General features: G+C 70.7%; 42 protein-coding genes. 20 read left to right on the top strand and 22 right to left on the bottom strand.

What is annotated here, in order from left to right; all coding sequences use genetic code 11:
* Positions 1–283: 283 nt before the first annotated feature.
* The 6 genes from D7W81_RS08780 to D7W81_RS08755 all read right to left on the bottom strand — a co-directional run bounded on the left by D7W81_RS08780 (position 284) and on the right by D7W81_RS08755 (position 7,314).
* Complete coding sequence (locus tag D7W81_RS08780; protein ID WP_120554880.1) at positions 284–1,294, bottom strand: aldo/keto reductase; 1,011 nt, start codon at positions 1,292–1,294, stop codon at positions 284–286.
* A gap of 87 nt (positions 1,295–1,381) precedes the next feature.
* Positions 1,382–2,680, bottom strand: coding sequence for an AMP-binding protein (locus tag D7W81_RS08775; RefSeq protein ID WP_120554879.1), 1,299 nt, complete (start codon positions 2,678–2,680; stop codon positions 1,382–1,384).
* Positions 2,677–3,240, bottom strand: a complete 564-nt coding sequence (locus D7W81_RS08770; protein ID WP_120554878.1) for a hypothetical protein — start codon at positions 3,238–3,240, stop codon at positions 2,677–2,679. The genes D7W81_RS08775 and D7W81_RS08770 overlap by 4 nt, the downstream gene beginning before the upstream one ends.
* Positions 3,240–4,949 carry a M48 family metalloprotease gene (locus D7W81_RS08765; RefSeq protein WP_120554877.1) on the bottom strand — a complete coding sequence of 570 codons (1,710 nt, stop codon included), beginning with the start codon at positions 4,947–4,949 and terminating at the stop codon, positions 3,240–3,242. The genes D7W81_RS08770 and D7W81_RS08765 overlap by 1 nt, the downstream gene beginning before the upstream one ends.
* Complete coding sequence (locus tag D7W81_RS08760; RefSeq protein WP_208721221.1) at positions 4,946–5,773, bottom strand: hypothetical protein; 828 nt, start codon at positions 5,771–5,773, stop codon at positions 4,946–4,948. Before D7W81_RS08760 ends, D7W81_RS08765 begins: the two co-directional genes overlap by 4 nt.
* Positions 5,770–7,314 carry a MoxR family ATPase gene (locus tag D7W81_RS08755; protein ID WP_120554882.1) on the bottom strand — a complete coding sequence of 515 codons (1,545 nt, stop codon included), beginning with the start codon at positions 7,312–7,314 and terminating at the stop codon, positions 5,770–5,772. The genes D7W81_RS08760 and D7W81_RS08755 overlap by 4 nt, the downstream gene beginning before the upstream one ends.
* A 117-nt stretch (positions 7,315–7,431) precedes the next feature.
* On the opposite strand from D7W81_RS08755, the gene D7W81_RS08750 reads away from it, so the two are divergent.
* The 5 genes from D7W81_RS08750 to D7W81_RS08730 all read left to right on the top strand — a co-directional run bounded on the left by D7W81_RS08750 (position 7,432) and on the right by D7W81_RS08730 (position 11,443).
* Positions 7,432–8,724, top strand: coding sequence for an AAA family ATPase (locus tag D7W81_RS08750; RefSeq protein ID WP_120554875.1), 1,293 nt, complete (start codon positions 7,432–7,434; stop codon positions 8,722–8,724).
* A 16-nt stretch (positions 8,725–8,740) separates the two neighbouring features.
* On the top strand, positions 8,741–9,382 hold the full coding sequence (locus D7W81_RS08745) for a hypothetical protein (RefSeq protein WP_208721219.1): 642 nt from the start codon (positions 8,741–8,743) through the stop codon (positions 9,380–9,382).
* Positions 9,383–9,515: 133 nt separating this feature from the next.
* On the top strand, positions 9,516–10,676 hold the full coding sequence (locus D7W81_RS08740; RefSeq protein WP_147445389.1) for a hypothetical protein: 1,161 nt from the start codon (positions 9,516–9,518) through the stop codon (positions 10,674–10,676).
* 45 nt (positions 10,677–10,721) lie between these two features.
* Positions 10,722–11,021 (top strand): hypothetical protein, encoded by a 300-nt coding sequence (locus tag D7W81_RS08735; protein ID WP_147445388.1) that lies wholly within the window; start codon positions 10,722–10,724, stop codon positions 11,019–11,021.
* The gene (locus tag D7W81_RS08730) at positions 11,018–11,443 is read left to right on the top strand and encodes a type II toxin-antitoxin system death-on-curing family toxin (RefSeq protein ID WP_120554872.1); all 426 of its coding nucleotides are present in this window, start codon (positions 11,018–11,020) and stop codon (positions 11,441–11,443) included. Before D7W81_RS08735 ends, D7W81_RS08730 begins: the two co-directional genes overlap by 4 nt.
* Here the strand turns inward: D7W81_RS08730 and D7W81_RS08725 are convergent.
* Both D7W81_RS08725 and D7W81_RS08720 read right to left on the bottom strand, forming a co-directional pair.
* The gene (locus D7W81_RS08725; RefSeq protein WP_120554871.1) at positions 11,440–12,069 is read right to left on the bottom strand and encodes a response regulator transcription factor; all 630 of its coding nucleotides are present in this window, start codon (positions 12,067–12,069) and stop codon (positions 11,440–11,442) included. The two genes, D7W81_RS08730 and D7W81_RS08725, sit on opposite strands and share 4 nt — an antisense overlap.
* Positions 12,070–12,206: 137 nt before the next feature.
* A complete protein-coding gene (locus D7W81_RS08720; protein ID WP_120554870.1) occupies positions 12,207–13,283 on the bottom strand; it encodes a dipeptide epimerase in 1,077 nt (358 codons plus the stop codon).
* Positions 13,284–13,470: 187 nt separating this feature from the next.
* On the opposite strand from D7W81_RS08720, the gene D7W81_RS08715 reads away from it, so the two are divergent.
* Entirely contained in the window at positions 13,471–15,489 is a 2,019-nt protein-coding gene (locus tag D7W81_RS08715) for a PAS domain-containing protein (protein WP_120554869.1), read from the top strand.
* Here the strand turns inward: D7W81_RS08715 and D7W81_RS08710 are convergent, their stop codons facing one another.
* The 3 genes from D7W81_RS08710 to D7W81_RS08700 form a co-directional block, all read right to left on the bottom strand.
* A complete protein-coding gene (locus tag D7W81_RS08710; RefSeq protein WP_120554868.1) occupies positions 15,490–16,185 on the bottom strand; it encodes a suppressor of fused domain protein in 696 nt (231 codons plus the stop codon).
* A 93-nt stretch (positions 16,186–16,278) separates the two neighbouring features.
* Positions 16,279–17,475, bottom strand: coding sequence for a GNAT family N-acetyltransferase (locus tag D7W81_RS08705; protein ID WP_120554867.1), 1,197 nt, complete (start codon positions 17,473–17,475; stop codon positions 16,279–16,281).
* Positions 17,476–17,558: 83 nt separating this feature from the next.
* Positions 17,559–17,969 carry a winged helix-turn-helix transcriptional regulator gene (locus D7W81_RS08700; protein WP_120554866.1) on the bottom strand — a complete coding sequence of 137 codons (411 nt, stop codon included), beginning with the start codon at positions 17,967–17,969 and terminating at the stop codon, positions 17,559–17,561.
* Between the two features lie 107 nt (positions 17,970–18,076).
* Here D7W81_RS08700 and D7W81_RS08695 point away from each other — a divergent pair, with 107 nt between their 5' ends.
* Positions 18,077–18,934: an SDR family oxidoreductase gene (locus D7W81_RS08695; protein WP_120554865.1), complete on the top strand. Its 858-nt coding sequence runs from the start codon at positions 18,077–18,079 to the stop codon at positions 18,932–18,934.
* 28 nt (positions 18,935–18,962) lie between these two features.
* Here the strand turns inward: D7W81_RS08695 and D7W81_RS08690 are convergent, their stop codons facing one another.
* The 3 genes from D7W81_RS08690 to D7W81_RS08680 form a co-directional block, all read right to left on the bottom strand.
* Positions 18,963–19,442, bottom strand: a complete 480-nt coding sequence (locus D7W81_RS08690; RefSeq protein ID WP_120554864.1) for an NUDIX hydrolase — start codon at positions 19,440–19,442, stop codon at positions 18,963–18,965.
* Positions 19,439–20,443 carry a DUF2380 domain-containing protein gene (locus D7W81_RS08685; protein ID WP_306440877.1) on the bottom strand — a complete coding sequence of 335 codons (1,005 nt, stop codon included), beginning with the start codon at positions 20,441–20,443 and terminating at the stop codon, positions 19,439–19,441. The genes D7W81_RS08690 and D7W81_RS08685 overlap by 4 nt, the downstream gene beginning before the upstream one ends.
* A gap of 517 nt (positions 20,444–20,960) precedes the next feature.
* Positions 20,961–22,283 (bottom strand): hypothetical protein, encoded by a 1,323-nt coding sequence (locus tag D7W81_RS08680; protein WP_120554862.1) that lies wholly within the window; start codon positions 22,281–22,283, stop codon positions 20,961–20,963.
* A 170-nt stretch (positions 22,284–22,453) separates the two neighbouring features.
* Here D7W81_RS08680 and D7W81_RS08675 point away from each other — a divergent pair, with 170 nt between their 5' ends.
* A complete protein-coding gene (locus tag D7W81_RS08675; protein WP_244227069.1) occupies positions 22,454–22,807 on the top strand; it encodes a serine/threonine protein kinase in 354 nt (117 codons plus the stop codon).
* Positions 22,808–22,991: 184 nt separating this feature from the next.
* Positions 22,992–23,633 carry an NAD(P)H-binding protein gene (locus tag D7W81_RS08670; protein WP_120554861.1) on the top strand — a complete coding sequence of 214 codons (642 nt, stop codon included), beginning with the start codon at positions 22,992–22,994 and terminating at the stop codon, positions 23,631–23,633.
* Positions 23,634–23,701: 68 nt separating this feature from the next.
* Here the strand turns inward: D7W81_RS08670 and D7W81_RS08665 are convergent, their stop codons facing one another.
* Entirely contained in the window at positions 23,702–24,499 is a 798-nt protein-coding gene (locus D7W81_RS08665; RefSeq protein WP_120554860.1) for an acyl-CoA desaturase, read from the bottom strand.
* A 245-nt stretch (positions 24,500–24,744) separates the two neighbouring features.
* Here D7W81_RS08665 and bioA point away from each other — a divergent pair, with 245 nt between their 5' ends.
* Positions 24,745–26,076: an adenosylmethionine--8-amino-7-oxononanoate transaminase gene (gene bioA, locus D7W81_RS08660; RefSeq protein WP_120554859.1), complete on the top strand. Its 1,332-nt coding sequence runs from the start codon at positions 24,745–24,747 to the stop codon at positions 26,074–26,076.
* 164 nt (positions 26,077–26,240) lie between these two features.
* Positions 26,241–27,689, top strand: a complete 1,449-nt coding sequence (locus D7W81_RS08655; protein WP_120554858.1) for an FAD-binding oxidoreductase — start codon at positions 26,241–26,243, stop codon at positions 27,687–27,689.
* Between the two features lie 12 nt (positions 27,690–27,701).
* Here the strand turns inward: D7W81_RS08655 and D7W81_RS08650 are convergent, their stop codons facing one another.
* The 3 genes from D7W81_RS08650 to D7W81_RS08640 form a co-directional block, all read right to left on the bottom strand.
* Entirely contained in the window at positions 27,702–31,058 is a 3,357-nt protein-coding gene (locus tag D7W81_RS08650; protein WP_244227067.1) for an ATP-binding response regulator, read from the bottom strand.
* A 247-nt stretch (positions 31,059–31,305) separates the two neighbouring features.
* A complete protein-coding gene (locus D7W81_RS08645) occupies positions 31,306–31,920 on the bottom strand; it encodes a DedA family protein (RefSeq protein WP_120554856.1) in 615 nt (204 codons plus the stop codon).
* Between the two features lie 14 nt (positions 31,921–31,934).
* On the bottom strand, positions 31,935–33,077 hold the full coding sequence (locus tag D7W81_RS08640; protein ID WP_244227065.1) for an AI-2E family transporter: 1,143 nt from the start codon (positions 33,075–33,077) through the stop codon (positions 31,935–31,937).
* Positions 33,078–33,432: 355 nt separating this feature from the next.
* Here D7W81_RS08640 and D7W81_RS08635 point away from each other — a divergent pair, with 355 nt between their 5' ends.
* Together D7W81_RS08635 and D7W81_RS08630 are read left to right on the top strand one after the other, a co-directional pair.
* A complete protein-coding gene (locus D7W81_RS08635) occupies positions 33,433–33,954 on the top strand; it encodes a hypothetical protein (RefSeq protein ID WP_120554855.1) in 522 nt (173 codons plus the stop codon).
* A 49-nt stretch (positions 33,955–34,003) separates the two neighbouring features.
* Positions 34,004–36,070, top strand: coding sequence for a S9 family peptidase (locus D7W81_RS08630; RefSeq protein WP_120554854.1), 2,067 nt, complete (start codon positions 34,004–34,006; stop codon positions 36,068–36,070).
* A 111-nt stretch (positions 36,071–36,181) separates the two neighbouring features.
* Here the strand turns inward: D7W81_RS08630 and D7W81_RS08625 are convergent, their stop codons facing one another.
* The 3 genes from D7W81_RS08625 to D7W81_RS08615 form a co-directional block, all read right to left on the bottom strand.
* Positions 36,182–36,775 (bottom strand): GNAT family N-acetyltransferase, encoded by a 594-nt coding sequence (locus D7W81_RS08625; RefSeq protein WP_120554853.1) that lies wholly within the window; start codon positions 36,773–36,775, stop codon positions 36,182–36,184.
* A 112-nt stretch (positions 36,776–36,887) separates the two neighbouring features.
* A complete protein-coding gene (locus D7W81_RS08620) occupies positions 36,888–38,186 on the bottom strand; it encodes an OmpA family protein (protein ID WP_120554852.1) in 1,299 nt (432 codons plus the stop codon).
* A gap of 36 nt (positions 38,187–38,222) precedes the next feature.
* Positions 38,223–38,582: a DUF4398 domain-containing protein gene (locus D7W81_RS08615; protein WP_120554851.1), complete on the bottom strand. Its 360-nt coding sequence runs from the start codon at positions 38,580–38,582 to the stop codon at positions 38,223–38,225.
* Between the two features lie 240 nt (positions 38,583–38,822).
* Between D7W81_RS08615 and D7W81_RS08610 the strand changes: the two genes are divergently transcribed.
* From D7W81_RS08610 to D7W81_RS08590, 5 genes are all read left to right on the top strand, one after another.
* Positions 38,823–39,707 carry a 5'-3' exonuclease gene (locus D7W81_RS08610; RefSeq protein ID WP_120554850.1) on the top strand — a complete coding sequence of 295 codons (885 nt, stop codon included), beginning with the start codon at positions 38,823–38,825 and terminating at the stop codon, positions 39,705–39,707.
* Positions 39,708–39,714: 7 nt separating this feature from the next.
* Positions 39,715–40,155 carry a group II truncated hemoglobin gene (locus tag D7W81_RS08605; RefSeq protein WP_120554849.1) on the top strand — a complete coding sequence of 147 codons (441 nt, stop codon included), beginning with the start codon at positions 39,715–39,717 and terminating at the stop codon, positions 40,153–40,155.
* Positions 40,152–40,604 (top strand): type II toxin-antitoxin system RatA family toxin, encoded by a 453-nt coding sequence (locus D7W81_RS08600; protein ID WP_120554848.1) that lies wholly within the window; start codon positions 40,152–40,154, stop codon positions 40,602–40,604. The genes D7W81_RS08605 and D7W81_RS08600 overlap by 4 nt, the downstream gene beginning before the upstream one ends.
* A gap of 9 nt (positions 40,605–40,613) precedes the next feature.
* Positions 40,614–41,429, top strand: a complete 816-nt coding sequence (locus D7W81_RS08595; RefSeq protein ID WP_120554847.1) for a hypothetical protein — start codon at positions 40,614–40,616, stop codon at positions 41,427–41,429.
* A gap of 81 nt (positions 41,430–41,510) precedes the next feature.
* A complete protein-coding gene (locus D7W81_RS08590) occupies positions 41,511–41,990 on the top strand; it encodes a DUF4126 family protein (RefSeq protein WP_120554846.1) in 480 nt (159 codons plus the stop codon).
* Between the two features lie 13 nt (positions 41,991–42,003).
* Here D7W81_RS08590 and D7W81_RS08585 read toward each other — a convergent pair whose 3' ends face one another.
* Positions 42,004–42,858, bottom strand: coding sequence for a hypothetical protein (locus D7W81_RS08585; RefSeq protein ID WP_120554845.1), 855 nt, complete (start codon positions 42,856–42,858; stop codon positions 42,004–42,006).
* Positions 42,859–42,996: 138 nt separating this feature from the next.
* Here D7W81_RS08585 and D7W81_RS08580 point away from each other — a divergent pair, with 138 nt between their 5' ends.
* Together D7W81_RS08580 and D7W81_RS44635 are read left to right on the top strand one after the other, a co-directional pair.
* Entirely contained in the window at positions 42,997–43,716 is a 720-nt protein-coding gene (locus D7W81_RS08580) for a sterol desaturase family protein (RefSeq protein ID WP_120554844.1), read from the top strand.
* A gap of 48 nt (positions 43,717–43,764) precedes the next feature.
* Positions 43,765–45,442 (top strand): amidase (locus tag D7W81_RS44635; protein WP_147445387.1); only part of this gene is annotated, 1,678 nt, incomplete at its 3' end.

The raw sequence follows: 45,442 nt of genomic DNA, 5'->3' as shown, positions 1-45,442 counted from the left end.
CCCCGGCCCCCAGCCTCCCCGCCAGCCCGCGAACACGACGGCGGCGAAGAAGGCCAGGAACGGGGCGCTGGACATGTAGGGCCACAGCAGATGCTGGGCGGCGAGCGCCACCCCGACCCCCGCCACCGCGAGCCCGTAGCTCAGCAGCATGGAGCGCTCCTCCTTCTCGGGGGCCCCCGGCGTGTGCGGAAGCGGAGAGGAGGGCGGCGGCGGCGGATGCGGCGGGACGGACGGAGCAGGCACGGTCATGGATGCGCAGGGCGGACAGGCCGGGGGCCGGCCGTCAGCGTGCTTCCTTCCGTGGATGGGTTTGGAGAAGCCCCTGCATGGCGGTGGGGTATCGCTCGCCCGCGGCCACGCCCGGCGGCGCGATGGCTTCGATGTCCGCCAGGTCCTCTGGCGTGAGCGTCACGCCCAGCGCGCCCAGGTTGTCGTCCAGGTACTTGCGGCGCTTGGTGCCGGGGATGGGGACCAGGTCCTCGCCCCGTGACAGCACCCAGGCGAGCGCGAGCTGCGCGGGCGTGCACCCCTTGCGCGTCGCGAGCCGGTCGATGTGCTCCACCAGCTTGAGGTTGCGCTGGAAGTTCTCCCCCTGGAAGCGGGGCGAGTGGCGGCGGTAGTCGTCCTCCGGCAGGTCCTCGAAGCGCTTGAACTGGCCGGTGAGGAAGCCGCGGCCCAGGGGGCTGTAGGGGACGAAGCCCACGCCCAGCTCGCGGCAGGTCTGGAGGACGCCGTCCTCCGGGTCGCGGCTCCACAGCGAGTACTCCGACTGGAGCGCGGTGATGGGGTGCACGGCGCACGCGCGGCGCAGCGTCTCCGGGTTCACCTCCGACAGCCCCAGGAAGCGCACCTTGCCGGCCTTCACCAGCTCCGCCATCGCGCCCACGGTGTCCTCGATGGGCGTCTTCGGATCCACGCGGTGCAGGTAGTACAGGTCGATGACGTCCATTCCCAGGCGCTTGAGGCTCGCGTCGCACGCCTGCTTCACGTAGTCCGGCCGGCCGTTGACGCCGCGCGCCTGCGGGTTGGCCGGGTCACGCACGAGGCCGAACTTCGTGGCCAGGACGATCTTCTGACGGTGGGGGCCCAGTACGCGGCCCACCAGCTCCTCGTTGCGGCCGGGGCCGTAGGCGTCCGCCGTGTCGAAGAAGGTGATGCCCTTGTCCAGGGCATGGAGCAGCGTGGCTTCCGACTCCGCGTCGTCGCGGCCCGCGTAGAAGTCCGACATGCCCATGCAGCCCAGGCCCAGGGCGGAAACGGTGAGGCCCTGCCTGCCCAGCTTCCGAGTCTCCATGTGTCCTCCGTACGGGGTACGCTTCCTTGGGAGAGTCTTCACGCGAGGCGCGGGAATCCAGGGCAGACGGCCAGGCGAAGGCCCGGCTCACCCAGGAGGCGCCAGCTCGCAACGAAAGGGGAGCGGCTTGGCGACCGATGCCAATCCTTCCGCCTCAAGCACTTGCACCACGGGTGTTGCCCAGCCCAGGTTGCGCAGCGCCGCGGTGAGCCGTTCGCACAAGGGCGCCACGCTGTCTGGAGGTGCGCCGGAGAGCTCCAGTGTGAAGCGCTCGCGCGTCACCTGCGTCAGCCGGAACGTGCGCAGCGGATGGTGCTTGAACACCCACGCCAGGGACCACGCGTCCACCGTGCGTCCAGAAGGCGTGAGGAACGCGCAGGCCCCGCGTCCCCCGAAGCCCGTCAGCGTCCAGCCGTGGAAGCCGCAGGTGCACGCGTCGCGCCGCACGGTGCCGGTGTCTCCGGGCCGGTAGCGCAGCAGCGGCAGCACGCTGGGGCGCAGCCGCGTCACCACCACCTCGTCCCCGTCCGGCTCCAGCCAGACGTCCGGCGTGAGCACGTGGAAGCGGCCCCGGTTCGCGTCCTCCAGGCACTCCCACGCGAGCGGCCCCGTCTCCGTGGCGGCGTAGTAGTTGAGGACCGGCACGCCGCGCTCCTGTCTCCAGGCGTCACGCAGCGCGTGCGGCAGGTGCTGCGCGGAGGTGAGCACCAGCCGGGGAGAGGGCACCTCCGGGTGCGCGAGCAGCCAGCGCAGTCCTTCCGGATCCGAGAAGACGACGGAGGCCTTCACCCGCTGCAAGCGCGCCACCGCGTCGTCGCGCAGCACGGAGACACGGTGCAGGGCGCCGTCGTGGAACAGGGGCAGGCGCACGGAGTACTCCAGCCCGCCCGGCAGCGCGTCCAGCAACACCACGCGCGGCCTTGGTGGCGGCAGGGTGCCGGAGCGCTCGGTGAAGAAGCGCAGCACGGCCCACATGAGCAGGCAGTCGCGCCGGTCGCGCAGCACGTTCACCGGGTCCCCGGTGGTGCCGGAGCTCTTCACCACCACGCACTCGTCGGACGCGGCGGGCAGGGTGGGCACGTCCTCCCAGTGGCGCGCGAGCGTCGTGCGGTCCAGCGCGGGGAAGTGCCGCAGGTCCCCCAGCCGGCGCAGGTCGCCCGGGTGCAGGCCGGACTCGCGCAGCACGCGGACGTAGTAGGGCGAACCCAGGAGCGCGTCACGGAAGGCCGGCAGGCGCGCTTCCAGTTCCGCGCGGGCAGCGGCTTCGTCCACCGTGGCCGCGCCGCGTGCGAGCCCCGCCGCCACGTCCAGCGCCCACGGCAGGTGCGGGCGCTGCGTATGGCTGTCTCGGCGGATGCGCGCCCTGGGCGCGACCCCGAGCGTCACTCGCGCCAGCCCCGGGCCTCGGCGTCCTTGCGCGCTGCCTCCTGGAGCAGCTCCTTGCGCCGGTCCGCCTCCTTCTTGCGCGCATCCTCCACCTTGCGCAGGTCCGTCACGGCCTGCCGGTAGTCCAGGTCCTTGAGGTGGCGCTTGGACTCGGCCTCCGTCTCGCCCTCGATGTCCGCGCCCAGGGCCGCCAGCCACTTGCGCAGGAACTCCTCCTGACGGAAGGCGTTGGAGCGCACCATCTCCGCGGTGAGCGGATGCACCTCCTCGAAGAACTGCTGGAGGCGCGCCTGCGGGGTGCGGTCCGGGGTGAGGTAGAGCACCGTCTTCTTGCGCAGGTCGGAGGACACCAGCACGTGCGCGAGCATGCCCACCTGCTCGCGGAACAGCGGGTTCTTCACGCGCTGCTCCAGCTTCGCCCACTCGGCCTGCGAGGGGGGACGCTGGCTGGCCTGACGGAAGGTGTCGCAGACGATGGCCACCGCCAGGTCGTGCGGATACGGCGACACGATGGGCGTGGCCGCCAGCTGCTCACGGAGGTGGGGAATCGAGACCGCCATCATTTCTCCAACAGGGCATCGGCCAGTGCCGCGGCGGCACGGCCAAAGTCAGACATCCATTGCACGGTCGCGAGCCGGAAGCGCGCGTGGCCCAGCACCGGCGCCAACACCTGCCGGGCGGACACTTCATCCGGCAGCGCGAGGAAGGCCACCACCCGGCGCGAGCGCTCCATGGCGCGGGCAAACCGCGGCAGCGCGCCCTCCTGCCGCATGTTGTACAGGAAGTCGCTGTCGGAGATGACGACGCGCAGCGCGTCCGGCCGCTGCTGGGACAGCGCGTCCATCACCTCCACCGGGAACCACGTCCCCCCTCCGATGTAGTGCAGGAAGAAGTCGCGCGCCGTCTCCTCGTCGTACATCCACGGGGACACGATGGGGTTGTCCGCGGAGTAGATGATGCCGCGCACGGTGGCGCCCTTGCGCAGCGCGGAGGCGGACAGCACCTGCGCGGCCAGCGTCATCGCGTTGAGCTGCTGCTCCGGGTTGGGCATGGAGCCGCTGGTGTCCAGGTAGATCTCCAGCGCGGGCACGCCCAGGTCCGACGGAGGCGGCAGGTCCGCCTCCAGCTCGCGGCGCAGCGGGTTCACGGCGGCCAGCGGACCCTGCGAAATCACCGTGAGCGTCCAGTCGATGGTGGTCGGGTCGTCGCCGTACTCCCACGCCTCCGGAATCGTGCGCAGGTAGGGCTCCGGCTTCGCGGGTGAAGCGGGCAGCTTGAGGATGTACTGGTCCACGAGCCGCCGGTAGTACCGCCCCACCAGCGCGCGCCGCAGCCTGCCGCCGTCGTTGCCGGGCAGGTGCGCCGTCGCGCGGCGGATGGTGTCCAGCGGCTCCGACTCCTTGGTGTCGTGCGAGTCGTCCAGCCAGCCGTTCGCGCGGGCCTCGTTCAGCGCGTCCTCCCACCGGCCGCCGGACTGCACCGCCGCGTCCAGGTCGCCTTCGTCCGGGATGCCGATGTCGCCGCCCATGGGGATGCAGAAGCTGACTTCGGAGGGCAGGTCGATGAAGCGGATGAACGCGGCGCAGAAGTAGAGGAATTGCAGCCGCCCGTCGGGCAGCGCGTAGAACGTCTGCACGAACATGCGCGCCTGCGCGCGGAAGCCCGGGTAGGCCTCCTCCAGCTTCGGCAGCATGGACGGGGGCACCAGGTGCCCGGGTGCCTTGCGCCACAGCTCCTCGTAGATGGCCAGGTAGAAGCAGAACAGCGGTGACGTCCCGCCGCCCGCGTCCTCGTCCTTCCTGGGCTTCTTCTGGTTCTTCTTGCGCCCGTCGGAGGTGCGCAGGAAGCCCTGGTACACCCCGCACAGCGCGTCCGCGTGGGTGCGCCCCACGAACTCGTTCACCTGGAGGTCGAAGAACAGGTTGGTGAGGGACTGGCCCAGGCCTGGGATGAGCCGCTGCTCCACCACGCGCAGCTCCGCGTCCCAGCCCAGCGTGTGCGGGAAGCGCACGTGGTGGCCAATCTCATGGGCCAGCACGGCGGTGAGGCTGTCGCGCGCGCCCATGCGGACCAGCAGGTCGAAGTGGACGAACACCTGCCGGCGCACCATGTCGATGTACGCGAGCGGTTCATCCGGCGCGGTCTCTCCGGGCCGGAAGGGCTGGTGCGGTTCCGGTGGGCTCAGGTGCACGTGCACGTCCCACAGCGCCAGCGCGTCACGCCAGCACCGCTCCACCTCCTCCGGCGTGAAGGCCGCGCCCGCGCTCATGCCGGCAGGATGACCGCCAGCCACTGGGACGTGTGCATCGTGGCCACCGCGCGCCATTCGTTGTGCTGGGTGCTGTACCAGTCCCCCGCGCGAGGGTCGCGCTGCGCCAGGGAGGTGAGCGCCTTGGAGGGCTTGCCCGTGGAGGGCTCCAGCCGCTCGTTGCAGCCCATGGGCCCCAGCAGCATGGGCTTCTTCACCAGCCACACGCCCTGCGTGGCCGCGTCGCGTCCGCCGGCGGCGGTGGCGCGGTGCCGGTCGTGCACGCAGACGACGGCGGGCGCCAGGAAGTGCATCTCCCCGGGCATGAAGCGCGAGTCCTCCTGGGACAGGTCCACCCACTGCGCGGTGGACGTGTCGTCCAGCGTCTGGGAGGGCGGCTCCATGGCCTCGTTGGCGATGGTGTGCAGGTGGCCCTCCAGGTCCTTCAGCGAGGACAGGTTCGCGCCCAGGCGGCAGAACAGCCGCTGCACCCAGGGCGGCGCGGACTCCAGGTTCTCACTGAGGTTCCACATGCGCGCGAGCGCCGGGGCCTGCTCGTCCTGCTTCAGCTCCGGCAACAGGCGCGGCAGCAGGTCCGACCACGCGAGCGTGAAGAAGTTCTGCCGCCCGGCGGACCCCGGATACATGTAGCCCAGGCCGATGCCCTCCGCGCCCAGGCGCAGGTAGTTGCGCAGGAGCTCCTCTCCGGCCGCGGCGTCACCGCTTTCGAGCCCCCGGCCCAAGTGGACCACCGGGCCGTTGAGGAACGCGCTCCACAGCGCGCGGTCCCAGCGCACGAACCGGCCGCGGGCTTCCTTCTCCAGGTCGTCGACGAATTCACTCATGTCTGCTGCCCCTGACCGCCCGGGTTCTCCTTCAGCCACGTCGCGTAGTTGCGGTAGCGGCTGTAGAGGGACTTCAAGTGGATGAGGTCCTCGTACACCGGACCGGACAATTCCTGGCGGGTCATCAAGTCATTCATCAGCGCGGTGACGGAGGTCAGGCGCTTCTCCGTGGTGCGCAGGTCCACGCCGGACAGGCCCAGGTCCAGCTCCGCGCGCAGGGCGGCGACCTTCTGGCGCACGGGCGCGTGCGTGCCGTAGCGGGCCATGGCCATGTCGAACATGTTGCGGATCCACGCCACGCGGTCCTGGAGCAGCATCTTGTTGCCCTTCGCTTCGAAGAAGGGGCTGCGCGCGTTGGGGGTGAGCTTCTCGTGCAGCACCCAGGGGATGATCTGCCGGAAGTCCTCCAGCTCCACCACGCGGTGGCCCCGGAAGAACGCGAGCGCCTTCGCGAAGTGGAGGATGGTCTGGTACGCGCGCACGCTGGTGCCGTTCTCCGTCTGCGTGCAGAGGTGCACCTTCTTGTCCAAGGGGCACTGTTCGTTGCACACGGCGGACACGGTCTGCCCGGCCAGCTTCAGCGTGTCCTTGTGCTTGAACTCGAAGCGCGGGGACGCCATGCGGCAGAAGTCCAGCTGGCCCAGGAAGAAGGCCACGCGCTCCAGGGCGCCCTTGGGCACCTCCACGGTGAGGATGGCGTTGTAGGCCTTCTCCAGTTCGCCAGGCGTGAAGACGATGTCCTTGGGGAGCAGCTCCTCCGGGGACTTGTCGGACTCGATGCGCTGGAGCAGCGTGTCCACGAAGCCGGAGTTGAAGGGCACGGCGCGCACGACGACGTCCAGGCGGTCCTTGAGCGCTTCGATGACCTGGAAGGTGCCGCCGCCCTGGTCGTCGTTGGCGGTGAGGAACCAGGACGAGCGGCCGGTGTAGACGTACTGGTCCATCATCTCCGCGTAGCCCTCGCCCAGGAGCGACAGCAGGGCGGACTGGGTCTTGGTGGGGATGCGGTTGTACTCGTCGATGATCTTCACGCGCTGGCCAATCCACTTGCGCCAGCTGACCTTCACGGCGGACAGGTCCTCCGCCTTGAGCATGTCCGAGGGCAGGGGCGCGCCGAGCAGGTCCGCGATGGACAGCTGCGGGTGGCCGCGCTGGATGCCCCGGTGCACGTCCTCGCGGCCCATGCCGGAGAGCAGGGCCATGAGGATGGCGGACGTCGTCTTGCCACGGCCCGGGCCGCCCACGAGCAGGGCGCGGCGGCAGGTGAAGAGGGTGAGCAGCGGGATGAGGACGAAGGAGCTGTAGCTCATGTCCTCCGGGAGGTGGACCTCGTCACCGGCGGTGTTCTTGAGCGCGGCGGTGCCGCCGAACTCGATGTCGTAGTAGGGGCAGATGACGGCGTTGTTGGTGATCCACCAATACGCCTGCCGCATCTTGTCGTGGAGGCTGCCGCCGTCGCGTTCGGAGAGGTGGACACTGAGGCCCTTGTCCGCCGACGCACGCCCGGTGAGCAGGCGCGAGACCCAATCCTGGTTGGCCATGGAGGGCACGAGTGTAGCAGCCGGAGCGCGGGGGCGTGTGTGAGCTGGCGGGTGTTCCCCCTCCATCCAGGCTTCCGAAAGTGGGCGGTGTGGACGGGATGCGCTAAGTGTCGGCGCATGCTCCGAGCGCTTCACCTTCAGGGGGTCGGCCCCGCGCCTCGCCTGGACGTCGAGTTCGCGCCCCGGTTGAACGTCCTCACGGGCGACAACGGGCTGGGCAAGAGCTTCCTGCTCGACGTGGCGTGGTGGAGCCTGACGGGGACGTGGCCCGGGTTTCCTGCCTGGCCGCACCGGGGTGCCCGGCGTCGCCGGATGGAGTGGACCCTGACGGGCAAGTCGCGGCGGGCCTCGAACAAGCGCAGCGACTTCGATGCGGGGCGGCAGCTGTGGCCCTGGCCCGAAGGGCGCCCCAGCATGCCGGGGCTGACCGTCTACGCCCGTGTCGATGGAAGCTTCTCCGTCTGGGACCCGGCGCGGAACTACTGGCACAAGACGTCGCGCGCGGATCCGGATGTGCCTCGCAGGCCGGATGCCTTCCACTTCTCGCCCCAGGACCTGTGGGAGGGGCTGAAGTACGAGGGGAAGACGGTCTGTAACGGGCTCGTCCGGGACTGGTTGACCTGGCAGTTGCAGGACGATGGCTCCGCGCACTCACCGTTCCAGATGCTGAAGCGCGCGTTGGAGCAGCTCTCTCCCAGGGATGAACCGATCCGCCCGGGTAGGCCGATGCGGTTGGCCGTGGAAGACGTCCAGAACTACCCGACCCTCGACATGCCGTACGGCACCATCCCGGTGGTGCACGCCTCCGCGGGAATGCGGCGCATCCTGGGCCTGGCCTATCTCGTCGTCTGGGCATGGCATGAACACCTCCAGGCCTCCGAGTTCCTCGGGCAGGCTCCGGATCCCCGGTTCATCCTGCTGGTGGACGAGGTGGAGACCCACCTTCATCCGCTCTGGCAGCGTCGCATCGTGGGGTCGCTCATCCAGGTCATCGACGGGCTCGCGCCCGAGACCTCCGTCCAGACCTTCCTGACGACCCACTCCCCGTTGGTGCTGGCCTCGCTGGAGCCGTTCTTCGACGACGAGCAGGATGCCCTCTTCCTGTTCCAGCTGGAAAAGGGACAGGTGCACTTGCGGCATCTTCCCTGGGCGAAGCAGGGAGATGCGAACGACTGGCTCACGTCTCCTGTCATGGGGTTGGCGCAAGCGCGTGCCCTGGAGGCTGAGCGCGCGGTGGAGGCCGCCGAGGCCTACATGCGAGGGGAGCGCGAGGGCGTGGGGACCTTGAAGGAACTCGACGCCGAGCTGCGCCGCCTGCTCCCGGAGCAGGATCCGTTCTGGCCCCGGTGGGTCGTCGCTCGGGATGGAGGAGGCGGCCGTGCTCCGGTGCGTTCCAGGAAGAGAGCCTGAGGACTTCGACTCGAAGGTGAGGGTGCCCGGGCGCGCGTGGCTGCGCCGCAATTCGAAGGTCCCCGGTCGTCCGCCTGCGTACTGGCGGCGTTGCAATGCGCAGCTCGCGAAGGCCTTCTTCGAGCGCTGTGCCTATACCGCGATGTATCTGGGCGCGCCAGGGACCGTCGATCACTTCATCTCCCTCGATGAGGATCGGCGGCTTGCCTACGAATGGACCAACTTCCGGTACTCCGCTGGATGGCTCAACAGCCGGAAGCAGGCGCTGGTCTCGGTGCGCTTGCTGGATCCATTCGAGATCGAGGACGGTTGGTTCGCGCTCCTCCTGCCATCGCTCCAACTCCAGGTCACGGAGCGCTGTCCGCCTCGGCTGCGAGCGCGGGCCGCTGAAACGTTGCGCCTCCTGGGACTGGACCACGATGAGCGCGTGGTCCGGTACCGGAGGCAGTGGCTCGAGGAGTACGAGCGGCGGCGCGTGACGCTGGACTACCTGGAGGACAAGGCTCCGCTCGTGGCCCGGGCGGTGCGGGATTGGGAGTCGCGCGAAGGCCGGCGGTGGTCCGCGGGCAGCAGCCAGGTGGGCCTTGCCCGTGTGGGGACAGCAAGTGCTCCGAGCGCGCGGAAGTCTCCGTCCAGGACCCGGAAGAAGAAGGCGTAGTGCGGCCATGCTCCTGCGTCGACGCCGGTTCCTGCTGTCGCTAGGCCTCTTGCTGACTGGAGCAGCCTGTCACCGTACGGCCGGGGTGACGGAAGCCTCCCGGAAAGGCAACGACGCACAGGTCGAGCAGGCCGTGACCCATCTCTGGGCGGGCGAGTTGGCGTTGGCCCGCACGGAGCTTGCTGGGGTGCTGGAGGAGGCTCCCCGGCATTCGGGAGCGCTGAAGGTCCAGACGTGCGTGCTGCTGGAACTGGGGGCCGTGGACGAAGCCGCTGGGACGGTGACCCGGCTTCGCGAGGTGGCCCCTGCGCAGCCAGAGGTCGCGGTGCTCGCGGCGCTTGTCGAACAGCGCCGCGAGACGCCGGCACCGAACTGGCGGGAGGCCCTGGTTCAGGCGTGGAGACGCGTGGGACATCCGGATCTCAGGGACGCCGAGCGGTTTCCGCAGCCCCTTCCCGACCGGGAGTCCTTCATCGACACCGTGTGGGAACGGACGCAGTCCGTGGAGGCCCGCTTCACCGCCGCGTTGGCGGACAACGCCTCGGATGCGCAGCAACAGTGGCTCACGGGCCACCTTTCCGCGCTTGAGGCCCCCGACCTGTTGCTCGCTGCCCATGAATACTTCCGGCCTGGTTCCGACGACACCGCGTTGAACGACATGCGCCTCAAGGCGCGCAAGTCGCTGCGGCGCAAGCTCGAACCGCTCAACACCGGAGCAAGCGCCTCCGAGGGACCGCTGCTCCTTCTGCTGGGGGAGGCGAAGGATGCGCCTCTTACGCGTGAGGACATCCAGGCGCTGGAGCGGATCGCGGCCCTCCCGAACTATCGGAGCCTGACGCTGGCGCAGATGGGAGCCGCCGCGAAACGACGCCTGGGCGCCGCGGGCATCACTCCACGGTCCGCCCGCCTCTTTCAGGCCGCCGTGGCGGCGATGCCCCTGGACGCAACGCTGACCCTGAAGAAGCGGGTGGCGGCGACGAAGGACCGGCTCTCCGCCGGGGAGCGGAGCCGACTGGGCCAGGCGGTGTTCACCCTGGGCGAGCGCATCGCCGCGGGTTCTGCGTTGGTGGACCGCCTGGTGGGGCTCAGCCAGATGCGGCAGGGCGCGGAGTTGATGGACGACCCGGAGAAGCTCGCTCAGGTGACTCGGGACCTCGAACAGGCACGGGCTGTGTTCCAGGCGACTTCCTCGCTCCAGGTGGACGCATGGCCTCTGCCGTCGCTGCAGGATGACTGGCTGAAGGCGGCCCTGGCCGACGAATGGACGCACCTGAGCGCCCTTGTCGTGCCATGAGAGGATGCCATTGAGTTCGAGCAACTGACGCTCGTGGAGGTGCCCATGGTGCTGCCTCACGTGGAAGTGGTTCATGGCACCGTCGTGTCGGATACGCCGGAGCTCTGCATCGCGCTCCGGGAGGGCGGAAGCCTCACGGTGACCGCCACGGCGGAGCAGGTGCGGACGGCTTCGCGCCTGCGGGAGGGTGACCAGGCCATCACCGCCATGGTCGTCATGGGGCCCACCCCCCGGCTCATCTGGATCCGCCAGGAGGGCGCCGACGTGCCGGTTCCCAGCGCCGAGGCGCGTGACGCACACGCCCTGAAGAAGTGGAGTGAGCTGCTGCGGAGGTTGGCGCAATGAGCGACGCGCAGCCGTATGACCGGTTCTGCGGCCTGACCCGGCTCCAGGAGTTGCAGGCCAAGGGCATCGCCGCGCATGGCGGACGGATGGGCGTCCGCGACGCCCTGGGTCCCGGAGCGACCCTGGGAGCGGCCTGGACCGCGGAGGAGTACGGCGCCCCGCCGGAAGCGGTCCCGGGGCTGCTGTTCGCGGTCTACCTGCTCTTCTACATCGCGACGAAGCAGGTCTTCGTGGATGGGAACAAGCGCATCTCCTGGCTCGCCATGTGCGAGGCCCTGGCCTGCATGGGGCTTGAGGTGGACGCGACGATCGATGAAGCAGAGGCGCTGGTGATGGCCATCTCCAACAACCAGTACAAGGACGTGGAGCCGGTGTACCTCTGGGTGGTCGAGCACCTGCGTGAGCTGCGCGTCGACGATTAGAGCGTCACCAGCCCCATCCGCGCGGCGCGCACCACGGCTTCCGTGCGGCGCTGCACGCCCAGCTTGGCCAGCACCGCGTTCACGTGGAACTTGGCGGTGTGTTCGCTGATGGCGAGCCGGTCCGCGATGGCCTTGTTCGACAGGCCCTCCGCCAAGAGCCCCAGCACCTCGCGCTCGCGCGGCGTCAGCGTGTCCGGGCCCGGCGCTCCCGACGGCGACGTGCTCCGGGGCGCGGCGCGCACCTGGGCCAGGCCTGGTTCGAACACAGTGAGGCCTCGCGCGACCGCGTGCAGCGCGGCCCCCAGCATCCCGGGCGCCACGTCTCGGAAGAGCAGGCCCTTCGCGCCCGCGCCCAGCGCCAATTCTCCCGCCGCCTCGTCCGCCACCAGTGCCAGCACCGGAGCGCCCAGGTCCGGCGCCGCGCGTTCTTCCAGATGCAGGCCCGTGTCCCAGAGCACCACATCCGGCGGCTCGCCCCGCGCCGCCTCCAGCTCCACCTGCGTGCCCGCGGCCACCACCGTCCAGGCTTCCGCCTGGTCGCTCAGCGCCCGTGCGAGCGCACCCCGGGCCAGCGGGTCCTCCGACACGAGCGCGAGCCTGGGCGATGACGAGGGCGCATCCAACATGGGCCCCTCATCCCTAACCGCCCCCGCTCCGTTCGCCACCCCTCGCCGCCCCAGAATGCCTTTCCCTCCCTCTGGGACGCGGCCCTGTGAAGAATCGTGAAGTCCTCCCGGGAGGGGCACGCGGAAGGGCTGAAGCGTCAGCGCAGCGTGACGCCGTGCCCCGGCGCGTCCGGGTCCAGTGTCAGCCGCGCTCCCGCGTAGGAGCAGCCGCCCTGGAACGGGTGGCTCGCGATGAAGAGCGGCGTGTCCAGGTCCGCGTACGTGAAGCCGCCCAGGCCCGCCGCCAGGTGCGCGGACGCGCTCATCGCGAGCACGCTCTCCACCATGCCGCCCACCATCAGCTCCAGCCCCGCCGCACGGGCCAGGCTCCACATCGTCACCGCCTCCACCATCCCGCACTTCATCGTCTTGATGTTGATGCCGTGGCACGCGTTCTCACGGATGAGCCGCAGCACGTCCTTCACCGAGCGCGCTGACTCGTCCGCGCACACCGGCACCTTCGAGCGGCGCGTCACCTCCGCGAGCCCCGCGAAGTCAGACGGCGGCACCGGCTGTTCGAACAGCGCCAGCGGCACCTCCGCGCGCTCCAGTTCCTTGAGGAACGCCAGCGCCTCCGCCACGTCGTAGCCCCCGTTCGCGTCCGCGAAGAGCCGCGCCTTCGGAGCCTCCTGGTGGATGGCCACGAGCCGCGCCGCGTCCGCGTCCGGATCCAACGCGCCGACCTTCACCTTCAACGTGTCGATGCCGCGCCCCAGGATGGCCCGCGTGGACGCCACCGCGTGCGCCACGTCCCCGGCGGTGACCGTCATGTCGATGTCCAGCGCCGTCCCCGCACCCCCGAAGAAGGCATGCAGCGGGATGCGGTGGTGCCGCGTGAGCGCGTCCAGCAGCGCCATCTCCACGCCACACCTCGCGGACGGCGCCAGCGCGAGCGCGTCTCCCAGGGCCTCCGATGCCGGCCGCCACGCCTGGACGTCACGCCCCACGAGCAGCCCGCGCACCGGCTCCAGCGCGGCGAGCGTGCTGCCTTGCGTTTCACCACTCACGGCGGTGAAGGGCGCTGCCTCTCCCAGTCCTACCGTGCCGTCCGCGAGCGTGACGCGCACGAGCACGTTCTCCGCCGCGTGCTGCGCGCCGGTCGCGATGGCGAACGGCTCCGTCAGGGGCAGGTGCAGCGCTTCGAAGGAGACGTGGGTGATGAGGGTCGGGCGCATGGGCGGGCGAGTGTGGCCGACGTCCCGGTCCGGTGGGGAGCCCTTCCGGCTTTCACTCTCACTTATCTGTAATGCAGGAAAGTTAAGAAAGGTACGAAGATGGGGGCTGGCTTGAGCCGCCGTGCGATTCGTGGCGACATGCGGGCCCCCGGGGGTGGGCAGTGCCGGGGCCGCGAGGAGGCGGAAGTTGTCCGCGACCGATACGACCGTGGCCCTTCCGCTTCCGGATTCGCTCCTGGCCGCGCTGGAGGAGGCCGAGCGCGAACACCCCGAGGCGTGCATGGTGCTACGCGCCGTGCGCTCGCCGGGGGGCGCCATCCTGGACTTCGAGTGGCTGTGGGCGAACCCCGCCGCCGCGCGCGCGCTGGGCCGGGGGCCGGAGCTGCTGCGCGGCCGGCGTCTGGGCGAGGTGTCCTCGAAGGACGGCATCGCCGGCCGCATGGACGTGCTGCGCCAGGTGGTGGAGTCCGGCCGGGCGCACGCGGACCACTTCACCGAAGGGGACGTGTTGATGCAGGGCACCGCGGTGCCCCTGCGCGATGGGGTGCTGCTGCGCCTGCGTGACATCACCAGCGCCCAGCGGGTGGAGGAGGGGCTGCGTGAAACGCTGGACTGGGTGCGCGACGTGCTGGAGAGCATGCCGGACGCCTTCTTCACCGTGGACACGGACTGGCGCCTCACCTACGTGAACCGCAACGCCGCCGCGCTCACCGGCCGCACCCCGGAGACCCTCTTCCGCCGCGTGCTGTGGGACGCGTGCCCGGAGTTGTGCGGCACCCCCTTCGAGCGCGCGCTGCGCGAGGTGGCCGCGGAGGAGAGCTACCGCCTCTTCGAGGTGCGCACCGGGAGGGATCGCTGGCACGAGGTGCACGCCTGGTCCAGCGGCCGCAACCTCTCCACCTACGCGCGCGACGTCACCGACAAGAAGCGCGTGCAGGCGGAGCGCGACGCGCTGCTCGCCCGCGAGCACTCCGGCCGCCTGGAGGCGGAGGCGCTCGCCCAGCGCCGCACGCACGAGCTGATGGCCGCGCGCGAGCGGCTGGTGCAGTCAGAGAAGCTGGCCATGGCGGGCCAGCTGGCCGCGGGCGTGGGCCACGAAATCAACAACCCCCTGTCCTATGTCGCCGGCAACCTCCAGTTCGCCGTGGAGCAGCTCACGCCGCTCGCCCGCCGCCCCGACGCTCCCTCCGGAGTCCAGGAGGGGCTGAACGAGGCGCTGGAGGCGCTGCGTGAGGCGCGCGAGGGGGCGGAGCGGATCCGCGTCATCGTGCGCGACCTGCAGACCTTCGCCCGCGCGGATGAGCTGCGCCTGGGGCCCGTGGACGTGCACGCGGCGCTGGAGTTCGGCGTCTCCATGGCGATGACCCACCTGCGCAGCCGCGCCCAGGTGGAGCGCAGCTACGGCCAGGTGCCGCCCGCGCTGGCGCACGAGGCCCGCCTGGGCCAGGTGTTCCTCCACCTGCTCATCAACGCCGCGCACGCCATCCCCCTGGGCGCCTTCGACCGCCACCGCGTGACGCTCACCACCCGCCGCGAGGGCGCCTGGGTACTGGCGGAGGTGTCCGACACCGGCCTGGGCATGACGCCGGAGGTGCTCCAGCGCGCCTTCGAGCCGTTCTTCACCACGCGTCCCGTGGGGGAGGGCAGCGGCCTGGGGTTGTCCATCTGCCTGGGGCTCGTGCGCAGCATGCACGGCGAGCTGACGGCCACCAGCATCCCCGGCCTGGGCAGCACCTTCCAGGTGCGCCTGCCCATCGCGGAGCGGGTCGCGCACCCGGGTGTCCCCGCGGTGCGCGCGGAAGAGGGCTCCGCGCGCAAGCGCGTGCTGGTGGTGGATGACGAGCCGCAGCTCACCTCGGTGCTCCGGCGCATCCTCGGCCGTCAGCACGACGTGGTGGTGGCGCACAGTGGCCGGGAGGCGCTGGCGCTCCTGGAGCAGGACGACGCCTTCGACCGCGTCTTCTGCGACCTGATGATGGCGGACCTCACCGGCATGGACGTGCACGCGGAGCTGTCGCGGCGCCGGCCGGAGCTGCTGTCGCGCTTCGTGTTCATGACGGGCGGCAGCTTCACGGAGCGCGCCCGTGCCTTCCTCCAGGCCGTGCCGCTGCCGCGCATCGAGAAGCCCTTCGAGCCGGGCCTGCTGCACTCGCTGGTGGAGTCCTCGCCGCCGCGCACCGGAGCGCGCGGCGGCCAGGCCGTGTGACTACAGCTTCACCTCGTCGCGCTCCGGCCGCGTGATGTACGCGGTGCTCGGGTTCGCGGGGTCGGCCAGCCGCTTCAGCAGGCTGTCCATGCCGTTGGAGCGCGCGAAGGCCATCTCGTTCTTCGTCACGCCCACCAGCGTGAGCAGCTCCACCTGGCCGCTGGGCAGGGTGAAGTGGCTGGGGCGGTTGGCGTCCTTCACGAACACGAAGCCCGCGAGCTTCGTCTCACCGCCCGTGAGCGTGCCGTCCACCGGGTAGCGGTGGCCCATGGCGAACAGCCGCGCGCACACGAGGTTGTAGGCCATCATGTCCAGGAGGCGCAGCACCGGCCAGCGCTCCTCCTCGGGCGTGTGGATGACCATCTCGTAGCCCAGGCCGCTGCGGGCGTCGTCCGCCAGGTCCTCGCCGGGGCCCACCGTGAAGGGGTTGGACAGGCCGCTGGTGACGTAGGTCCAGTACGGGTGCTCCGGACTGGGAGGCGCCACGCGCACACCCATGGGCAGCCAGTTCGGATCCATCTCCGTTCCCTGGGCCAGCTCGCTCTCCAGCCACCCCTCCAGCACGCCCGTGCCCTCCAGGAGGTCTACCTCCTCGCGGATGGCACCGAACAGCTTCGGGTATTCCACCTCGTCGCGGTCCGCCCAGCAGTCTTCGTACCACTGGATGAAGTCTTCCTCTGTCTCCGGGACTTTCATGGGGGCGGACTCTAGAGGTTCACCCCGATTTCACAACTTGAACCGAGCAGGGACGCCCACTGGCCGGTGGGCTGGCGGACAGACGTCAGGTTTTCAGGTTCCGGTGGACCCGGGGGCCCCGGTGCCAGCGAGGGGCCAGGGCTTGAGGCCGCAGATGCGCTCCGCCTCTTCCACGGCCGGGGCCAGCCGTTGGTGCTCCATGCGCAGGAAGCTCCGGACGGCCTTGTCCAGGCGCTTGTCGAAAATCAGGTGGGCGCTGTGCACGGCGGTGGGCTCGAAGCCGCGCGACACCTTGTGCTCGCCGCCCGCGCCGGGCTCGAAGACCTTGCGCCCCGAGCGGATGCAGTCGTCCACGGAGTGATACAGGCAGACATTGAAGTGCAGGAAGGGGTGCTCTTCCGTGCAGCCCCAGTAGCGGCCGTAGAGCCGCTCCGGCGTGGCCAGGTTGAACGCCCCCGCGATGACCCGCCCGTCCTTCACCGCCTCCACCATCTCCACCGCGTGGGGCAGGTCGCGGAAGACGCGCTCGAAGAAGCCCGGGGTGAGCTGCACCTGGCCCCAGGCGTGGCGCTCGCAGGTGGACGTGTAGAAGGTGTACGCGCGCTGGGCGTGCTCCTCGGTCAGGTCCGCCCCGCGCACGGTGCGCAGCTGGATGCCCTGCGTGGCCGCGGCGCCGCGCTCGCGCTTGAGCTGGTTGCGGCGCTTGGAGTCGAAGCGGGCCAGGTAGTCGTCGTAGCGCTGGTAGCCCGGGTTCTTCCAATGGAACTGGAGCGTGATGCGGCGCGCGAGCCCGGCCTCCTCCAGGAAGTCCGCCTCTTCGTCCGTGGGGTAGAGCACGTGCACGCCGGAGCAGTCCTGCTCCTGGGCGGCCTCGACGGCGGCCTGGAGGAGCGCGCGGCGCAGGGCCTGGGCGTCCTCGCCCGGGGCGGTGAGGAAGCGCGGCACGGTGGCGGGGGACAGGGGGCCGCCCACGAGCAGCTTCGGGTAGTACTCCACGCCCAGCTGGGCGGCGGCGTTGGCCCAGCCGAAGTCGTAGATGTACTCGCCCATGCTGTGGAACTTGAGGTAGGCGGGCGCGGCCGCGACCAGCTTCTTGCCGCGCCACAGCGTCAGGTGATGCGGGGCCCAGCCGGTGTCCTCGGTGGCGCTGCCGCTCTCCTCCATGGCGGACAGCCACGCGTGGCGCACGAAGGGGGGCGCGCCGTCGGCGACCAGGGCATCCCATTGGGCGGCCGGGACATCGCGGATGGCATCGAGAATGCGGACCTGGAGCGGAGTGTCTGCGGGCACGGGGGCAGTCTTAACGCGGGCCTGTCTCCTGCGCTCCCGTTCGTCCCGCTGGAGGGCACCCGGGCAGGGAGGCGCGGGGCCTCTCAGGAGGCCTTCTTGCGAGCCGGGGCCTTGGTCCGGGCGGTCATCACCCGGGCCAGGTTGTCTTCAATCCAGCCGGTCAGCGCCTCCACGTGGACCGCCACCTCTTCACCCAGGGGCGTGAGGCTGTAGTCCACATGCGGGGGAATCACGGGGTGGGCCTCCCGGTGCACGAAGCCGTCCTGCTCCAGCGCCTGGAGCGTCTGGGCGAGCATCTTCTCACTCACTCCGCCCACCTTGCGGCGCAGCTCGCTGAAGCGGTGGGTTCCCTCTTCCTTGAGCGCGACGAGCACCAGCACGCCCCACTGGCTGGTGACGTGCTCCAGGACGCCGCGCGAGGGGCACGCCGCCGCGTACAGGTCCCCGCGCTGCTTCACCTTCTCCAGCAATGGACTGCCCTTGCTTGCCTTCATGACGGGACACTTACCACAAGGTGCGTACTTACGGAAAGTGAGTACCCCCGTTACGGTAAGCCCAGTTCGATTTCGCGCCTGGGGCGCGGGAAGGAAAGGGCGAAGCCATGTTCGTTGTCACGGGAGCCACGGGGAAGCTGGGCCGGTTCGTCGTCGAGGGCTTGCTGAAGAAGGTGCCCGCGAACCAGGTCGCGGTCGCGGTACGCAATCCGGACAAGGCGAAGGACTGGGCCGCGCGCGGGGTGCAGGTGCGCAAGGTGGACTACGACCAGCCGGCGACCGTGAACGGGGCGTTCGGGAAGGGGGACACGGTGCTGCTCATCTCCGCGAACGAGGTGGGCAAGCGCTTCCCGCAGCACTCGGTGGTGATTGAGGCGGCGAAGAAGGCGGGCGTGAAGCTGCTGGCGTACACGAGCATCCTGCGCGCGGACACGAGCGGCCTGTCACTGGCGGCGGAGCACAAGGCGACGGAGGAGGCCATCCGCGCGTCGGGCCTCCCGTACGTGTTCCTGCGCAACGGCTGGTACGTGGAGAACTACACGGAGCACCTCGCGCCGGCGCTCCAGTACGGCGTGGTGCAGGGCAGCGCGAAGGAGGGCCGGGTGGCCACGGCGACGCGTGAGGAGTACGCGGACGCGGCGGTGGCGGTGCTGACGGGCACGGGCCACGAGAACCAGGTGTACGAGCTGGCGGGGGATTCCAGCTTCACGCTGCCGGAGTACGTGGCGGAGCTATCGCGCCAGTCCGGCAAGCCGGTGAAGTACGTGGACCTGCCGGTGGCGGAGTTCTCCGCGGCGCTCCAGGGGGTGGGCGTGCCCAGGCCCTTCGCGGAGACGCTGGCGGACGCGGACGCGGGGCTGGCGCGCGGGGAGCTGAATGACACGGGCCGCACGCTGAGCCGCCTCATCGGCCGGCCCACGGCGCCGTTTGGACAGGCCGTTGGCGCGGCGCTGAAGCAGGGCTGATTTCCGGCGCGGGCCCTGGTTCCGCCCTTCAATTCACAGATGCCTCCTCGTCAGGCAAGAGCCTGCGGAGCAGTTCGTCATCGGGACCGAGCGGTTGCCAGCCGGGCGGTGGCGGATGGGCGAGGAGCGCGTCGCCGGCCCGGTCAACGCGCTCCTTGTGGGTTTCTGGGGTGTGGGCAAACCAATGGCCGAGCGCGATGGCAACCTCCAGTCGAGCGTCGTCATCCAGCACGGACGGCCAGCCATTAGGGAGACACGCATACAGTTCGCGCACGAACTGTCCGCGCACCAGTCGTGTGAGCTGCTTGCCGCGCTCTGCCTCCGCCACCAACCCGCTGAATACCTGCACCCCGGCGATGTCGTCCCGTCCAAGCTCCCTGGCCAGTGCCACCAGCGATGCGGTAGGGCGTGCTTCGGCAAAGGCGGTCAGCGAGTCGTAGCCGCGCTCACGGACGCGCTCGTATAGGCGGGCCTTCCAGTTTCCCTTCCAGGATCGTCCGTCGGTCATCGTCCTCTCCCTGGAATGAAGTTCATCGGGATGTCGTACTCCTTCAAATACCCCGCGACGATCCGCAGGATCGTGTTCCGCGTCAACATCCGACCGGCCCGCGCCTCGGCCTTGAGCAGCGCATCCATGAGCATCCGGTTCCACTCGCCGGGCCACATGCGCCCCAGCTTCCAGTTCCCCCCGCCGTGAATCGCTTCATGGTGGGCCTGCTCCAGCCGGACGCAGAACTGGTCGATGTCCATGTCTCCCTTGAAGCCGCGCTGCTCGAACCACTCGCGGTGCTCTTGCGGCAGCACATGGTGCTTCGGGGCCTCCGACATGCCCGCCCCCGCTCTGCCCGTCACCTGCATGCCGCGCACTTCCGGACTGTCCCCCAGCGCTTCGCGCACGCCCCTGGGCAGGTCCTGGTGCGCCTGGGCCATCATGACCTGTCCGCCCTGAATGAGGACGGCCGCGCTGACGGCGGGAACGGAGATGACGCCTGCCTGTACGAGCCTTCGCATCATCTCCACCCACTCTGCGGAGACCACCATCCGCGAGCCCACCATGACGCCACCCGAGCTCATCACGAGGCCCACGCCGAGCGTCGCGGGGGCCGAGGGCGGCACGCGTGGCAGGGCCATCTTCATCGTGGAAATCATCGTGACCATCTCCACCGCCTGCATCGCCGCGATGACCTGCCCGCCGAACTTCATGGTCGCGCGGGTTTCTCGCTGGAGCATGTCGAACTCGCGGGTCAGCTTCCCCATCAGCTCGGGCATCGCGGTCGTCGCCGCCTCCACCCGCTCCGGGTCCAGTGAGGCGAGGTCCGTGAGCGTGGGCTCCATCAGCCCCTGCACGCGATGCAGGTCGGTGAAGAGCTTCTCGACGCTGCACATCGGACAATTGCGAAGCACGGCGTCCGCGAGGTGGAGGAAGTCCATCCAGGTGGCCAGCAGGAGGGTCCCGAACCAGGCTGCCTGGAGCTTCGGCCCGGTCATGCGCAGGAGGCCCGGTTCCATGTCTGGGTCGCCAACTTCAGAGGCCGCTTCCGTCAACGCGGTGGCGCTCCCAAGCGCGCCACGAAGCCACGTCACCTGCCTGGAGCCTTGGTCGAGGTAGCGAGTAAAGACGCCGGTGAGGCTCCAGCCCCAGGGGTCTGGCGGACGGGCCGCCAGTTGGGTGAACGCGGCTTCGACGCGAGTCAGGGAGCCCTTCACCTCGTCCGTAGCGTCGAGGACTGCCTGCCGCGTCCGTGCAGCGCTCCGGGCCTCGCCCCCAACAGCGCCCTCCCTGCGGACGTCTCCCACGGCTGTCACGTCGTCACGCGGCTGCTGGCGGCGCAGGAGCCGTTGCTCGGGCCCAGCAAGAGCGCGCGGGAGGAAGTTCTGGGCGCGCGGGGATTCATCGCTCGGGGTTTCCACCCAGGCGGGCGAGGCGGCCTCACGCGGCGCGTAGCTCAAGCTCCGGCCACGCCCAGGCGCTTGCGATACGGAGGCGCATCCCGTGGCCAGCAGCACCAGGGCCAGCAAGAGGACATCAACGCGCATTGTCCACCCCCAGGCCCACAGAGGCGAATGCCCCTGGCCGCAGCGTCCCTTCTGGCGTGGGGAACAGGAGTGTTCCGCCCGTCCCCATCGCGTAGAGCTTCCCGCCCAGGAATCGCCAGCGAACCTCGGCGGACCCCAGGTAGCGCGCCCCCGGCTGTCCCATGCCCGCTCCGAGCCCCTTCACCGCCACTTCCAGGCTGCGCGCGAAGAGCTGCACCGCCACGCGCCCATCCACGTCGAAGCGGCCCCACGAGAAGGCTTCCGCGCCCAGTGACAGCTTCAGGTGCCTGGAGAGGCCGCCGTAGCGGCTCGCGTCCCAGCCCACCTCCACCTCGCCATAGGCCGAGTACCCGTCCGGGAAGAGAGCCTTCGCCAGCGGAAATCCCTCCAGCCCCGCCGCCCGGAAGCGCGCCAGTTCGTAGTCCGGACCGAAGTAGCCCTGACGGAAGCCGCCATGCTGCCTGCGCATCTCCAATCGCAGCCGCAGGTCCAGCGTGGGCGTCAACGCATCCGCGCCCGCGCCCACCACCGCCCCCCACGCGCCGCTTTCACCTGGCCGTCCGCCCCAACCGGCGAGCAGGTGTGCCTCGAAGCCCGGTCGAACCACCACCACGGCGGTACCGTCCAGATGCGCCAGCGTCACTGCGGGCGCTCGCCCCCCGGCTCGCCCCCAGTCATGCACGGTGGAGAAGGCCAGCGTGTAGCGGCCCGGCTCGCGGGGCAGGTCGAAGAGAACGTGCTGCACGTCCAGCGCGACTTCCGCCCCCATGAGGCGCGCACCCAGCACGTCCGAGGCGAACGCCTGCGTGTAGAGAGGCCCCAGCGTCGCGGTGAGGAAGACTCCCGCTGGGTGGTAGTCGGGATTGCTTCGGTTGGAATAGCGCCGCACAAGGTGCGCGGACAGCAGGCTGTAGGACTCCAGCGCGCCGAACCAGATGCCCACGGGCGCGGAGTTCGAGCCCAGTTTGAGGCCGCGCACGAGTTGACCCCAGTCGGAGAGGCTGTCCCAGTCCTCGCGTCGCACGCTGCCGGCCCCGTCCCACGCTCGCAGCCGGACGGGAGCGCCCAGGTTGAGCCCGAACTCCGGACCGCCATCCAGGATGAGCGTGGGCTCCAATTGGACGAAGCCTTCAGCCTCATCGCCGCCCGAGCGTGGAAGGAGCGCGAGCGTCGTCACCTCCAGCCGTGCCAGTGAAGAGCCGGAGCGAGTCGGCTCGCTGGGGGCCGAGGCATCGGAGCCAGGCGACGCCGTCGCCGCTCCTCGCATGGGAAAGAGCCCCAGCCACAGCACCGCCCACCAGCGGCTGCCCATTGCTCGCGCCTCCTGACTGCACTCCGGTGCGGCGTGCAGAACCCCGTGATAGCCGCCAAGTCCGACACGTCAGCCGGTAAGAGCTCGCCATGCCCCGAATGGGACGGGTGTCACTTCGAGCCGATGGAACTCCAGGGCCCGAATGGTGCTCGGAAGAAGCGATCGATGCGATGCGCTATCCGCGGCTGTCGGTGGGAGCCGGCGCGACCGTCGAGTTCGATGTGAACCAGGGCGACGCCGAACCCGTCACGCTGCACGAGGGCCGGGTCGAGAGCATGCTGTTGAGTGACCTGGGACCGTTGGACTCGCCCACGCGGCTCTACGGCTACGTGTGGACGAGTGGGCCCCAGGTGGTCATCCGCTACTACGAGGCGCGTCCCCCGGATTCGGCGGCGCGAGTGCCCATCTGCGCGGTGGTTCGCATGGCCAGGGGACAAATGCGGAAGTTGTCCGGCTCTCTCCCGGGAATCGCCATCCCCGAATACTCGCGAGGCGGCGTCTTCATCGTGGACGAGTTCCTCTAATCCCCGAACGTGAAGTTCCCAGGGATGAGAAGGTGAGAACTTTGCTGGCCTCCTCGCGCGGGCGGCGAACCGCACGAACTGGTCCGACAGTCGGACCAGTTGGGACCGGACCGGGCGGGAGGTGGCCAGCCTGGATACCCGGAGGCTTGGAACGCTCTCTGCAACGAGAACCATGGGGGCAGCCATGATCGTCGTCACGGGAGCCACGGGCCGGCTGGACCGGTTCGTCATCGAGGGCTTGCTCAAGAAGGTCCCCGTGAACCAGGTCGCGGTCGTGGCGCGCAATCCGGAAAAGGCCCTCGATTGGGCCGAGCGTGGCGTGCGGATCCACAAGGCGGGCTACAGCCACCCGGAGACGTGGGACGGCGTGTTCGTCACTGGCGACACGGTACTGCTCATCTCCTCCAGTGAAGTGGGCCAGCGGCGCAAGCAACACCAGACGGTGGTGGACGCGGCGAAGCCTGCCGGCGTGAAGCTGCTGGTCTACACGAGCATCCTGCACGCGGACACGTCGTGCATGGTGCTGGCGCTGGAGCACCTGGACACGGAAAAGGCCATCCGCGCGTCAGGGCTTTCGTTCGTGTTCCTGCTCCACAGCTGGTACCTGCACACGGAGGCCGCGAAGCGCACGCTGGAGCAGGGCGTGTTCCGGGGCTGCGCGAAGGACGGACGTGTCGCTCCCGCCATGCGCCAGGACTACGCGGTCGTCCTGGCGAACGCGGATGAAGGCATCACCCGGGGCGACCTGAACGACTCAAGCCGTACGTTGAGCCGCCTCATCGGCCGCCCCACCACGACACTGGCCGCCGCGCTCAAGCAGGCCTGAGAAACACGACGGGGGAGCAGTCCCTGTCGGACGGCTCCCCCGCGTTGCTTCACGTCTGGACCTTCGCGTCAGGCCACCTGCGCTCCGGCGCCGCTCTGGCGGGCCACTTCGCGCGGCTCCGGGTACACCGCGCGCTGGGGCGTGGTGATGCGGATGACGCCCAGCTTCGACAGCACGCGCATCACCTGCCACGTGGGGTCGATCTCGAAGGCGCGCGCCGCGAAGTTCGGGCTGCTGCCGTACTTGTGGTGGTTGTTCTGGAACAGCTCACCCATGCACAGCACGTCCACCGGCAGCGTGTTGCGCGACTTGTCGCTGCCGTTGAAGTTCCGGTAGCCGTACTTGTGCCCGCACCAGTTCACGATGGCGCCGTGCACCGGCCCCATCACGAAGTGCACCGGCAACAGCAGGAACTGCCAGGGCGACGTCGCGAACGTCACGTAGAAGGCCGTGTACACCGCCACCCAGCCCAGCACCGCCACCCAGGACTGGCCCAGCGTCTCGTCCACCAGCTTCCACTCCGGATAGCCACCGTCGAAGCGCGGCTCCGGCTGGATCCGGCGCGTCAGGATGCCCGTGTAGCGCTCCTTCGTGTGCCACATCATCCGCGCCGCGTCCTTGAAGTAGTGCGGCGAGTGCGGATCGTTCTCCGTGTCCGAGTACGCGTGGTGCTCGCGGTGCAGGATGGCGTAGGCGCGCGGCGACAGGTACGACGAGCCCTGCACCAGGTAGGTGAGCAGGTGCATCACCTTCTCCGTGCGCGGCCCCATGCTGTACATGCGGTGCGCCGCGTAACGGTGCTGGAAGAAGCTCTGGAAGAAGACGCAGAGCAGCCAGTGACTGATGAAGAAGATGACGATGGCCATGACTCTCCCGTGCTGACAGACACAGGGATAACTCCCCCGCTGTCATGGGAATGTCAGCGCTCCCCACGTCTCCGGCACCGTCCCGGCCCCACCGTCCCGTTCCAGACGCACGCCATTGAGCGTCCCCTGGCTCGCCCTGTCCGCTGGTGGATAAGGACCCGTTGCGGGCCGCCCCGGAGGAGGGCAGAAGGGCACACGGTGCGTCATCCCGGGCCTTCCTCCCGCGCACTCCAGGAGCCTCCACCGTGGATCGGGCAACCCTCGTCGGACTCGACAAGCAGCACGTCTGGCACCCCTACACCGCCATGGAGCAGTACATCGCGAAGACGGATCCGCTCGTCGTCGTCCGCGCGGAGGGCGTCTGGCTCCATGACGCGGACGGCCAGCGCTACCTGGACGCCAATGGCTCCTGGTGGGTGTCCACCCTGGGACACCGCCATCCGCGCCTCGTGCACGCACTCACCGAGCAACTGGGCAGCCTGGCCCACGTCTCGCTCGCGGGCATCACCCACGGCCCCGCGGCCCGGCTGGGCGAGGAGCTGACCGCGATTGCCCCGGGCGCGGACCGGGCGGACGTGCCCGCCGGACAGAAGCTGTCGCGCGTCTTCTATTCGGACAACGGCAGCACCGCGGTGGAGGTGGCCATCAAGATGGCCGCGCAGTACTGGGCGCAGAACGGCCGGCCCCGCCGCACCCGCTTCATCACCCTGACCGGCGCCTTCCACGGCGAGACGATTGGCGCCACCAGCGTGGGCGGCGTGCAGGAGTTCCGGGACGTGTTCGGCCCGCTGCTCTTCGACGTGGTGCACGTGCCGTCCCCCGCCGAGCCCGACGGCCACGCGCGCGCCCTGGCGCAGGTGAAGGCCGCGCTCGCGGCGGATCCAGACGGCATCGCGGGCGTCATCCTGGAGCCCGTCATCCAGGGCGCGGCGGGCATGTGGATGTCCTCACCGGACTTCGTGCGCGAGGTGCGCGAGGCCACCCGCGCGGTGGACACCTTCCTCATCGCCGACGAGGTCTTCACCGGCATGGGCCGCACCGGCGCGCGCTTCGCGGTGGACCTGGCCGGCGTGGTGCCGGACCTGCTGTGTCTGGCCAAGGCGCTCAGCGGGGGGCTCATGCCCTTCGCCGCCACGCTCGCGTCCGAGCGCATCTTCCAGGGCTTCCTCGGCGCGAAGGACCGGGCGCTGTATTACGGGCACTCGTACTGCGGCAACCCGCTGGGCGCGGCCGTGGCGCGCGAGGTGCTGGCCGTGTACCGCGACGAGGACGTGCTGGGGCAGGTGCAGCGCAAGGCGCCGCGCGTGAAGGCCGCCTTCGAGCGCATGGCCGCCACCCTCCCCGGACTCATGCGCCCGCGCGCGGTGGGCATGGTGGGCGCGGTGGACCTGGGCGGCGGAGGCTACTTCGCGGACAGCGGCTGGCGCGTGTACGAGGCCGCCCGCCGCCGGGGCCTGTACCTGCGCCCCATGGGCAACACGGTCTACATCGCGCCCGCGCTCACCATCCCGGACGCGGACCTGGACCTGCTGCTCGCCGGCGTGGAGGACAGCCTGCGCGAGGTGGCCGCGGGCTGAAGCTCGCTTGCAGGGGACGGAGTGGCGGAGCGCTGCGTCCGCTCCCGCCCGTTGGCCCGTGCCGGGAAGCCCCCTCCTGCTTCCCGATGCCTCCCGGGCCTTCACCGTGCGCATCCCTTGAGTCAGGCGCCGCGACGGCGCTGTCCCTTGAGGAGGGAACGGCCGTGACTCTCGATACCCAACGCCCCCAGGCTGGCGCGGGCCTGCCCGCCGGTTTGACGCCCGACAGCGTGGAGTTGTTCCGGATGCAGCTGCGCGGCGCGCTCATCCAGCGGGGAGACGCCGACTACGTGGAGGCCGTGCAGCTCTACAACGCGATGATCCAGAAGCGTCCGGCCATGGTGGCCCGGTGCGCGGACGTGGCGGACGTCATCGCCGCGGTGAACCTGGCCCGCGAGCGCAAGCTCCCCCTGTCCGTGCGCGGCGGCGGCCACAACGGCGGCGGCCTGGGGCTGGTGGACGACGGGCTGGCCATCGACCTGTCGCGCATGCGCGGCGTGCGCGTGGACCCCGAGGCCCGCACGGTGCGCGTCTCGGGCGGCGCCGTCTGGGGGGACGTGGACCACGCCACCCATGCCTTCGGGCTCGCGGTGCCCTCCGGCATCATCTCCACCACGGGCGTGGGAGGCCTGACGCTGGGCGGCGGCCTGGGACACCTCACGCGCCGCTTCGGCCTCACCATCGACAACCTGCTCGCCGTGGACATGGTGCTCGCGGACGGCCGCTTCGTCACCGCGACCGAGGAGAAGTTCCCGGACCTGTTCTGGGCGGTGCGCGGCGGGGGCGGCAACTTCGGCGTGGTGACGTCCTTCCTCTTCCGGGCCAGTCCGGTGGACACCATCCTTGGCGGTCCCACGCTCTGGCCCATGGACCGCGCGGCGGAGGTGATGCGCTGGTACCGCGAGTTCCTCCCGAACGCGCCGGAGGACCTCACCGGCTTCTTCGCCTTCCTCACCGTGCCGCCCGCGCCCCCCTTCCCGGAGGCGCTGCACCTCCAGAAGATGTGCGGCGTGGTGTGGTGCTACACGGGCGACCCCGCGCGCGCGGACGAGCTGTTCAAGCCCGTGCTGGCGCTCAAGCCCGCGCTGCACGGCGTGATGCCCATGCCGTTCCCCATGCTGCAGACGGCCTTCGACGCGCTCTATCCGCCGGGACACCAGTGGTACTGGCGCGCGGACTTCGTGCGCGAGCTGCCGGACGCGGCCATCGAGCGCCACGTGGACTTCGCCCAGCGCCTGCCGTCCATGCAGTCCACCATGCACCTGTACCCCATCGACGGGGCGGCGCACCGCGTGGGGCCGCACGACACGGCCTTCCGCTTCCGCGACGCGCGCTGGTCGGAGGTCATTGTCGGGGTGGATCCGTCACCGGAGCAGGCGGGGGTCATCTCCACCTGGGCGAAGGACTACTGGAGCGCGCTGCACCCGTACTCGGCGGGCGGCGCCTACGTGAACTTCATGATGGAGGAGGGCCAGGAGCGCGTGCAGGCCACCTACGGCGACAACTACGCGCGGCTGGTGGCGGTGAAGCGGCAATACGACCCGGGCAACCTCTTCCACGTGAACCAGAACATCCTGCCCGGCCCGGTGCAGCCCCCGAGCGTCGCGCACTGAAAGCGCGCGCGCTCAGGCCTGGGCCCGTGGGGGGAGCGGCAGGTCGATGATGAAGGTGGCGCCCTGGCCCGCGTCGCTCTTCAGGACCAGCTTGCCGTCGTGGCCCTGGACGATCTGCTGGGCGATGAAGAGGCCCAGCCCCAGGCCGTGCACGGAGCGCGGGGGGCCGCCTCGCTCGAAGCGCTCGAAGACGCGGTCCTGGTGCTCGGGCGGGATGCCCGGGCCTCCGTCCGATACGTAGAGGATGATCCGGTCGCCGTGCTTCCTGAGTCCGATGGTCAGCGGCGTGCCCGGCGCGTACTTGATGGCGTTGGACACCAGGTTCGTCAGCACCTGCTGCATGCGCGAGCGGTCCCACCACACGCGCAGGCCCAGCTCCGCCCGCAGCTGCAGGACGCAGTGGGCCTGCTGCATCTGTTCGTGGAAGGCGTCGAGGACCTCGTGCACCAGCTCCATGGGGTCGCTCTCCTCCATGTGGAAGTCCAGCTTGCCCGCGCGGATGCGCGACACGTCCAGCAGCTCGTCCACCAGCCGTGACATCCGATCCACCTGCCGCTGCGCGGACACCATCGCCGCAGTCAGCTTCTCCGGGGAAGGAGGGACGCCGCGCGTGGGTGACAGGCGCCGGCGCGTCATCTCCAGGTGCAGCATCAGCGCGGTGACCGGCGTCTTCAATTCGTGCGACGCCACGCCCAGGAAGGTGTCGCGCGCGGCGACCGCGTGCTGGAGGTCGCGCGTGAGCGCCTCCAGTTGCTGGCGCGCGTGGGTCCGCTCGCTGACCTCCTGCACCGCGACGAGCAGCCCCAGGATGTGGCCCTCGCCGTCGCGCTGGGCGTGGATGTCCATGTCCAGGATGAGCTCCCGGAGGCCGCCCTGGCCATCCGGCTGGCGCGCGGGCACCTCGCGGCCCACGTAGGGCTCACCGGTGCGGTAGACGCGCTCCAGGTGCTGGAGCAGCACGCCGTGGCCGCCTTCCGGCTGCGCGTCGCGCGCGGGCCTGCCCAGCATGTCCCGGCCCATCAGGTGGGCGAAGAGGGGATTGATGACCGTGAAGATGAGGTCCGGCCCCGTCATCACGCACATGGCCGTGGGGGCCTGCATGAAGAAGTCGGAGATCTGCTGGCGGGCCCGGCCCAGCTGGAGCTGGCTGTCCACGCGCGCCAGCAATTCGCGCGCGGAGAAGGGCTTCACCAGGTAGTCGTCCGCGCCGGCCTGGAGCCCCTCGATGCGGGCCTCCTCTCCCGCGCGCGCCGACAGCATGATGAAGGGGATGCCACGCGTGCGCGCGTCGCCACGCAGCTTCTGGAGCAGGCCGAAGCCGTCCAGCCTGGGCATCATCACGTCGCTGAGGATGAGGTCCGGCTTGAACTCCAGCGCCGCCTTGAAGGCCGCCTCGCCGTCCGCCACCGCGCGCACGTTCCATGGCGCCAGGAGGCCGCTGACGTACGCGCGCATGTCCGCGTTGTCGTCCGCGACGAGGATGCGCCCGCGCTCCTGCGGCAGCGCGAGCCCCGCGCCCAGCTCTCCCAGCGCGTTGGCGCGGGTGGGGGCGGGCACCTGCTCCGGCACCGGAAGCGGGACGGACTCCGGCGCGTCCGGCAGCCAGCGCAGGGCCTCCTCGGTGAAGGCGGACCCCAGCTTGCCCGCGTGCGCGGCCCCTTCCTCCTGCTGGACCTGTCCGGCGGGCAGGTGCGCGCTGCCCAGCGGCAGCTCCACGAAGAAGGTGCTGCCCTGGCCCTCCACGCTGTGCACGCCCAGCGCGCCGCCGTGCAGCTTCACCAGCTCCTGGATGAGCGCCAGCCCGATGCCAGTGCCCTCGTGCGTGCGCCCGCGCGAGGACTCCACGCGGTGGAAGCGCTCGAACACGCGCGGCAGCTCCTCCTCCGGGATGCCGGTGCCGGTGTCCTGGACGGTGAGCCGCACCCGCTGCCCCTCGCGCACGAGCCGCACGGTGACGCCGCCGTGGAGCGTGAACTTGAACGCGTTGGAGAGCAGGTTGAGGACAACCTTCTCCCACATGTCCCGGTCCACGTAGACGGGCTCGCCCACGTCTGACGCGTCCACGGTGTACTGGAGCCCCGCCTTCTCCATCGCGGAGCGGAAGACGCTGGCCAGGTCCTCGGTGAACCGCGCGAGGTCCGTGGGGTGGAAGCTCGCCTTCACGCGGCCCGCCTCGATGCGGGAGAAGTCCAGCAGCGAGTTGACCAGCTTCAACAGGCGCAGCGCGTTGCGGTGGGTGAGCTCCTGGCGTGCGCGCTGCACGGGCGGAAGCGGCGAGGCCGTGTCCGCGAGTGACTCCTCCAGCGGGCCCAGGATGAGCGTGAGCGGCGTGCGGAACTCGTGCGACACATTGGAGAAGAACGCCGTCTTCGCCCGGTCGATGGCCGCCAGGGCCTCCGCGCGCTGCGCCTCCGCCTCGTAGGCGCGCACGTTCACCACCGCCGTGGTGAGCGTGGCCTGGAGCTGCTCGTAGAAGCTCCGGTACGCGTCATCCATCGCGCGCAGGGGGCTCACGCCGGCCACGAGGTAGCCGAAGGGCTCCGCCATGCCAGCCGGGTGGATGGGCAGCACGCGCGCGTGCAGGGGCGGCGCCTCGTACGGCCCTTGATACATGCCCGCGGCCAGCGGCACGCGCGGCACGTCCACGGTGTCCGTGCCCGCGGTGGCGAGGGGCCACGGCCCGTCCAGCCCCGCCTCCTCCGGACTCCACGCGCTGCCCGGGGACAGGCCCATGCCGGCCACCCAGCGCACGCGCGGGGCGGCTTCGTCGCGGCGGTAGAAGAGGAGGAAGGGCACGTCGAGCGCGGCGTCCGGCTGCAGCTGCGTCAGCGCGGCGCCGATGTCCTCCACCGTCTTCACCTTGCCCAGCAGGGTGGACAGCTCGCGCAGCGTCTGCGTGCGCCGCGCGCTGAGCATCTTCTCCGTCACCTCCGTGATGGGGTGGAAGAGGCCGCCCACGCTGCCGGACTCGTCCCGGATGGGGCTGAAGGAGAAGGTCATGAAGGCCTCCTCCAGGTAGCCGTACCGGTCCAGGAGCATGCGCTGGTTCTCGATGTACGAACCCGTGCCCGCGCCGGCCTTGTCGAACGCGCCGCCCACCACCGGCAGCGCCGTGGCCCAGCAGACGCGGAAGGGCTGGCCCATGGACTCCGGGTGCTTCGCGCCGCAGATGGGCCGGTAGCTGTCGTTGTAGAGCTGCACGCGCTCCGGGCCCCACGCGATGAGGATGGGGAAGGTGGAGGACAGGCACAGGCTGACGGTCGTGCGCAGGCTCTGCGGCCACGCCTCCACCGGACCGAGCGGCGTCTTCGACCAGTCCATGGAGCGGATCAACCGCCCCATCTCCCCACCGCCGGACAGCCAGTCCATCCCGCCTTCAGGGAATGACACGGCCGTGGAAACGGCCTGGGAAGTGCTGGGTTGCATCATGAGGCCTCGAGGGGGACCGGACTTCCGCGCCCGGAGGACGCGTGCTGGCGGCGCACCCAGATGTTCGTCCAGGGAGAACGTCTGGTTGATAGCGGATTCGCGGGCCGCCTGCCGCGACACCTGGGGGAAGTGTGTCCTTGCTTGCTTCCCGCCCGGGTGGAGCGGCGGCGACCGTCAGCCCTGGACTTCAGGTGGACGGGCGGGGCTGTCGCCGTTCACGGGCGTGCCGCACGGCGAGCGCGACGAGCAGCGCGGCCACGCCGGCCAGCGCGACGAAGTGCTCCACGCGGCCCACGCCCTTCGCCACGCGGTCCACGCTGGCGGACCCCACGTAGCCCAGCGTCACCACCAGCGGCGAGCTCACGCACAGCGCCAGCCCGTCCCAGAGGAGGAAGCGGCGCAGCGGCATCCCTTCCGCCGCGGCCATGGCGAACACCGGCACGCGCAGCACGGACAGGAACCGGCCGGCGAAGACGACCCGCGAGCCGTGCTTCGCGTACAAACCCTGGATGTGCTCGCGGCGCTCGGGAGGGAAGAGGCGGCGGGTGCGCCGGTGCGTGTACAGGGCCTGTCCCAGCCTGCGCGCCATGAGGAAGAGGACGGTGTCGCCGCACAGCACGCCCGCGAAGCACACCGCGATGGCGGCCGGCAGCGGCATGGCCCCCCGGTGGGACAGCACGCCCGCCGCCAGCTGCACCAGGTCCTCCGGGAACGGCAGCCCCAACCCCCCCGCCACGAGCACGGCGAAGACGAGCGGCCCGGAGCCGTGCGTCAGCAGGAGCTGGAGGGGCGATGGGGTCATCCGTCCTCGGCCCGTCAGGGTTCGGGGAGGACGGCCGTGCCGCGGCGCTCCTGCCGGAAGAGGAGGACCTCCCGGACGATGATCTGCACGGTGGCCGCCACGGGCACGGCCACCACCGCGCCCACGATGCCCGCCAGCTCCACACAGAAGAGCACGGCGAGCAGGGTGACGAGCGGGTTGACGTGCACGGTGCGCTTGAACACGAGCGGCGCCATCACGTTGCCCTCCAGCTGGCCGTAGAGCAGGAAGTAGATGAACACCGCCAGCGCCTTCCACATCCCCCCGGTGGCCAGCGTGAGCAGCGTGATGATGCCGCCCGCGATGATGGGGCCCGCGTAGGGCACCAGGCTGGAGAAGCCGCTGGCCACGCCCAGGGGCAGGTAGAAGGGCATGCCCAGCACGGCCAGCATGGTGGTGGTGAGCGTGGCGTTGATGGCGCAGATGAGCGTGATGCCAGACAGGTAGCCGCCCGTCGCGCTGTACACGTTGCGCAGCACGCGCACGTACCGCAGGCGGTGGTCGGGCCGGGCCAGCTCCAGCAGGCGCTTGAGCACGCCGCCGCCGAACACCAGCATGAACACCACCAGGAAGAAGACGGTGAGGATGCCGCCCAACAGGCCCACCACGCCGCCAATGGCGCTCATGATCAGCGCGGGCAGCGGCCCGGCGAGCGCGGGCGTGGCCTCCTCCAGCCGTTCGTTCCAGCCCAGGCTGTGCAGCCGCTGGTTGAGCGCGCGCAAGAGGCCGGTGCCGCGGATCTGCTTCCACAGCTGCGGCCACTGCGAGACGAGCGCGTCCACCTGCTCCACCAGGTCCGGAATCACCAGCAGGCCCAGCGCCGTGAGGGCGATGAACAGCCCGAGCAGCACCAGCGTGATGGCCAGCCACCGTTTGAGGCCGCGCTTCTCCAGCCGCGACACGCCGTGCTCCAGCGCCAGCGCGATGAGCGCCGCCATGCCGGTGAGCGTGAGCGCCACACGCGTCTTGACGACGAGCATCGCCAGGACGCCCACGCCCAGCACCGCGAAGCACACGGTGAACACCGTGCGGGGCGACACCTGGGACTTCGGCTGCAGTCGGACTTCGGGTTCGGACACCGGCAGGGCTCCCCGGGGCGGGCCACCGGCTTCGGGCCCCATGTCCTGCGGATGCGACATCCCGCGCCCGGCGGCAACCACCGTCGTCTTCCAAGTGCGCGTGCCGGGGCCGGGCCCCGCCCAAGCGTCCGGCGGGTGACACCCGGGCCCGTGTGAGCGCCATCACCGGACGCAATCACCCGCCGCGTGGTTCGTCACCCGGACAGCCGGAAATGCCGGCCTGGCCGCTGGCCCGTCCGTCCCCCCAAGGCCCCTCGCGCGTCCGGCATGCGACGGCGCCGCGCCGGGGCGTCCGGCACCTGACGCGCCGGGACGTCGTGGAAAAAGGGGACAGCACGGTTTGCCGGGCCCACGCGTCAGACGGGGATGGGAACCTTCGTGGGAAGGGGACTTTCGCGGGCCGGGAGAGGACACCATGAAAAAGATGGGTGAGCAGGAGCTGGACGGGGTGCGGCGGGAAGCCCTCGAGACGGAAGCCCGGTGGCGTGCGCTGGCGGCGAAGCTGGCGGAGCTGGGCGGGGAGGAGATGGACGCGCAGCTGCTGGTGACGTTCCGGGGCGCGCGGGACGCGGGGGCGGTGCCGCCGGACGCGGGCTTCTTCCTCGTCGCGCACATCCTGACGGCGATGGCGGACGAGGCCATCGCGGAGGATCCGCGCGTGCGGATGCGCGCCACCGAGCTGGACACGATGGAGCGCGAGTACGGCCTCACCGGCGAGGGCTGGCCGGAGGGAGAGCTTCCACCGGAGGACTGGGAGGCCCTGTGCGTGGAGTACGAGCGGGCGTGTGACGAAGCGCGCGCCGCGTTCTTCCGCGCGTACGGCGAGGAGGAGATGGCGCGGCTGTACCAGCATCAGCGCGTCACCTTCCACCACCGCTTCGAGAGCGGCCGGCGCTTCTTCCACGGCCTGCCCATGCTGCCTGCGCAGCTGCACTGAGCGGGAGGTCCGCTAGACTCCGCCTCCTGTGTCTTTCGGGAGGCGGCGGATGCGAGCGGGAAGCCTGGCGGTGGCGGTGGGCTGTTGCGTGTGGGGCGCGCTGGCGTTCGGGGCGGCGCCCCCGCCCGCGTCCACGCCCGCGCGGCTGGAGGCCAGCGCGACGTACGACGCGCTCCAGCGCGTGGTGCGCATCCGCGAGGTGACGCTGTCGCCGGACGGCACGCGCGTGGCCTGGGCGGAGTCGGTGCCGGGGACCGCGGAGGCCGCGCGGCTCCACGTGCGGGAGCTGGCGCATCCGGAGCGGGCGCCGGTGCGCGTCACCGCGTCGAAGGACGGCGCGCCGTGCGCGGAGGGCTCGCTGTCGTGGAGCCCGGACGGCCGGCAGCTCGCGTTCCTCTCCACGGCGGGCGAGGGCCGGGCGAAGCAGCTCTACGTGGCGGACGCGTCGGGAGCGGGTGGCCCCGCGCGAAGGCTCACCACGATGAAGGGCGTGCTGGCGGCGCCGAAGTGGTCTCCGGACGGGACGGCCGTGGGGCTGCTCGTCATTGAAGGTTCCGAGGACGCGCTGGGGCCTCGGGGCCCCGCGGCGCGCGAGACGGGCGTCGTGCAGACGTCCCCGCCGGTGAAGCGCTTCGCGGTGGTGACGGTGGAGGATGCGCGGCTGCGGCTCGTGTCGCCCGCGGGGCTGTTCATCCACGAGTACGCGTGGAGTCCGGAGGGTGCGCGCGTGGCGGTGACGGCCTCGCCGCCGCCGGGGGACGCGAACTGGTGGAATGCGCGGGTGTACGCGGTGGAGGCGGGGACGGGGGAGACGTCGCTCCTGCACGCGCCCCGGTGGCAGGTGGCGGAGCCCGCGTGGAGTCCGGATGGCCGGCAGCTCGCGTTCATCGAGGGCCTGATGAGCGACGAGGGCAACACGGGTGGGGACGTGCTCGTGGTGTCGGTGCCGGAGCGGCTGGCGGCGAAGGTGCGGTTCGGGGAGAAGGCGGTGCTGCCCCCGAAGGTGCCGCCCGCGCGCAACGTGACGGACGGGTTGAAGGCGACGGCCACGGACCTCTTCTGGCCCAAGGTGGAGCGGCTGGTGTTCGTGGCGCAGGCGCAGGGCGAGGCCGCGGTGATGGCGGTGGCGCCAGGCGGCGGAGAGGTGGCGACGCTGTGGAAGGGCCCGGAGCACGTGAAGGTGTCGCTGGGGAAGGATGGCGTGACGAGCGCGGTGGTGCGCGACTCCATCACCCAGGCGCCGGAGCTGTGGACGGGGAAGGTGGGGGCGTGGAGGCAGATGACGCGCCTCAACGCGGACGTGCGCGTGGCGGTGGGTGACGTGCGCAGCGTGACGTGGACGCGCGACGGGCAGGCCGTGCAGGGCTGGCTGGTGTTGCCGGTGCCGGGCGCGTCCGGACGCAAGGCGCCCATGGTGACGTCGGTGCACGGCGGTCCCGCGGCGGGCGTGCTGCCCGGGTTCAATCCGCAGACAACGCTGTTCGTGTCGCGGGGCTACGCGGTGTTCATGCCCAACCCGCGCGGGAGTTATGGGCAGGGTGAGGCGTTCGTGCAGGCGAACCGCCGCGACTTCGGCTTCGGGGACTTCGACGACGTGCTGGCGGGGTTGGATGCCGTATTGGCGTCAGCGCCGGTGGACCCCACGCGGCAGGGCATCACGGGGTGGAGCTACGGCGGCTTCCTGACGATGTGGGCGGTGACGCGGACGCAGCGCTTCCAGGCGGCGGTGGCGGGCGCGGGCATCGCGAACTGGCAGAGCTACTACGGCACGAACCACATCGACTCATGGATGCTGCCGTACTTCGGAGCGTCGGTGTACGACGAGCCGGAGGTCTACACGCGCTCCTCGCCCATCAACGGCGTGAAGCAGGTGCGGGCGCCCACGCTGGTGCTGCACGGCGAGCGGGACATGGAAGTGCCCGCGTCGCAGGGCTACGAGTTCCACAAGGCGCTGAAGACGTTGGGCGTGAAGACCCAGTTGGTCATCTACGCGGATGAAGGCCACAGCCTGCGCAAGCCCGAGCACCAGAAGGACCGGCTCCTGCGCACGCTGGACTGGTTCGACGCGAACCTGCCGGCGGAGCCGAAGCCGAAGGTGCGGGCACCCTCGCGCTGAGCCCTGATGGGCCGCCCCGGCGGCGGCGAGCCGCACGAACTGGTCCGACAGTCGGACCAGTTGGGACCGTGTCGGGCGGGAGGGGGCTGACCTGGAGGCCCGAGGGCGTGGTCAGGGCCCGCCGCGGATGCCGGGTTCGGGTGGGGCCACGAGCGAGGTGAGCACGTGGTCGCGCCACTTGCCGTTGATGAGGAGGAAGTCGCGGGCGTAGCCCTCGGGGATGAAGCCCAGGCGGCGGAGGACGGCGGCGCTGCGCAGGTTCTCCGGCAGGTGGTTGGCCTGGAGCCGGTGCAAACCCATGGCACCGAAGGCGAAGTCGCAGAAGGCGCGGAGGGCCTCGGTCATGAGCCCCTTGCCTTCGTGGCGGTGGTCCAGGCCATAGCCCAGGTCCGCGGCCTGGAGTGGCCCCCGGCGGATGTGGGCGAGCGTGGCGTTGCCAATGACGGGCGCGAGCGCGAGGGGCTGGCCCTTGGGGAGGATGAACACGCGCAGGGACACGTCGTAGCGGAAGTCCTCGCGGTCCTGGGCCAGGCGCGTGCGCCAGTAGGCATTGGAGAAGAAGGTCGCAGGGCGGGCCGGAGACACCGGGCCCAGGTGGTCCTTGTTGGCCACGTGGTACGCCAGCACGCGCTCCGCCGAGTCAGGCGGCAGCAGCATCAGGTGCAGGCGCTCGGTGGTGAGCAGGACGGGCGACTTGTCGGTCATGGCGGAGTTGGACTTCAAGGGTAACGCGCTCCCTTGGAACGTGCGCGCATGAAGAAAAAGGTCCTCACCCGCGCGGGTGAGGACCTTCGTGCTCTCGGGTCGAGAGCGTGCGTTACTGCCCGTGGTCCATGGGCTGCTGGGGCACCTGCTGCTCACCACTGCCACCGGTGCCCTGATCCGGCTGCGGGCTCTGGTGGTCGATGCCTGCTCCGTGCGGCTCGGGGTCCGTGCCGCTGCCACCCGTGCCTCCCGGCTGCGCGTTCTGGCCCTGGTCCTGGTCGCCCTGGGCCGGCTGCTGCGCGCCGCTGCCTCCCACGCCGCCGCTGCGCGACGGCTGGGCTCCGGCCACGTTGCGCTCCACCACGATCTCGACGCGGCGGTTGTTCGCGCGGCCCTCGGCGGTGCCGTTCGACGCCACCGGGCGCTCCTCACCCAGGCCTCGGATCTGGATGCGCTCCGCCGGCACGCCCTGGTTCACCAGGAAGTTCCGCACGCTCTCCGCCCGGCGCTCCGACAGCTGCTCGTTGTAGCTGTCCGCCCCGCGCGAGTCCGTGTGGCCTTCGATGAGCAACGGGTTCTTCGCCTCCTTCAACGCCGTCGCCACTTCCGACAGCCGGTCGCGCGCCGCCGGCAACAGCTCCGTCGCGTTCGTCGCGAAGAGCACGCTGCCCGACAACGTCACCACCGTGCCGCGCGCCTCTTCACGCACCTTCACGTTCTCATCCTGCAGCTTCGTCAGCGCCTGCGACGCGCGCTGCTCCGCCTGGAGCCGCGCCTGGCGCTCCTGCTCCAACTCCTGCGTGCGCTGCTGGAGTTGCTGGTTGAGCTCCGCCAGCCGCTGCGCCTCGGCCTGCTGCTGCTGCAGGCGCTGCTGCATCTCCGCTTCCATCTGCTGGCGCTGCTGCGCATCCGCCGTGCGCATGCGCTCGGCCTCCTGCGCGCGCTGGGCCTCGAGCTGCTGGCGCTGCTGATCGTACTGCTGACGCTGCTGATCGTAGAGCTGGCGCTGTTGTTCGTACCTCGCGCGCTCCTCCTCCTGCTGACGTGCCAGCGTCTGCGCGCGCGACTCCTGCTGCTGCCGCAGGGTGGCTTCCGCCTGGGCCCGCTGCTGCGCGGCCAGGTCCGCCTCACCGCGCGCGTCGGCGATCTCCGCCTTGCGCAGGGCCACGTACGCCAGCGAGCGCGTCTTCACCGACCCCTTGCTCTCCGCGTACTCGTTCTCCGCCTCCTGCAGGGCCGCCCGGGCCGCCGCCACGTCCGCGGGGCGCTCGCGGCCCTCGGGGCTCGTGGACACGTCGTGGTAGGCCTGACGCGCCGCGGTCAGTTCACTGGGCGGAGGACCGTGGGCACACCCCACCGAGAGCGCCGTGACGCCCGCGACCGCCAACCATCCAAATTTCCAACGCTGCATGACACGCTCCTCACAAGGCTAGGAAGGGTGGAGGACTCACTGACCGCGGATGGACTCGACCTGCTCGGAAGCCCGCCGCGCCTCGTTCTTCAGGGGCACCGCGCGCGCCAGCGCCGACGCGAGATCCGCGTCCGCGGCCGCTTGCCGGAACCGCAGCTCCGCGGCCTCCTGCTCACCCTCTTGAATCAGCCGCTCGCCATCCGCGATCTGCTGACGCGCGAACTCCAGGTGCCGCGCGGCCTCGGGCACGTTCGGCGCCTGCGAGTTCTCCGCCGAGCGGAGCGCCGCCTCCGCCTGGACGCGCTGCTGATGGGTGGACGTGGGAATCACCTGCGTGCTTGCACAGCCAAGGGCCGCGACAGAGAGCAGGGCGGCGGCGAACAGCTTCGGGCGCATGGATCACCTCATGCCGGTGGAATGCTGGGACGCTCCGGCGCGACCCAGAGGGAATCGGTCAGAAAATGGGCTGTGTGCCTCCGGTCGGCATCGGCGACCCTTCCGTGCCAGGGACGCTGGCCAAGGGGGTTGACAGGCGTCGTGTAGGGAACGAGGCGCAGATGCCGCGCAGGGCCGCTTCCCGCTGTCCCCGCGCACAGGCTGCTGGCCGTGCGGCGGGAGGGACGCTAGAGGGGGAACATGCGCCTGCACCTCGTGGACGGCACGTATGAGCTGTACCGGGCCCACTACTCGCCCCGGCCGGGCACCACCGCGCCGGATGGGCGCGACGTGAAGGCCACGGCGGGCGTGATGGATTCCCTGCTCGCCCTCTTGCACGACGAGCAGGAGGCCGTGACGCATGTGGCGGTGGCCTTCGACAATCCCATCCGCTCGTTCCGCAACGCGCTGTTCGCTGGTTACAAGGGAGACGAGGGCGTTCCGCCGGAGCTGCGCGCGCAGTTCGACCTGGTGGAGGAAGCGGTGGCGTCGCTGGGCGTGCGCGTCTGGTCCATGAAGGACCAGGAGGCGGACGACGCGCTGGCCACCGCGGCGGCGCGCTGGGCGGGCGAGGTGGAGCAGGTGCGGCTGCTCACGCCGGACAAGGACCTGGGCCAGTGCGTGCGCGGCCAGCACGTGGTGCAGGTGGACCGGCGGCAGCAGAAGGTGATGGACGCGGAAGCGGTGAAGGCGAAGCTGGGCGTGGCACCGGAGAGCATCCCGGACCTGCTGGCGCTGATGGGCGACGACGCGGACGGCATCCCCGGGCTGGCGGGCTTCGGGGCGAAGGGCGCGGCGGCGGTGCTCCAGGCGTATGGACACCTGGAAGCCATCCCGGACAGCGCGGCGGAGTGGACGGTGAAGGTGCGGGGCGCGGACAAGCTGGCTGCCACGTTGAAGGCACACCGTGAGGACGCGCGGCTGTACCGCACGCTGGCCACGCTGGTGGAGGACGCGCCCCTACCGGGCACCGCGTCGCTCGCCGACCTGGAGTGGAAGGGCGTGCCGGAAGCGCGCTTCAAGGCGTTCTGTGAAGGATTGGGATTGAAGAGCCTCCAGCGCCGGCCGAAGCGCTGGGCGGCATGAGGAAGCCATGAGCATGGAATTGAAGCCCCCACCGTCGGACGGCTGGGTCCCCACGCTGGACGACACCCCCTTCACCCGCATGGGCGGCGAGGCGCCCGTCCACGCGCTGGCGGAGGCCTTCTACGACGTGATGGACGCGGAGGAGCCCGCGCTCGCGGCCATCCACGAGCTGGACGCGGAAGGGAAGGTGAACCGGGGCACGCGCCAGCGCTTCGGCATGTTCCTGGTGGGCTGGCTGGGCGGGCCGCAGCACTACAGCGCGACGCACGGTCACCCCCGGCTGCGCATGCGCCACGGGCACCTGCCGGTGGACGTGGGAATGCGGGACGCGTGGCTGCGCTGCATGCAGAAGGCCATGGACAAACAGGGCATCACCGGAGGCCTGCGCAGCTTCCTGGATGACCGCTTCGCCCAGGTGGCGGACTTCCTTCGCAACACGGAAGGATGAGGCTCACGGAGTCCATCCGCATCACCTGTCCGCGCGAGCGCGTCTTCGCGTACACGCAGGACTACGGGCAGCGGCTCGTCTGGGACACGTTCCTGCGGCGGGCGGAGCTGATGGACGGCGCGACAGAAGCCGGGCCGGGTGTGAAGGCCTGGTGCGTGTCGTGGCATGGGCTGGGGATGGAGACGGAGTACGTGTCCTTCCAGCCGCCCGCCGTCACGGCGGTGAAGATGACGCGAGGCCCGCGCCTGTTCGAAAGCTTCGCGGGGTCGTGGCGGTTCGATGAGGACGGCCCCGGCGTCACGCGCGTCACCTTCACGTATGCGTTCACGCTGCGGCGCCCCTTCGGGGGGCTCACGCCGCTGCTGACGTGGATCCTGACGCGTGAGGTCCGGGGACGGCTGAAGGACCTGAGGCGGCGGCTGGATACGGGTGTCCCCGGCCCGGCATAGACTCGCGGTATGAGCACGCGGTTACAGCCGCCCCCCGTCACGCCCTCCCTCGATGAGCTGGTCCCCCTGTTCGAGGAGGCGGCGAGGGCCTCCGGCTCCTCACGGGCCCTGAAGGCGGGATACCTCAACGCCATCATCGCCCGGTGGGTCCAGACGGAGGACCCGGGGACGCTCGCGCCCGCGTTGCACGCGCTGCTGGCGAAGGAAGGCGTGAAGCAGCTGGTGGACGAACAGGGCACCCCCGTCAGCACCGCCGCGACCGAGGCGCTGCTGGCCATGTCCTATCCGCATCCGCTGGAGGTCTCTCCGGAGCACCTGGAGGCGCTGCGCCTGCAGCAGGAGCCCGCTGTTCCACCCGCGCCCAAGGGGTGGATGCTCACGGTGCTGGCCGCGGCGACCGGGGTCCAGGCCTTCTTCTTCGTCCTGGCGGACGACATGCGGCGCATGACCTTCGGGCTCACCGCCGACCAATTGGCGGGCGACCCCTCCTTGCCGCACCTGCCGGATCATGGCTTGTTGGAGGCGACCCTTCTCCGGCTGGAAAAGGACGTGTGGTGGTCCGTGCGGCCCCTGGTGCCCTGGGGGCAGGTCGCCATTGCCGCGGTCCTCTATTACTTCGCCACGGCCCTCGCGACGACGGCGCGGGAGCGCACCCTGTCCCGGCGCGGCTTCCTGGGGCTGGGCGCCGTGGGCTTCGTGCTGGGCCTGCTCCCCATGCAGTACCACGCGCACTGGGGAACGCTGACGGCCGCGGTGGGCGCGCTGCTCGTGGGGCTGATGCTCCGGGGCCCCAAGCCCGCGCCGTCCGTCCCCCCGGCCGCCTGAGTGGCTGCCCGCCCGGCGGTGGCCGGACGGGCGCCGCGCCCCCACCCTCCAGTTTTCACCACGCAGCTGGGGGTTGGACCCATGCGAACGAACAATGACCTGTGGACGGCGGCGGGCTTCGGCGTCCTCGCCGGGATGCGCAGCATGACGGCGCCCGCGCTCCTCACGCGCGAGTTCTCCCGCAAGCCGACGCGCGCCTTGAAGCGCTCACTGCCGGGCCTCACGTCGAAGAAGGTGGCGAAACGCCTGGGCGTCCTGGCGCTCGGCGAGCTCGTGGGGGACAAGGCGCCCACGACCCCGCCGCGCATCAAGTTCGCGCCACTGACCGGCCGCATCCTCGCGGGCGCCATCACCGGCGCCGCCGTGTCGCGCGACCGCAAGGGTCCGAGGGTTGGCTTCGCGCTCGTCGGCGCCGTGGCCGCCATCGCCTCCAGCTACGTCTTCTACGGCCTCCGCCGCTTCGTCACGCAGAGGCTGCGAGTGCCCGACCTGGCCGCGGGCCTCATCGAGGACGGCCTCACGCTGGCCCTGGGCTCGCGCCTCACGCGAGCGCTGCGGTAGGCGTCACGCGGGCTCACCCCGGCGCGGCCTTGCCGGCGGTGAGCCTCGCCTCCAGCCGCGCCAGCACCGCATGCTCCGCGCGCGCCCGCTCCGCCAGGGGCGCGAAGAGCAGCCGCGAGCGCAGGCCCATGCCTTCCGTCAGTTCGAACTGGCGCAGGTCCTCTGGCAGCGCGAGCAGCACCTCGCCCAGCGGCCGCACCCGGTGCAGTTGGTACGATCCCGCGGCCTCCAATGCGCGCACCACATCGGCTTCGGTCTCCGCGCGGGCCAGGGCCTTGCGCGCCTGGTCCTCGTACCGCAGACCCGCCTCCACCCGCTCCTCCAGGTCCGCGAGCACCGCCGCCGACGTGCGCTGCGCCTCCTTCACGAGCCGCAGCGGATCCAACGCCCGCTCCACGCGCCTGCGCACCGCCGGGGACAGCGCCTTGGCCCGTCCCTCCACGCGTGACAGCACCGCGCCGCGGTAGCTCGCCGCGAAGCAGACCGCGAACAGCGCCTCCTCCAGCGGTGCCCGCTCCCGCGCGGCCAGTCCTTCCGCCAGCGAGCACAGCCCTTCCCCCGTGAGCACGTACCGGCGCCCCCGGGGCAGTCCCTTCGCGGGTGCGCCGGTGCCCGCCTCCGCGTGGCCCGCGCGCACCAGCCGCTCCAGCGTCCGCCGCACCTGGGTCAGGTCGATGTCCTGCGACGGCCGGGTGACGTCGTGCTCCACCCAGTTGGTGAACAGGAGGAAGAAGAACCGCACGTCCGACACGCGGAAGCCGCCCGCGCGAGCCCCGGCCCCATGCGCCGCGAGCAGCGCCGCCTGCACGAACGTGGCCTGCGTGTCGATGTAGCCCAACCGCGCCGTCAGCGTGCTGTTCCGAGCCATGGCCGGGAGGATGCCAGCCCCCGCCCGCTCCGTCCCATTTCTCCGAGGTGACAGTGTCTGTCCGAACAAAAGACATCCATGGGGACTTCGTTCGTAGAAAGGAACAGCCTGGAGCCGAAGTCACTGAAAGGGTTTCCCATGCTGCCCTGGCTCGTCCTCATCGCCGGTGTCTGCTTTCTCATCGAACGGCTGTCGCTCGGCTGGAAGCTGCCCCGGGTGCGCGGCTGGCACCTGCGCGTGGTGCTCATCAACCTGGCGCAGGTGGGGGTGGTGGTGCTGGGCGGGTACACCTGGGACCGGTGGTTCTCCGCGTACTCGCTCTTCCACCTGTCCCGGCACGTGGGCCCCGTCGTGGGCGGGGTGCTGGCCTACCTCATCGCCACGTTCGTCTTCTATTGGTGGCACCGCGCCCGGCACGAGAGCGACGTGCTCTGGCGGCTGTTCCATCAAATCCATCACAGCCCGCAGCGGCTGGAGGTCATCACCAGCTTCTACAAGCACCCGCTGGAGATGGCGGCCAACAGCATCATTGGAGGGCTGCTCGTGTACACGGTGCTGGGGTTGAGTCCGGCGGCGGGCGCCATCTACACGGCCTGCTGCGCGCTGGGCGAATACTTCTACCACACCAACATCCGCACCCCGCGCTGGGTGGGCTGGTTCTTCCAGCGGCCGGAGATGCACCGCATTCATCACGAGTACGGCAAGCACAAGAACAACTACGGCGACCTTCCCCTCTGGGACATGCTGTTCGGCACCTACGAGAACCCCGCCACCTGGGACGCCACGTGTGGCTTCGACGACGCGAAGGAACAGCGGCTGGGGGACATGCTCGCCTTCCGCGACGTGCACCGTTCGTAGGCGGTGGCACACTGGCGCCCCCTTCGCTTCATCCGTGAGGTTCGCGCCATGAGCAGCTCGCGTCGGCAGTTCCTGACCCACACCGTGATTGGACTCGCGAGCACCGCCGTCTCCGCGGCGCCGGACGCGGGCACGTCCGCTCCGCCCGCCGGGGCGCCGCCCACCTTCGGCGCGGGCCCCACGGTGGGGCCGGAGGTCAGCCCCACCACCTTCGCGGAGGCCGAAAAGCTGATGCAGGTGCAGCTCACGCCCGCCGAGCGCACCCAGGCCGCGGGCAACTGGCGCGTGTCCCTGGCTCCGCTGCACGAGCGCCGCACCGGTCCGCGCAAGCTCGCGCTGGAGCCCGAGCTTGCGCCCGCCTCGCAGTGGAACCCGTCGCTGCCAGGGCTCAAGTCCAAGGCCCCCGCGAAGGACCGCTTCGTGCGCAGCCGTGGCGCGAAGGTGCCGCTGCCCACGAAGGAGGAGGACATCGCCTTCGCGCCGCTCACGCAGCTGTCGCGCTGGGTGGAGTCGCGCGCCATCACGTCCGAGCGCCTCACGCAGCTCTACCTGTCGCGGCTGAAGCGGCATGACCCGAAGCTCCAGTGCGTCATCACGCTGACGGAGGAGCTGGCGCTCCAGCAGGCCCGGCAGGCGGACCGGGACATCGCGGCGGGCCGCTACAAGGGGCCGCTGCACGGCATCCCCTGGGGAGCGAAGGACCTGGTGGACACCGCGGGCATCCGCACCACCTACGGCGCCGAGCCGTTCCGCGACCGCGTCCCCACCACCGACGCCGCCGCCGTGGCCCGGCTGCACCGCGCGGGCGCCGTGCTGGTGGCGAAGCTCAGCCTGGGGGCGCTCGCGCTCAACGACATCTGGTTCGGCGGCGAGACGAAGAACCCGTGGCTGCCGGAGGAGGGCTCGTCGGGCAGCAGCGCGGGGCCGGGCGCGGCGACGGCGGCGGGGCTGGTGGGCTTCTCCCTGGGCAGCGAGACGGGCGGCAGCATCATCTCGCCGTCCATGCGCTGTGGCATCACCGGCCTGCGCCCCACCTTCGGCCGCGTGCCGCGCACGGGCGCGATGACGCTGTGCTGGTCGCTGGACAAGCTGGGGCCCATGACGCGCGGGGTGGAGGACTCGCTGCTGGTGCTCGCCGCGCTCAACGGCCCGGACGCGGGCGACGTGGCGAGCGTGCCCGCGAAGCTGGACTTCGACGCGAACGCGCCCGTGAAGGGATTGCGCGTGGGCTACGTGCCCGCGTGGATGAAGGAGAACCCCGCCACGGACGTGGACCGCCAGGCGCTGGAGACGCTCAAGGGGCTGGGGATGACGCCGGTGGAGGTGCAGTTCCCAGACTGGCCGTACTCCGCCCTCAACGTCCTCCTCTTCGCGGAGGCCGCCGCCGCCTTCGAGGAGCTCACGCTCACCCACGGCGTGGACGCGCTGAAGATGCAGACGCCCGACGCGTGGCCCAACCTCTTCCGCCAGGCCCGCTTCCTGTCCGCGGTGGACTACGTCCAGGCGGACCGGCTGCGCCGCAAGGTGGCCCAGGAGATGGCGCGCATCATGGGCGGGGTGGACGTGCTGCTCGTGCCTTCGCTGCGCGACGAAGCCCTCACCATCACCAACCACACGGGCCACCCGTCCCTCACGCTGCGCACCGGCTTCGTGGAGGTGTCCAAGGCCCGCAGCGACTGGGCCCCGGCTGTCTCTTATACACATCTCCGAACCCACGAGACATGCG

It is taken from the genome of Corallococcus aberystwythensis, assembly GCF_003612165.1.
Taxonomy (GTDB): Bacteria; Myxococcota; Myxococcia; order Myxococcales; family Myxococcaceae; genus Corallococcus; species Corallococcus aberystwythensis.
Note: the sequence above shows the minus strand (reverse complement) of the source record. Positions and strands in the feature narration are given on the sequence as shown.

What these genes read in the sequence shown, in the direction of transcription:
- D7W81_RS08630 (WP_120554854.1), top strand. Translation starts at nt 34,004, where the DNA reads ATGCGAGCGGGAAGCCTGGCGGTGGCGGTGGGCTGTTGCGTGTGGGGC.
- D7W81_RS08680 (WP_120554862.1), bottom strand. Translation starts at nt 22,283, where the DNA reads ATGGGCAGCCGCTGGTGGGCGGTGCTGTGGCTGGGGCTCTTTCCCATG.
- D7W81_RS08610 (WP_120554850.1), top strand. Translation starts at nt 38,823, where the DNA reads ATGCGCCTGCACCTCGTGGACGGCACGTATGAGCTGTACCGGGCCCAC.
- D7W81_RS08665 (WP_120554860.1), bottom strand. Translation starts at nt 24,499, where the DNA reads ATGGCCATCGTCATCTTCTTCATCAGTCACTGGCTGCTCTGCGTCTTC.
- D7W81_RS08645 (WP_120554856.1), bottom strand. Translation starts at nt 31,920, where the DNA reads ATGACCCCATCGCCCCTCCAGCTCCTGCTGACGCACGGCTCCGGGCCG.
- D7W81_RS08690 (WP_120554864.1), bottom strand. Translation starts at nt 19,442, where the DNA reads ATGACCGACGGACGATCCTGGAAGGGAAACTGGAAGGCCCGCCTATAC.
- D7W81_RS08620 (WP_120554852.1), bottom strand. Translation starts at nt 38,186, where the DNA reads ATGCAGCGTTGGAAATTTGGATGGTTGGCGGTCGCGGGCGTCACGGCG.
- D7W81_RS08640 (WP_244227065.1), bottom strand. Translation starts at nt 33,077, where the DNA reads ATGTCGCATCCGCAGGACATGGGGCCCGAAGCCGGTGGCCCGCCCCGG.
- D7W81_RS08670 (WP_120554861.1), top strand. Translation starts at nt 22,992, where the DNA reads ATGATCGTCGTCACGGGAGCCACGGGCCGGCTGGACCGGTTCGTCATC.
- D7W81_RS08580 (WP_120554844.1), top strand. Translation starts at nt 42,997, where the DNA reads ATGCTGCCCTGGCTCGTCCTCATCGCCGGTGTCTGCTTTCTCATCGAA.
- D7W81_RS08585 (WP_120554845.1), bottom strand. Translation starts at nt 42,858, where the DNA reads ATGGCTCGGAACAGCACGCTGACGGCGCGGTTGGGCTACATCGACACG.
- D7W81_RS08710 (WP_120554868.1), bottom strand. Translation starts at nt 16,185, where the DNA reads ATGAAAGTCCCGGAGACAGAGGAAGACTTCATCCAGTGGTACGAAGAC.
- D7W81_RS08635 (WP_120554855.1), top strand. Translation starts at nt 33,433, where the DNA reads ATGAAAAAGATGGGTGAGCAGGAGCTGGACGGGGTGCGGCGGGAAGCC.
- D7W81_RS08695 (WP_120554865.1), top strand. Translation starts at nt 18,077, where the DNA reads ATGTTCGTTGTCACGGGAGCCACGGGGAAGCTGGGCCGGTTCGTCGTC.
- D7W81_RS08625 (WP_120554853.1), bottom strand. Translation starts at nt 36,775, where the DNA reads ATGACCGACAAGTCGCCCGTCCTGCTCACCACCGAGCGCCTGCACCTG.
- D7W81_RS08700 (WP_120554866.1), bottom strand. Translation starts at nt 17,969, where the DNA reads ATGAAGGCAAGCAAGGGCAGTCCATTGCTGGAGAAGGTGAAGCAGCGC.
- D7W81_RS08735 (WP_147445388.1), top strand. Translation starts at nt 10,722, where the DNA reads ATGGTGCTGCCTCACGTGGAAGTGGTTCATGGCACCGTCGTGTCGGAT.
- D7W81_RS08765 (WP_120554877.1), bottom strand. Translation starts at nt 4,949, where the DNA reads ATGAGCGCGGGCGCGGCCTTCACGCCGGAGGAGGTGGAGCGGTGCTGG.
- D7W81_RS08780 (WP_120554880.1), bottom strand. Translation starts at nt 1,294, where the DNA reads ATGGAGACTCGGAAGCTGGGCAGGCAGGGCCTCACCGTTTCCGCCCTG.
- D7W81_RS08755 (WP_120554882.1), bottom strand. Translation starts at nt 7,314, where the DNA reads ATGGCCAACCAGGATTGGGTCTCGCGCCTGCTCACCGGGCGTGCGTCG.
- D7W81_RS08615 (WP_120554851.1), bottom strand. Translation starts at nt 38,582, where the DNA reads ATGCGCCCGAAGCTGTTCGCCGCCGCCCTGCTCTCTGTCGCGGCCCTT.
- D7W81_RS08685 (WP_306440877.1), bottom strand. Translation starts at nt 20,443, where the DNA reads ATGGAACCGGGCCTCCTGCGCATGACCGGGCCGAAGCTCCAGGCAGCC.
- D7W81_RS08605 (WP_120554849.1), top strand. Translation starts at nt 39,715, where the DNA reads ATGAGCATGGAATTGAAGCCCCCACCGTCGGACGGCTGGGTCCCCACG.
- D7W81_RS08725 (WP_120554871.1), bottom strand. Translation starts at nt 12,069, where the DNA reads ATGTTGGATGCGCCCTCGTCATCGCCCAGGCTCGCGCTCGTGTCGGAG.
- D7W81_RS08675 (WP_244227069.1), top strand. Translation starts at nt 22,454, where the DNA reads ATGCGCTATCCGCGGCTGTCGGTGGGAGCCGGCGCGACCGTCGAGTTC.
- D7W81_RS08770 (WP_120554878.1), bottom strand. Translation starts at nt 3,240, where the DNA reads ATGGCGGTCTCGATTCCCCACCTCCGTGAGCAGCTGGCGGCCACGCCC.
- D7W81_RS08650 (WP_244227067.1), bottom strand. Translation starts at nt 31,058, where the DNA reads ATGGACTGGCTGTCCGGCGGTGGGGAGATGGGGCGGTTGATCCGCTCC.
- D7W81_RS08590 (WP_120554846.1), top strand. Translation starts at nt 41,511, where the DNA reads ATGCGAACGAACAATGACCTGTGGACGGCGGCGGGCTTCGGCGTCCTC.
- D7W81_RS08600 (WP_120554848.1), top strand. Translation starts at nt 40,152, where the DNA reads ATGAGGCTCACGGAGTCCATCCGCATCACCTGTCCGCGCGAGCGCGTC.
- D7W81_RS08730 (WP_120554872.1), top strand. Translation starts at nt 11,018, where the DNA reads ATGAGCGACGCGCAGCCGTATGACCGGTTCTGCGGCCTGACCCGGCTC.
- D7W81_RS08720 (WP_120554870.1), bottom strand. Translation starts at nt 13,283, where the DNA reads ATGCGCCCGACCCTCATCACCCACGTCTCCTTCGAAGCGCTGCACCTG.
- D7W81_RS08595 (WP_120554847.1), top strand. Translation starts at nt 40,614, where the DNA reads ATGAGCACGCGGTTACAGCCGCCCCCCGTCACGCCCTCCCTCGATGAG.
- D7W81_RS08750 (WP_120554875.1), top strand. Translation starts at nt 7,432, where the DNA reads ATGCTCCGAGCGCTTCACCTTCAGGGGGTCGGCCCCGCGCCTCGCCTG.
- D7W81_RS08760 (WP_208721221.1), bottom strand. Translation starts at nt 5,773, where the DNA reads ATGAGTGAATTCGTCGACGACCTGGAGAAGGAAGCCCGCGGCCGGTTC.